Source organism: Candidatus Thorarchaeota archaeon (assembly GCA_021498125.1).
Lineage (GTDB): Archaea > Asgardarchaeota > Thorarchaeia > Thorarchaeales > Thorarchaeaceae > B65-G9.
In genome coordinates this window covers 1-57,671 of record JAIZWL010000007.1, presented here as the reverse complement: position 1 = coordinate 57,671, position 57,671 = coordinate 1, and the positions used below count along the sequence as shown (strand labels likewise).

General features: G+C 46.6%; 48 protein-coding genes (1 of these 48 running past the window's edge). 28 read left to right on the top strand and 20 right to left on the bottom strand.

From position 1 onward, the window contains the following. Window positions 1-235: the final stretch of a transposase gene (locus K9W43_12510; GenBank protein MCF2138048.1), read on the top strand. Its footprint begins 1,943 nt before the window's first position; the window shows 235 of its 2,178 coding nt (coding positions 1,944-2,178); its start codon lies off the left edge, out of view; it ends in the stop codon at window positions 233-235. 120 nt (window positions 236-355) lie between these two features. Here K9W43_12510 and K9W43_12505 read toward each other — a convergent pair whose 3' ends face one another. Next, window positions 356-2,191, bottom strand: coding sequence for a right-handed parallel beta-helix repeat-containing protein (locus K9W43_12505; protein ID MCF2138047.1), 1,836 nt, complete (start codon window positions 2,189-2,191; stop codon window positions 356-358). 421 nt (window positions 2,192-2,612) lie between these two features. Here K9W43_12505 and K9W43_12500 point away from each other — a divergent pair, with 421 nt between their 5' ends. Continuing rightward, window positions 2,613-3,329, top strand: coding sequence for an MvaI/BcnI family restriction endonuclease (locus K9W43_12500; GenBank protein MCF2138046.1), 717 nt, complete (start codon window positions 2,613-2,615; stop codon window positions 3,327-3,329). Here the strand turns inward: K9W43_12500 and K9W43_12495 are convergent. Both K9W43_12495 and K9W43_12490 read right to left on the bottom strand, forming a co-directional pair. Next, a complete protein-coding gene (locus K9W43_12495; GenBank protein ID MCF2138045.1) occupies window positions 3,326-4,603 on the bottom strand; it encodes a site-specific DNA-methyltransferase in 1,278 nt (425 codons plus the stop codon). The genes K9W43_12500 and K9W43_12495 overlap by 4 nt on opposite strands. 305 nt (window positions 4,604-4,908) lie before the next feature. Continuing rightward, window positions 4,909-6,024 carry a TIGR00341 family protein gene (locus K9W43_12490; GenBank protein ID MCF2138044.1) on the bottom strand — a complete coding sequence of 372 codons (1,116 nt, stop codon included), beginning with the start codon at window positions 6,022-6,024 and terminating at the stop codon, window positions 4,909-4,911. 165 nt (window positions 6,025-6,189) lie between these two features. Here K9W43_12490 and K9W43_12485 point away from each other — a divergent pair, with 165 nt between their 5' ends. The 8 genes from K9W43_12485 to K9W43_12450 all read left to right on the top strand — a co-directional run bounded on the left by K9W43_12485 (window position 6,190) and on the right by K9W43_12450 (window position 10,827). Then, complete coding sequence (locus tag K9W43_12485; GenBank protein MCF2138043.1) at window positions 6,190-6,705, top strand: LysE family translocator; 516 nt, start codon at window positions 6,190-6,192, stop codon at window positions 6,703-6,705. Further along, entirely contained in the window at window positions 6,665-6,856 is a 192-nt protein-coding gene (locus K9W43_12480; protein ID MCF2138042.1) for a hypothetical protein, read from the top strand. The genes K9W43_12485 and K9W43_12480 overlap by 41 nt, the downstream gene beginning before the upstream one ends. A 52-nt stretch (window positions 6,857-6,908) precedes the next feature. Beyond that, a complete protein-coding gene (locus tag K9W43_12475) occupies window positions 6,909-7,526 on the top strand; it encodes a pyroglutamyl-peptidase I (GenBank protein MCF2138041.1) in 618 nt (205 codons plus the stop codon). Window positions 7,527-7,673: 147 nt separating this feature from the next. Beyond that, window positions 7,674-8,321, top strand: coding sequence for a hypothetical protein (locus K9W43_12470; GenBank protein MCF2138040.1), 648 nt, complete (start codon window positions 7,674-7,676; stop codon window positions 8,319-8,321). After that, complete coding sequence (locus K9W43_12465) at window positions 8,318-9,082, top strand: hypothetical protein (protein ID MCF2138039.1); 765 nt, start codon at window positions 8,318-8,320, stop codon at window positions 9,080-9,082. The genes K9W43_12470 and K9W43_12465 overlap by 4 nt, the downstream gene beginning before the upstream one ends. A 194-nt stretch (window positions 9,083-9,276) precedes the next feature. Further along, window positions 9,277-9,786 carry a hypothetical protein gene (locus K9W43_12460; protein MCF2138038.1) on the top strand — a complete coding sequence of 170 codons (510 nt, stop codon included), beginning with the start codon at window positions 9,277-9,279 and terminating at the stop codon, window positions 9,784-9,786. 291 nt (window positions 9,787-10,077) lie between these two features. After that, the gene (locus K9W43_12455; GenBank protein ID MCF2138037.1) at window positions 10,078-10,443 is read left to right on the top strand and encodes a nucleotidyltransferase domain-containing protein; all 366 of its coding nucleotides are present in this window, start codon (window positions 10,078-10,080) and stop codon (window positions 10,441-10,443) included. A gap of 123 nt (window positions 10,444-10,566) precedes the next feature. Continuing rightward, entirely contained in the window at window positions 10,567-10,827 is a 261-nt protein-coding gene (locus K9W43_12450) for a DUF86 domain-containing protein (protein ID MCF2138036.1), read from the top strand. A gap of 111 nt (window positions 10,828-10,938) precedes the next feature. Here the strand turns inward: K9W43_12450 and K9W43_12445 are convergent, their stop codons facing one another. After that, window positions 10,939-11,727 carry a hypothetical protein gene (locus K9W43_12445; GenBank protein ID MCF2138035.1) on the bottom strand — a complete coding sequence of 263 codons (789 nt, stop codon included), beginning with the start codon at window positions 11,725-11,727 and terminating at the stop codon, window positions 10,939-10,941. Between the two features lie 66 nt (window positions 11,728-11,793). Then, complete coding sequence (locus tag K9W43_12440) at window positions 11,794-12,810, bottom strand: hypothetical protein (GenBank protein ID MCF2138034.1); 1,017 nt, start codon at window positions 12,808-12,810, stop codon at window positions 11,794-11,796. 240 nt (window positions 12,811-13,050) lie between these two features. On the opposite strand from K9W43_12440, the gene K9W43_12435 reads away from it, so the two are divergent. The 5 genes from K9W43_12435 (at window position 13,051) to K9W43_12415 (ending at window position 20,743) form a co-directional block, all read left to right on the top strand. Further along, window positions 13,051-13,698 carry an ATP-binding cassette domain-containing protein gene (locus K9W43_12435; GenBank protein MCF2138033.1) on the top strand — a complete coding sequence of 216 codons (648 nt, stop codon included), beginning with the start codon at window positions 13,051-13,053 and terminating at the stop codon, window positions 13,696-13,698. Window position 13,699: 1 nt separating this feature from the next. Further along, window positions 13,700-14,521, top strand: coding sequence for an iron export ABC transporter permease subunit FetB (fetB, locus tag K9W43_12430; protein MCF2138032.1), 822 nt, complete (start codon window positions 13,700-13,702; stop codon window positions 14,519-14,521). 94 nt (window positions 14,522-14,615) lie between these two features. Beyond that, entirely contained in the window at window positions 14,616-15,941 is a 1,326-nt protein-coding gene (locus tag K9W43_12425) for an FAD-binding oxidoreductase (protein MCF2138031.1), read from the top strand. Window positions 15,942-16,439: 498 nt separating this feature from the next. Continuing rightward, window positions 16,440-18,452, top strand: a complete 2,013-nt coding sequence (locus K9W43_12420) for a right-handed parallel beta-helix repeat-containing protein (protein ID MCF2138030.1) — start codon at window positions 16,440-16,442, stop codon at window positions 18,450-18,452. A gap of 371 nt (window positions 18,453-18,823) precedes the next feature. Next, window positions 18,824-20,743: a right-handed parallel beta-helix repeat-containing protein gene (locus K9W43_12415; GenBank protein ID MCF2138029.1), complete on the top strand. Its 1,920-nt coding sequence runs from the start codon at window positions 18,824-18,826 to the stop codon at window positions 20,741-20,743. Between the two features lie 126 nt (window positions 20,744-20,869). Here the strand turns inward: K9W43_12415 and bcp are convergent, their stop codons facing one another. After that, a complete protein-coding gene (gene bcp, locus K9W43_12410) occupies window positions 20,870-21,355 on the bottom strand; it encodes a thioredoxin-dependent thiol peroxidase (GenBank protein MCF2138028.1) in 486 nt (161 codons plus the stop codon). 200 nt (window positions 21,356-21,555) lie between these two features. Between bcp and K9W43_12405 the strand changes: the two genes are divergently transcribed. After that, window positions 21,556-23,556 (top strand): right-handed parallel beta-helix repeat-containing protein, encoded by a 2,001-nt coding sequence (locus K9W43_12405; GenBank protein ID MCF2138027.1) that lies wholly within the window; start codon window positions 21,556-21,558, stop codon window positions 23,554-23,556. 75 nt (window positions 23,557-23,631) lie between these two features. Here the strand turns inward: K9W43_12405 and K9W43_12400 are convergent, their stop codons facing one another. Both K9W43_12400 and K9W43_12395 read right to left on the bottom strand, forming a co-directional pair. Next, window positions 23,632-24,321, bottom strand: coding sequence for a hypothetical protein (locus K9W43_12400; GenBank protein ID MCF2138026.1), 690 nt, complete (start codon window positions 24,319-24,321; stop codon window positions 23,632-23,634). Between the two features lie 22 nt (window positions 24,322-24,343). Next, a complete protein-coding gene (locus K9W43_12395; protein ID MCF2138025.1) occupies window positions 24,344-24,721 on the bottom strand; it encodes a hypothetical protein in 378 nt (125 codons plus the stop codon). A 212-nt stretch (window positions 24,722-24,933) separates the two neighbouring features. Here K9W43_12395 and K9W43_12390 point away from each other — a divergent pair, with 212 nt between their 5' ends. Genes K9W43_12390 through K9W43_12375 form a run of 4 tightly spaced genes read left to right on the top strand, consistent with a single transcriptional unit; the run spans window position 24,934 to window position 32,443 of the window. Next, complete coding sequence (locus K9W43_12390; protein MCF2138024.1) at window positions 24,934-26,391, top strand: zinc ribbon domain-containing protein; 1,458 nt, start codon at window positions 24,934-24,936, stop codon at window positions 26,389-26,391. A gap of 15 nt (window positions 26,392-26,406) precedes the next feature. Continuing rightward, on the top strand, window positions 26,407-29,181 hold the full coding sequence (locus tag K9W43_12385; protein MCF2138023.1) for a VWA domain-containing protein: 2,775 nt from the start codon (window positions 26,407-26,409) through the stop codon (window positions 29,179-29,181). An 11-nt stretch (window positions 29,182-29,192) separates the two neighbouring features. Further along, the gene (locus K9W43_12380) at window positions 29,193-30,632 is read left to right on the top strand and encodes a hypothetical protein (GenBank protein MCF2138022.1); all 1,440 of its coding nucleotides are present in this window, start codon (window positions 29,193-29,195) and stop codon (window positions 30,630-30,632) included. Then, window positions 30,632-32,443, top strand: a complete 1,812-nt coding sequence (locus K9W43_12375) for a hypothetical protein (GenBank protein ID MCF2138021.1) — start codon at window positions 30,632-30,634, stop codon at window positions 32,441-32,443. The genes K9W43_12380 and K9W43_12375 overlap by 1 nt, the downstream gene beginning before the upstream one ends. 92 nt (window positions 32,444-32,535) lie before the next feature. Here the strand turns inward: K9W43_12375 and cas6 are convergent, their stop codons facing one another. The 5 genes from cas6 to K9W43_12350 all read right to left on the bottom strand — a co-directional run bounded on the left by cas6 (window position 32,536) and on the right by K9W43_12350 (window position 38,443). Beyond that, the gene (cas6, locus tag K9W43_12370) at window positions 32,536-33,270 is read right to left on the bottom strand and encodes a CRISPR-associated endoribonuclease Cas6 (protein ID MCF2138020.1); all 735 of its coding nucleotides are present in this window, start codon (window positions 33,268-33,270) and stop codon (window positions 32,536-32,538) included. Between the two features lie 444 nt (window positions 33,271-33,714). Further along, complete coding sequence (locus tag K9W43_12365) at window positions 33,715-34,878, bottom strand: hypothetical protein (protein MCF2138019.1); 1,164 nt, start codon at window positions 34,876-34,878, stop codon at window positions 33,715-33,717. After that, complete coding sequence (locus tag K9W43_12360; protein ID MCF2138018.1) at window positions 34,875-35,528, bottom strand: hypothetical protein; 654 nt, start codon at window positions 35,526-35,528, stop codon at window positions 34,875-34,877. Before K9W43_12360 ends, K9W43_12365 begins: the two co-directional genes overlap by 4 nt. Continuing rightward, the gene (locus K9W43_12355) at window positions 35,509-37,749 is read right to left on the bottom strand and encodes an ATP-grasp domain-containing protein (GenBank protein MCF2138017.1); all 2,241 of its coding nucleotides are present in this window, start codon (window positions 37,747-37,749) and stop codon (window positions 35,509-35,511) included. Before K9W43_12355 ends, K9W43_12360 begins: the two co-directional genes overlap by 20 nt. Before the next feature lie 250 nt (window positions 37,750-37,999). Beyond that, entirely contained in the window at window positions 38,000-38,443 is a 444-nt protein-coding gene (locus K9W43_12350) for a winged helix-turn-helix domain-containing protein (protein ID MCF2138016.1), read from the bottom strand. A 218-nt stretch (window positions 38,444-38,661) separates the two neighbouring features. On the opposite strand from K9W43_12350, the gene K9W43_12345 reads away from it, so the two are divergent. The 3 genes from K9W43_12345 (at window position 38,662) to K9W43_12335 (ending at window position 45,144) form a co-directional block, all read left to right on the top strand. Continuing rightward, the gene (locus K9W43_12345; GenBank protein MCF2138015.1) at window positions 38,662-40,656 is read left to right on the top strand and encodes an ABC transporter substrate-binding protein; all 1,995 of its coding nucleotides are present in this window, start codon (window positions 38,662-38,664) and stop codon (window positions 40,654-40,656) included. A gap of 181 nt (window positions 40,657-40,837) precedes the next feature. Continuing rightward, window positions 40,838-42,757, top strand: coding sequence for an ABC transporter substrate-binding protein (locus tag K9W43_12340; GenBank protein MCF2138014.1), 1,920 nt, complete (start codon window positions 40,838-40,840; stop codon window positions 42,755-42,757). 161 nt (window positions 42,758-42,918) lie between these two features. After that, window positions 42,919-45,144 (top strand): DUF3160 domain-containing protein, encoded by a 2,226-nt coding sequence (locus K9W43_12335; GenBank protein ID MCF2138013.1) that lies wholly within the window; start codon window positions 42,919-42,921, stop codon window positions 45,142-45,144. Window positions 45,145-45,263: 119 nt separating this feature from the next. Here K9W43_12335 and K9W43_12330 read toward each other — a convergent pair whose 3' ends face one another. From K9W43_12330 to K9W43_12320, 3 genes are read right to left on the bottom strand one after another with little or no spacing between them, the layout of a single operon-like run. After that, entirely contained in the window at window positions 45,264-47,441 is a 2,178-nt protein-coding gene (locus K9W43_12330) for a hypothetical protein (GenBank protein MCF2138012.1), read from the bottom strand. 5 nt (window positions 47,442-47,446) lie between these two features. Then, window positions 47,447-50,164 (bottom strand): VWA domain-containing protein, encoded by a 2,718-nt coding sequence (locus K9W43_12325; GenBank protein ID MCF2138011.1) that lies wholly within the window; start codon window positions 50,162-50,164, stop codon window positions 47,447-47,449. 2 nt (window positions 50,165-50,166) lie between these two features. Continuing rightward, window positions 50,167-51,078, bottom strand: coding sequence for a MoxR family ATPase (locus K9W43_12320; GenBank protein ID MCF2138010.1), 912 nt, complete (start codon window positions 51,076-51,078; stop codon window positions 50,167-50,169). A gap of 531 nt (window positions 51,079-51,609) precedes the next feature. Here K9W43_12320 and K9W43_12315 point away from each other — a divergent pair. The 4 genes from K9W43_12315 (at window position 51,610) to K9W43_12300 (ending at window position 54,540) form a co-directional block, all read left to right on the top strand. Beyond that, window positions 51,610-52,560 carry a hypothetical protein gene (locus K9W43_12315; protein ID MCF2138009.1) on the top strand — a complete coding sequence of 317 codons (951 nt, stop codon included), beginning with the start codon at window positions 51,610-51,612 and terminating at the stop codon, window positions 52,558-52,560. Then, window positions 52,560-53,621 carry a hypothetical protein gene (locus tag K9W43_12310; protein MCF2138008.1) on the top strand — a complete coding sequence of 354 codons (1,062 nt, stop codon included), beginning with the start codon at window positions 52,560-52,562 and terminating at the stop codon, window positions 53,619-53,621. The genes K9W43_12315 and K9W43_12310 overlap by 1 nt, the downstream gene beginning before the upstream one ends. A 368-nt stretch (window positions 53,622-53,989) precedes the next feature. Then, window positions 53,990-54,277 (top strand): hypothetical protein, encoded by a 288-nt coding sequence (locus tag K9W43_12305; GenBank protein ID MCF2138007.1) that lies wholly within the window; start codon window positions 53,990-53,992, stop codon window positions 54,275-54,277. Further along, window positions 54,274-54,540, top strand: coding sequence for a hypothetical protein (locus K9W43_12300; GenBank protein ID MCF2138006.1), 267 nt, complete (start codon window positions 54,274-54,276; stop codon window positions 54,538-54,540). Before K9W43_12305 ends, K9W43_12300 begins: the two co-directional genes overlap by 4 nt. Before the next feature lie 163 nt (window positions 54,541-54,703). Here K9W43_12300 and K9W43_12295 read toward each other — a convergent pair whose 3' ends face one another. Beyond that, the gene (locus K9W43_12295) at window positions 54,704-54,940 is read right to left on the bottom strand and encodes a hypothetical protein (GenBank protein MCF2138005.1); all 237 of its coding nucleotides are present in this window, start codon (window positions 54,938-54,940) and stop codon (window positions 54,704-54,706) included. Window positions 54,941-55,033: 93 nt separating this feature from the next. Here K9W43_12295 and K9W43_12290 point away from each other — a divergent pair, with 93 nt between their 5' ends. Further along, on the top strand, window positions 55,034-55,180 hold the full coding sequence (locus tag K9W43_12290; GenBank protein MCF2138004.1) for a hypothetical protein: 147 nt from the start codon (window positions 55,034-55,036) through the stop codon (window positions 55,178-55,180). 255 nt (window positions 55,181-55,435) lie between these two features. Here the strand turns inward: K9W43_12290 and K9W43_12285 are convergent, their stop codons facing one another. The 3 genes from K9W43_12285 to K9W43_12275 all read right to left on the bottom strand — a co-directional run bounded on the left by K9W43_12285 (window position 55,436) and on the right by K9W43_12275 (window position 57,628). Continuing rightward, window positions 55,436-55,753 (bottom strand): hypothetical protein, encoded by a 318-nt coding sequence (locus K9W43_12285; GenBank protein MCF2138003.1) that lies wholly within the window; start codon window positions 55,751-55,753, stop codon window positions 55,436-55,438. A gap of 31 nt (window positions 55,754-55,784) precedes the next feature. Next, a complete protein-coding gene (locus K9W43_12280) occupies window positions 55,785-57,260 on the bottom strand; it encodes a hypothetical protein (GenBank protein MCF2138002.1) in 1,476 nt (491 codons plus the stop codon). Window positions 57,261-57,415: 155 nt separating this feature from the next. After that, a complete protein-coding gene (locus tag K9W43_12275; protein ID MCF2138001.1) occupies window positions 57,416-57,628 on the bottom strand; it encodes an integrase core domain-containing protein in 213 nt (70 codons plus the stop codon). Between the last annotated feature and the right edge of the window lie 43 nt (window positions 57,629-57,671).

Genomic DNA, 57,671 nt, shown 5'->3' with positions numbered 1-57,671 from the left:
GTGGAGTGTGAACCCCAAGTGGACCTCGCAGACCTGTAGTGCGTGCGGAGAGCGAGGCTACAGGATCGAGTGGCCGGGGGCGAGAGAGGAGCGGCGAGGCGGCGAGTACTTCTACTGTCCGCACTGTGAGGCGGAACTCCATGCGGATGTGAACGCCGCAAGGAATATCATCTATGTGCCCAGTGCCGTTGCTGGGCGGACAGACGGGACGGCATGTCCAAGATTGTCCAACTAACAATCAACGGTTGCCAACGGCAGTCCTATTCTCTATTTATTGACATGAAAAAAAAAATACCTCTAGAGGAGGCCCCCATCATAAGGGACCACCCCTAGATAATCTGCTGCATGAGACCAGCTAAGACCTACGCTTTGCTAAGACAATTACAACGATCACCACGAGAATACCAAGTCCTGCCAAGAGTATGAAGGAAGGACCCATAATAAAGAATGTAGTGACCGAAATGGTAGGCGGCATTGTTGAAGAGATCGTGTTTTCCGTGACTGTGACAAAGACCGTGTCACTGTTCTGATTGCCTGTTGAATCGTAGACGACCAGCGTATAGTTGTAAGACCCGACACTAAGACCATCTACATCCACAGTGATCGGACTTCCATCCCAGGTTCCGAATCCCACAACGGTTCCGTTCCTGTAGACCTTGTAACTTGAGGGGAATTTGTCTTCAGGATGCCAAGTGATAGAATGCCCACTTGTGCCTTCAGCATATTGAAGATCCAAGGGATGATCGATCGAGGGCGCAATAGTATCGACCAACTGGATAGGATGATAATCTATGGCGCCACCCTTACCTGAGACGTGGTAGACTCCAGTACCATTGTAATCGGACCAGTAGTTGCCGATGTCCGTACTGTTCCAATGATTGTCATCATTCACGTCGTAGCCATTGCTAACATTATTCCATGCAAATGCATTGAGCCAGAGAGTATTATTAGCCGAGAGATATGAGAGATATACCCCATACTCATTCATGCTGACCGTGTTGTTCACGATCTCGTTATTCGACGAGTAATAGTAAAGGTATACGCCATATTTGCTCAAACTGACCGTGTTGTTCACGATCTCGTTATTCGACGAGGAAACGAAAGTCATGCCATTAACAGTATTCGACCGAATAACGCAATCTTTCACAGTGTTGTTGGATGAAGATGAAAAGGACACTCCATTCCAACCGTTCGCGGTGATGGTATTATTAACAATGGTCGTACCTGATGAGAAGCCCAGTTGGATTCCCACTGATACGTTATTGAACTGACCGTTCTCCACCCGTACTCCTGTGCAGTTGGCAAGGATCACCTGACCATACTGGCTCCCATCGATAGTGCCGCTGGTCAGGTTCCAGAAGTAGCCCAAAGGCTTTCCGTTCACGGTCGTGTCGGAACTGATCTGCTGATACCAGTCGTCCACAGAAGAGGCATCGATTACAAGACCATTATTCACAAATGTTGTATGATTGATGCGACAATTCGAAGAAGAATCCAAATCCACACCAATCAACACGTTCGCAGTGATCGTATTGTTCTCGATGGTGTTGTTCGGAGCAAATACGAACGACACACCATACATCCCGTTCTCAGAAATTGCATTAGCAACGACGGCATTGTATGATGAGGACGATAATGACACACCTGCGTATCCGTTCGCAGTGAACGTGTTGTTCTCGATAAGATTATTCGACGAGGACGAAAATGATACACCGGCCCATATGTTTGCAGTGAACGTGTTGTTCTCGATGAGGTTATTCGACGAGGATTTGAGACCGACACCAGCCCACCCGTTCTCAGTGAACGTGTTATTCCTGATGAGATTATCCGATGAGGATGAGAATGACACTCCGTAAGAACCATTACGGATGTGACAGCCAGTAATCAATCCGTTTTTCACCCCATCAAATGAGATCCCAACTCCATTATTGCTAATATCACTGGTGAGAAAACAATCACGAATGACAAAGTAGGCGTCGGTATGTGATACATCGATGCACGTACTAGTCGCAGTGATATTTAGCCCCGCAATCACGTACGGATCTGCCTTGGTACCGCTTCCCGGCCAGCCCTGTGAAGCAAAGTCCGCATTTGAAGTGATAGTGATCGGACCATGCGGGGTAAAGGCCAGAGAGTACTGGAATGAACTCCCAGATACTGATGGAGGTTCCAGATCATGTTCAGATGGCACTGCACTCAGAGAAACTGAGTTACGTATAGGTTGCATAGTTGTTGTTAATATTATTACAAAAAATATGGTTAAGACTATTTTGGTGGTTGGCGCATCTGCCTTCAAGATAACACCCCATTCTCGCATGGCACAAGTTTGTATATATGCGTTAACAATAAAGCAGCACATTTTGAGCAGTAGAATGATCGATCGGTCAAAAATCAAGAAGATATTGAAGAGCCGTGGACTCGAACATAGAACAGAGTGAGTTGTGCTAAAGATGGTGATTGCCTCTGAATGCCTTATGCCGGCCTATATCTAAAGTCGAACACGGGAGGATCTTCGCTAACCACACCGGCCAAAGAGAACCATCTTTCAATCACAGGAAGGGTCTCAGAAGACTTAACCTCTACCAGATAGTAAATCTACATGAGGCATGTAAATGACTTCGATTCCTGAAATGACACTGGAGGAACTTGTACGAAGAATTGAAAAGATCCGGGATGTTGGATGGATTCGATCGTATAGGAAGGGCAATACCGGAGTTGGTCACACAATGGAAGGGCTTCTTGGCCTTCCGGAGACAAATGTGGCCCTACCCGATTGGGGACTACTGGAGATCAAGACAACACGACGCGATTCTAAGACACCAATCACACTTATGTCAAAGGCCCCGAAGTTGCATCAGTACAAGAGCCGGGCCGAGTTCATGCAAGCCCATGGATACTGGGATGAGAAACGGAATAGACAAGCACTATACCTTACACTAGATGCTATCAGCGAGAATAACCGTCATTGGAAGATGATAGTTGATAAGGACAACGAGAGAATTCTGTTCTCACATAACGATGAGATCGTTGCCTCCCAAGACTTTCAGTCACTAGAAGACAAACTGTCGAGGAAAGTCTCAAACTTGGTCTTGATAATTGCGGAGAGGAAACGAGAGGGGAAAGAAGAATTCTTTCGATATGATGAAGCATATCTACTTGCCAACGCGGACATCACGAAGTGTATTGAACTCATAGAGAATGGCGATATTACATTTGATTGGCGAATGCATGTAAAAAGCGATGGCACCGTCAGAGATCACGGCCCGTGTTACCGAATGCTTGAGACCAAGATGCCAAAATTGTTCAGAGAAAAGATAAGGATCATCTAAGGCTTGTGTAGAACGACTATATGCTCGCTATGCATTGTGTCCGCTTTTTCACCTTCAACGTTCTCTGGAGCATTTTGCCATGGCATTCGTTTAGTTGGAATTTTACGAGGGATCATCTGCTCCAACTCAAAACCCATCGCCTCGCCTAATTCAGAGACGATCACATGTGTCGGAATTCTGACCCTGCTCATTAACCGGTTTCCCAAGACTATGCATACTTGTGAATCACTACGCATCTTATCATAGATTGAGAGTAACGAGCCGTTGAGGTCATTGAAAAAGCCCAATAATTGCTTTGCTCGCTTCTCACTCTTTGCTTGCACCTGATGATAGATCGCTGAGAGGCTCTCACTCTCAAGATCGCCATTTGCATGATCATGTTTGTTTGAGCCACCCAGACTTCGTTTGTCAACAGAAACAACGTCTTCGTGTTCGAGACCTAGCAAAAGGGCGAGATACTTCGAGTACTGACCATAGGCGACCGTTGTTGCACTGTCACCATACGGGGGCGAAGTCACGACGAGATCTACTGAGCGAGGAGCGATAGGTGCGACACGATTGTCAACTTCAAATATCTCAGGAGTGGAGACCTCTTTATCAGCAAGTGCTGCATGAAATGACTTCATCAACGGGACGCACCGTTGAACATGCTTGGCAAAAATTGCCGCGACCTCCGGCTGAAAACGATCCAACTTTTCCTTACGCATCCGCACGATCTTGAATTCGCCACGTTTCATATTAGAAACATCACGAACAGTGGAAGCAAAGCATAAGCGGAAGAAATCTCGCAGGTCAGAATCTTCGATCCCGTTAATGACGGCCAATATTTGCGCGAGATCGTTTTGAACATATTTTTTAAACCAATAGTCGATATTATGCATTGGTGGCACCGGAGCTTCTATGTCGCCCGGCTTTAGTGACAGGACCTGTTCGATGATCTTTCTGCTTGTAATGCTCAGCAGATCGGGTTCTATTGGTGTGGTCTTGACTTTTGAGAGAAAGATAGCAAAAGGATTCAGATCAGTCCCTATAGATCTTCGCTCTAAGAGCATTGACTCGACTAAAACAGTTCCTGACCCACAAAACGGATCCCAGACCGTTTCACCAGATTTCGAATACCGGAGTATCAATTTTCTTGCAATTTGAGGAATCATTCTTGCTGGATAGGGATGAAGCCCATGAGTCATATAGTTTGTACTCGCTCTCTCAAATGTCCAATCATCAGACATTGCTCCGCCCTGTGAATCAAAGTCAGGGATCGTAGATTGCTCCATCACTATCAGTCACCACTTCCATACTTGAGCTTATCAGTGTACCGAATGAGAAAACTAGGAACTCTATTGGGGGAGTACCATCTGTATTTTGCGAACGTAATCTTTTAAGCCCCTACCAGAACGATTCAGTAGTCGATTGTGAATAAAAAATAATAGGGACAAAGACCTCTTAAAATGAAAAATGGGAACTCCAAAAGGAGTCCACCATTGTTGGTAGTATAGGGAAGGCATTCAGATCTGTGTCTAATGATCTCTATTAGCTCTAGGTTCATCTAGTTTACGGCATGTGTCAGTTACCTATTGGCCTATCCTTCGCCGTCGGCCCGCTTTTCTGTTGGCGTAGTTTTGGGAGGGGAAGAGGACGAAGAGGCGGGGGTAAATGTGGTCTCTTTAGGTTTAGTAGACTGATGATGGTACAGTGACTGACCAGTGTCTCGGAAGTGAGAGACCTGAACCCAGTCCACGGCCTTATCAGACAAGACCCCGATCTTCTTTATTCGGAACATGATGATGGCCGCCACGTCGATGATAATGATGTTCATAATCAGGAGCATTAGAGAACCAACCCCGATATGAATTCCAATAGCGGAACCGCTGATCGCGCCCAGAGTAATCATCATGCCAACGTTGACAGCAGGAGGCATGAGGGCGGCGGATATTGCGACACCGACAAGTGATGACATGTCACCACGAGTCACAGAGACTGCCACTGCTGCCCCTGAGAAGATCGCAACACCGACATCAAGTGCGGAAAATCCACCTCGACGAGTTATCTCGGTGAGGACTTGAGAGTTCCAGTCATTCTCGACAATGGTCATTAGGGAGGGCGGCCCCGGAGAGAGGAAAGGCATCAACATCGCCATGATCGCACCGACTGCAAAAGAGAGAGCAAGTGCGAACAGTTCGTTCCGCGTGCCTTTGATAAACAGGCCCTTATCACCCACCACATGACCAAGTGCAACTCCCAACATGGGACCCATCAGGGGTGAGAGAAGCATCGAAGCAACAATGATCGTGACGTTGTTCTGAATGAGACCAACACCGGCCATCAGTGCAGCTAGGATGACAAATGCAACAAAGTCAAAACTCAGAGATGCCTGCTTCTTGACGTTGCGATAGATCTCTTCAACAGCAAGAGTTGCCTCTCGTTGAAACTTCTCGTCTGTTGATTCTTCTTTGATATCACCAGGGAGAGAGACCTTCGTATCAATAACGTCGATCAGGCCATACTCTATACCAAGACCCCTACTCTTGAGAGCCTCCACCATGTCGGAAACAAGGTCGTCGGGAACACGGAAGAATAGGAGGTGAGCCGTGCCCACATCAATACGCTGAATGTTCACAACTTCCATTGCCTCAACAAGGAAATTATAGATGCTCTCAGTCTTATCGTAGGGCAAGACTATCTGTACTAGTTTCACAGCATAGCCGCTCCATGAATCTACTATGATAGCGGGCCCAGTTCTATTAAGGATATTGGGCATGGCATTTTTAAATAACAATGCCCAGAAAATGAAAATTTTCCGGTGTACATTGCTGAACCTTTTTTTTTGGCACCAGTATTGGTACATCCCGAGGCGCATTAAATGACCATTCTTGAGATCCTAGCAGCTTGGTTTTTGCTCTCACTCACTGGCGCACTAGCACCCGGCCCGCTCTCGGCTGCGGTCATACAAAATGCAGCCAAGAGAGGCAGGCTATTTGGCATGCTCCCTATGGTCGGTCACTCGATCGTGGAGGTCGGAATTGTAATTGTTATTATTATCAGTGTCCACTCGCTTGTGATGACGCCATTCATGATTGCACTGATCATGGGAGCTGGGGGTCTCGTGGTCATCTTTTTTGGGCTTCTTGCGCTACGGGAATACCGATACTCTGCTGAAGAATTAGAAGACACGAGTGATGAGCAAAATACGCCACCGGTAACCGCCGCCAGCAACCATTCAGGGCGCATTGGTCAGCATTCTCTCCCCATACTTTCTGCTCTGGTGGTTCGCAATAGGTCTCTCTACCGTCACTGTCCTCGTGGTCGATCTTCAGGTGGGAGTAGGAACTATCCTCGTGGCTGGGATCCTCGTCTACCTGACCCATATCTCAACTGATCTCCTCTATGGTGCATTCTTGACCCTTGGAACAGACAAGGCTCGGAAGAAAGCAATGGTGGGAGGGATCAATTGGATGAATGTGGCGGTCGGTCTATTTCAGGTGACACTGGGAATCTGGTTCATCATAGGTTCACTGGGGGTCTCGTAAGAGCCACCATATTCAAGTAGCATCAGTCCCACGTTCTAGACGGTGCTGACCCATGACCAAAACACTCCTGCTCACAGGATTCGAGCCTTTTGACGGATCGTCTCTCAATCCCTCTGCCGAACTTGCAAAGGCAATGGACGACACAACGGTGGGTCAATTCAAAATTGTCGGCAAGGTTCTACATCTCGACTATACGCGGGCTCTTGATGAAGTCAGAGATGCAATCAATCAGCATAAGCCGTCAGTAGTGATCGCATGTGGCCAAGCAAATCGCGGAGCGATCACCTTCGAAAAGATAGCAGTCAATGCGCTTAACACAATGCGTGGAGATAACTACGAAAACATTCCAGAATCCGACCTAATTGAAAAAGAGGGCCCTCCTGCATATTTTACGGATCTCGATGTTGCATATCTTGCCAAGTCACTAAGAGATGAAGGAATCCCTGCAGAGGTCAGCTATCATGCAGGGACCTATGGCTGCAACTGGCTCTTTTACAATCTCATGCATTGGCGTGCAATGGACCAACTCACAGCACAAGTAGGGTTCATACATGTACCACCACTACCTGAGCAGATAATTGAGAAACATACCACAACGATACCTTCAATGCCGCTCCCCATGATCCTTCGCTCAATGCAGATCGTTATTGAGAGATTAAAATTCCGATAAAGCGGAAAGTCACAATTTCTTTCAGAGTTGGCACGGAATAATAAAAGAATAATATTTGCGCATAAATTTAAAGCATTGCTTTCATTGAAAGCCTATAATGCGATTGACGTGATCACTTCAACATGGGAAGTTAGAGAGGCGGGCTAAGTGTCACAAATGGTGGGTTCAACAGAATATTTTGAGTACAGGTTACTCAGAGCACAGAAACACAGTTTAGCGATCGGGATTGTCGTCTTGTTTTCGTGGATTGATCCCTTACTCGTATTATTGCTGATTCCGTCGGTATTTCGCTATACGAGCTATTGGTTCCAGCTCCTCACTACATGGTTTTTACTGGCATCCATAGCAGGAGTGATCCTAATAGCTAGAGCCTCATTGATCAAGTCATATCGTATATTGATTGACCAACTGAAAAAGATAGAACCCAACCCGCTCATCACTGATACGTATGCAGTCATCAGATTTGAAGATGTGATCGCATTTACCACACCGAGGACGGGAAGAATATATTTTGCAAAATTAGAACTGCTGAATGCACAGGTCGCGCACACGATCAATGTCCCAACTATCTTCAGAGACTGCCTGAAAAAGACTCTCGCCGATTTTAAGGTATATCGGTGTGAAGGACGCTATTCGGTCCCAACACCGGACAAACACATTTACACAGTCGATAGCGTGATCTATGTACTTCCGAGCATTATGAAACAATTCTGTTTACATCCTCGGGACTTTTCACAAGAGCAATTACTCCGACTGGTCATGGCAATTCAAGAGGATCACATAGCAGAGGCATGATCACCAGAACGGAATCCGTTGCAGCAAAATTTACAACCGATTCGTGTTTATCTGTACTTGAGTTTAGGAACTTTGATCCCGAGGAGATTGGAGAGAGGAAAGAGATGGAAGAATCAGTAACATCCTCAAATGAAGAAGAAGAGTTGTTGGCGGCTCTTAGAAAACAATCAAAGCAGGCTTGGAGGAGAGGTGCAGGATTAATTGTCATAGGGGTAATTTTGACAGTCCCAATTTTGCTTATGGAACTTGTTTTTTCGAATATACTATACTTGGTGTCAGTTATCATAGGAACCTTACTGGCCCTCATCGGCGGCTTTCAGGCCGAAGGCTCAGCAAAAATTGAATCGTATTTCTTACAAATAAGAATATTAAAAACTATCAACCAAGAACCAGTCATCACCAAAGAGTATGCGGTCACCCGAGTTGCAGATGTGATCATCTTCGCGGTACCCACCACAATAGGAAGTCTGTACTTTGTGCGAGATGATCGAATAAACGCGCAGACTTCAGAAAAGATTATTGTTCCCAAAAATTTCCTCAAACTCGGTTATCGCAAACTGGCGGGGTACAAAGTCCATCGAAGAAAAGGGCAGTTCGCAATCCCGACGCCAGAGGGAGCGATCATTACCACTAACTCCGAACTCATCAGACTCCCAACCACTACGACGGATTACTATCTTCATCCGAAGAACTTTACAAGGGAACGATTGATGGAATTGATCACGGCCATTTCAAACGGGCAATTCAACGAAAGCAGTTAAAATTATAGAATACCTTATCCCATGCAAACGAGAAATAAAGTTCATGTTAGTATATTATCGGATACAAATTATATCTATAAAATATTAAATACGAACTTCATTTTAATGAGAGGAATACAAATGGCTGAGGAAGACGAAGAGTTCTATCAGACTTGTTGGAACTATCCTGAAGCTATTGTAGCATTTGCCTTTTTTTGTTCAGCATAGTTCAGAGCGCAATTATCTATACAAGTATGGGGTTCCTTGCTTGGTTGGAGTATACTGGGATCTCAGTACCGATCATGGCTGTAATAATGGGATTCTGGCATTATTGGATCTATCCCGTATACTGTATCGAGAAGCAGGTCATTCCACATGTCCAAGAAAGACTCTCCATTCCAGAAGAGACTATTGATTACTATCGGACATTTATCCGCACTCGAAAGAGGATTCTTTTCGTTTGGGGACTTGCATCTATGTTCTTTGGCCAATTAATCTGGTCGTGGCTTAGTCCTTGGGCAGTGTCACTGTGGAAAACATATGGTATGGAGGCTGTATGGACGGTTCCGGGCGGGATTCTCATTCTTGCATATTTCACGATTTTAGGAACAGGTGGTGCAATCATCACCAAATATCTGAGACGTCGTGAAGACGAGAACCTGAGAGAGATCTTCGTTGTAGAAGACAAATGGCTCGATGTCCGTAAGATGATACAATCGATTTAGAGCGATTATCGTAGACCTCTGATACAAGCAAGTTCACATCATGTAATGACGGAACTTGATTCATAATTTGTAATGATGATATTCGCCCGTTTTATCACAGTCTTGCACTTTCTAAGAAAGATAAAATAAAAAGCAACCATTCAATATCTGAATACATCACGTTATACACACACGTTTTTAATAGATGGAAAGTAATAGTTTATGTGTATAAGCGATAAATGGTGCAACTCCAACTAAAGCATGAAATATGACAGTATTTTGGTGGTAGCGTCGATACACAGGATGATGGAAATGGACAATGATATTGAAAAGATTTTGATCACATTAAGAAATGACCCAAATGTAATTGCCGTCTTCCTCTTCGGTTCTGTTGCAAAAGGAGAAGCAAAACCACTCTCGGACACTGATATTGCAGTAATTTTAGACAAAACGGATTCTGAAAGTGAAGCAGATATTGGCAGCCTTTATTCCGATAGAATTGACTTAGTTCTCTTTCATCGCCTTCCGCTTCATATTCAATTTAATGTATTAAAAGAAGGCATTGAGATATTCAATAAAAATGAAACACATCTATTAGAGATTAAAAAGAAAGTTCTTAGGAATTACTTGGAGATCTCGTGGTTATATAGGCGAATCTCTGAGGGAGTGGGAGCATGAAACTTGTAGAGAACATTTTGCGATTTGAAAAACATTATAATAAGGCATCAATGCTCCGAGATAGAAACGTTTCAGATTATCTTGTGTACAATACGTTGGCAATGGAATGTTTTCAGACAGTAAATGCTCTTATTGATAGGTGAGTCCATTATAACAACACGGAAACTTGGCTTCCCTTCAACGTACAGAGAAATATTTGAAATTTTATTACAGGAACACTTGATGACAAATGAAATGTACAATGCCGCGAAGAAACTGGTATTCTTTAGAAATCTAATAGCACACGAATATTACAAAATATCAACCGACGAACTCTTAGAAATGATATCTCTACTAGAGATTGTGTATGATTTCGTTAGACAAGCAAAAAGCGAAATAAAATAAAGTAATATATGCAGCAAGATCATAAAATAATAACTCGAAAACGAGCTAGATGTCCGCGCGTCACTCAGCAATGTATGGGGTAAAAAATGTAATAAAATCCCTCCAAGTTAATCAACTATTCATCCCAACAATCAGAACGTCTCTAAAAGTTGCCAAGACAACGAATGCAATTATAGTACTGACAACCGTTGCGGCAATTCGCTCACCGAGCATGAACGGAAAGATGACTGATCCAAACACGACAGCTGGAACTGCCATCAAGTAGACAGCACCCATCGTCATCATAGAAAAGTCCGTCATGGTTCCAATGAAGGTGAATGGTAAGACCTGAGCGTATCTACGCCAACCTTCCTTCTCGGGATCGAACTCTATCTGATAGATCTGTAGAACCAGTGCAATAATAGCGGCAAGGGCATAGGGCAACATGAACCACCATGCAGTGTAATTGGGAATCTCATAAAGGGTAATAATAATTAGCATATAAATTGCTGTGAAGAGCGGCCCGGGAACCTTCCGCCCCCTGATAGTTGTAAATTTGCGAAGCGCGAGTCCTGTGAAGAGTCCCGAGATTGCGGGACCAAGGATAACGGGGGGATTAAGAAGGGCAAGACCTGCTGTTGGAACAACCGTGGCCAAGGCACCTTGAATGAGACCTGCGATAAGACCGTAGGCAAACCCACGGTGAGGACCAAGAAGGATCCCAAATAGTGGCGCAATACAAATCGAAAAACCGAGGGCGGTGCTGGTCACTCCGAAGGCACCAAAGAAGGTACTGATAGGAATGGTACTTGAAACACCATAGATGGCGGCAAGAATAGTGCCAATCACATCCAGCTTTGTAATGTTTGAGCTCTCAAAGTACGAGAGCTCAAGATCATCATGGCTACCATTCTCTGTCATACCGCTAAACCCGTACCCGCCGTCTTTGTGTGGCTTAAGAAACTTGCGTAAAGGCCATGCAGAGCGCTACTTCGTAGGTTGCGGATATGTGGGTTCATCAATAGGATAGAAATCCCAGTAGTCTTCAAAGTTCCAGTCCTTGCCAACAATCTTTTGATCCTTTGGAAGCTCTACAAACTCACCATTCTCAAAGGGGAAGAACTTCATCGTATGGTGATCATCACAGACGATGAGATCGGGGTGACCGGGTTTGCGCCAGTGCCCAACGATATAGACCCACTTCTCTTTGAATCCCTTTCCGACCTCCTCATAGGGCGGGTCTGAGAACGTGAACCCCTCTGACTTTCCGTAGTCGCCATAGGGATACCGAATAAGATGACCATGTTTGTCACGGACAATGAGATCAGGAGTTCCATTTCCCATCCAGTGGTCGACGAGATAATGCGTGAAATGATCCTTGAATCCACGACCTATACGACGTGGTTTGCCGTGACCCTTGAAGGTGCGCCCATCAAAGGGATATAACCAGAGGTCTCCATCTTTCTCTCGTACCACAAGGTCAGGTGTCGAACCTCCAGTCCAGTATCCCGCAAAGAGATGTGTGTACTTTTCTTTATCGAACCCGTCGCCTACTCGCTCATCGGAGCCGAGATCAACGAACTTTTCGCCATTCCACGGGAAGAGGCGCAGGTGACCATCCTCATCACGAACGAGGAGATCACTGGTACCGTTTCCTGTCCACTCAGCAACAATATAGTCCCATTCTGGTTTGAAACCGCGTCCAACTCGCTTTCCGGTATCATGCACCATGAAAGTCTGGCCTTCAAATCGATAGAATTTCAGATCGCCGTCCTTCTCCAACACAATAAGAGAATTACCACCACCAATTCGACGTTTCCCAGAAGAAGAACGCATCCAGTACCCTGGCAAATGTTTTTCGAACTTGAACCCTTTACCGACCTTTATTCCGGTCTCATAGACGCCAGCATCTCTATCAGGATAGAACGAGAAGAAGTCTCCTCGATTAAAGAACGGATACCATCTGAGTTCTCCATTATTTTTACGGACGACAAGTCCAGGCATTTATCCAGTCCTCCAATGTATGGTTCTAAATAGTTACATTTGTGTTTTGCGTGGACCGCATTTAATCATTCATCTGCTATATGCCTCATCAGTCTTGTGCATTGCAGATTAAATGAAAAAACCCATACCGGGTAAACAAGAGTGCATAAAGAGTCGTTATCATCAGCGCATACAATTCGCAAGGCCGATGTAGGACGATTCAAATATAGGACACAAGTGAGCTGAATAGGCGATTTTCATATGGACGGCCATATCCTCGAGCTGAAAGAGGTCACAAAACGATATGGTGACCGAACACTCTTTGAGAATGTTTCTCTCAACCTACATCATAAAGAGGTCATTGGGATCTCCGGCCCATCAGGGGGAGGCAAGAGCACGCTTCTACGTATTGCAGTGGACCTGATTCCGCCCACCTCCGGAGAGGTAATCTTTCTCGGAAAGAATGTACATGAATGGAACCCACGCGAGCTCAGACGAAGGATGATCCTCGTACCGCAGCAGGCAAGTATGTTCCCGGGAACGGTCAGAGACAATCTACTGTGGGGCCTTAAGATCCACAGGTTAAAGACAACAGAAGAGGCCCTCGCACAAGTGCTACGAGAGGTCAATCTCCCCTCAACGATGCTGGAAAAAGTAGCGGACAATCTTTCGGGTGGAGAAAAACAACGTATTGCAATAGCTCGAGCATTACTTCTAAAACCTCATGCACTGTTATTGGATGAACCGACCTCTGCCCTAGACGAGGAGTCCACACTCATGGTAGAAACCACCGTGAACAATGTGGTCTCAGACCGAGAAGTGGGCGTTCTGATCGTGACCCACAATAGAGAACAGGCAGAACGTTTTACTTCGCGAGTCATAGAAATTGGAAATTCGGAGGTGCACTAAGATGATGCAGTTTGGTTTTGACATAATGGCTTGGTTCAACTCACTCCCTACTGATGTAGAGCAAGCGATAGTAAGCTACATCACTGCGATGATCCTCTTGGCAATCCTGATTCTTGTCACCCGCTGGCAGGGGTTGGGAGTCGGAAGCAAACTCATTGTAGGAACGATTCGCGGCACAATTCAAATCATCTTGATGGCACTCATCCTCGTTGAGATCTTTGCACTTGAGAACATGATCATCATCTATATCGTCCTCTCATTCATGGCCACCTTTGCAGCCTATACGACCCGCGGAAACCTTGACAAGATCCCGGGAGTCATGAAGACCTCGTTACCGGGGATTTTCGTTGGAGGTGTCGGGGTCATGTTTCTCGCAACGATTCTGGGCATCGTCAAACCGACTGGAGAGTTCATCATCCCCATGGGAGGTATGGTCATAGGCAATTCAATGGGCATGACGGCACTTGTCCTTGACAGAATGTGGGGCAATGCTCAGAAGCAGCGTGCCCTCATGGAAACCGCACTCGCACTCGGTGCCACACCCCTTCAGGCCACAGACCTCACGATCAGAGAGTCGATCAGAAGCGGCATGCTTCCGAACCTCAATCGGTATGCGTCGCTGGGAATAGTGAGTATTCCAGGTCTCATGAGTGGAATGATCATTGGTGGTGCAAGTCCTGTCGCGGCAGCATTTTATCAGGTCATCATCTTCATCATGATCTTTCTCTCAACCGTGAGCTGTGGGATCATAGTCTCCAGACTCTTCCTGAAACAGATGTTCAATGAACGCATGCAATTAACAGTCCCACCTCCTGACTCGTAGAGATCGGTCACGGTTGGAGGCGACCACTGGGAAATCCAAAGTATTAAAACTGAGTTCCTACCGGACACGTGCTCAGAAACCGGAGGCGACAAGCGTGAGCGAAGAGACCTTCGACATAATAGTAGTAGGAGCAGGCGTCATCGGCACGGCGACTGCATACTATTTGCAGAAGAACAATCCTGACAAGCGGATACTCCTTCTTGACAGACAGTCAGCCCCGGGCCAAGCAAATACGGCCATGAGCGCGGCTGCTGTTCGTAACATGTTCGCTTCATCGACCAATCAGCTCTTGACAGACACGTCGATCAAGCACATGGAACACATCCAAAATGAGGAAGGATTCGAACTCATGTTCGAGAAGGTGGGCTATCTTTGGCTGCTCAGTGAAGAACAGCTCAACAGTGATAGCGTGCAACTCTGGATGAAACGGATGAAGGCGTCGGGAGTACATTACCGCGTATACAACAAACAAGAACTCAACGATCTGATGCCCGGTCTTAACACAGACTTCAGCGGCGATGAGGATGCAGAACTGATGAATCTGCGAGAAGTCAGTTATGGTCTCTTTGGTGCAGACTGTGCAGTCCTCGATCCTACTCGACTTGTCGATTATTATTTTGAAGAATTTAAAAAGATATCACATGTCAAACCACGCTTCAATGTCAATGTCACCCGACTTCTCTTAGAGGCAGATCCCAAACTCGATCTCCCCGGTGAACCATTCGTCTGGCAGTTCAAGCGTGTCAATGGGGTAGTCACCGACGATGGGCCGATACGCGCCGAGACCACCGTTCTCGCCACTGGTGCGTGGGCGAATGAGCTCCTCGACCCAATAGGCATGGACAGTCGGCTGAAGGCTAAGAAACGCCAGATTTTTGTCATCCACGCAAAGGACAACCAGAAGCTTCTCGACCTTCTCAACACCAAAGGGTTCAATGACATGAACTGCGTGCCCTTTGTGATCCTCCCAACTGCGGGTGCTGGAGGAGCCGTCTACTTCAGACCTCAGCTTCAAGAGAAAGGATTCTGGATCGGATGCGGTGACAAGCTGGGCCGATCGTACAACTACGTTCAGACGGAGGACTTCAACACGGGTGAGACCCCGTACTACGAGAACAGTCTCTATCCAGTGCTCTCAAAGTACTTCCCCGCATTTGAGGGAGCACGACCAGTCTCAAGCTGGGGTGGTGGCTATAGCTATTCTCCTGATGCGATTCCGCATGTCTATCTCGAAAATGGTGTCCTTGTCGTGAACGGTGCAAGCGGCAGCGGCATTATGAAATCAGATGCAATGGCTCGAATCGCAGATGCGCTCTATCGTGGCGAACCAGAAGCCGAACTCTATGGCGGGAAAAAGATCCCATCTGACGCCCTCAGTCTAAAGCATCGCCAGGTCGAACCCGAGAATGTTGTGATCTGATCTCTCGTACAATCCGAAACGTCCCCCCTTCCATCTATCTGAGGGGGCCCACCACTTTAACAATCCGCAGAAATGTAGTCAGAGATACATATTCACAGGAGTAGCTCACAGTTATACCTCTCTGGATCGACGAGCGCGACAGAAAAATTAGTCATGCTTTTCGCTTGCTCCAAGGAGCCGGCTCTGTGTGAAAAGTCAGTGAAATAGTGATCATGAGAAGTATGAACACCATTTTGCGATCGAATCCAAAACGTTTCGGGATTCATTCTGACTTGAACGATCTATGTCTGTGGACTTTTCACACAGCTCCCAAGGAGCCTGCATGATCAAATACCAAAAACGGAGTGCGCTGTATTCCGACAAGATTGCTGAATAATATACAGATATAATACCAAAGAGCCAAATTCTGACACAAATCTTGACATCTCTAAATGTTCGCAGAATAATATTTGTTAATTTTCACGTTGGCATGAGTAGAAGGAAAGGAGGCAATGCGTAATGCCGAAAATCAGGAACCATTTATTGACTCTTGCAGTGTTTCTGCTGGTATTTACAACCTCAATGGGTCTCGTGACAGATAGCGTGAGTTCAGGGGATTCTAATACTACACATAAATTAAAAACACAAAAGCGCGGACCTGTAGTGGTCTCCGGATACTCATCACATGATCCTATCATCATCAACTCTAACGTAGACTTTGCCACACAAGGTTGGCCAGGAAGCGGAAACTCGACAGACCCATACCTCATAGAAGGTCTCCATATCGCCAACGTGACAGGGATCATTATTGGGAACACAACGGTCCACTTTGTGATCCGGAATTGCTTCATCGAATCCAATCGGACAGGAATTCTTCTAAACAATGTAACAAATGGAGAAATTCGTGACTCGTTCTTCAAAAGAAACCATTACGGAATTAGTGGCGAGAACTGTTCACATATGAGGATCACCAATAACACATTCTACTTTACTGGCTGGGGCATATTCCTCACCAACCTGGATTCGATTACCATCACTGATTCCAAGTTTGAACTTGCAAGATTAAGCATAATACTGGCTGGCGGATTAAGTGATCCTAATTCCAAGGCATATATTGTAGATGTAATAATTAAAAACTGTATATTCAACAGAACAACATCTGCAATCCAATCTCTCAAAAAAATAAATAACGTGACAATTCAGTCCAGCCTCTTCATCGATTCTATAAACGGAATTACTACTCGTGGAGGTAGCTATTTGGACATCATAAATAATACTTTTACAAAAACAGCCTCCGGAATCAATATTATGGATCTTCCCATCATCCCACTGCGAATTATAAATAATACCCTCGACCGCAGTGCTATGTGGATTGACGATTCGCAACCTGAGTCAGGGACAGAAATTAGCGGCAACACCATCAACGGGATAAAATTCGGCTTTTTCCAAAACATGCACGACACCGTCATTAATGGCAATGACTATGGCCAAATCATTCTCGTCAATTCCAATAATGTGAACATTACCCACGGCCACTTCGCTAATGTCACGCAGGCGATCTCTATCTTAAAGTCCTCCAAGTGCATGGTCTCTGATGTAACGATTGAAAGAACAGATGGGTCAAGTATTTTTATTTCGGACTCGACAGATTGTACTATCACGAATTCAAGATTTTACGATCTATCAAGTAATGCGATAACAGGTAAGGACCTTAGAGACATACAAATAATAAACAATAGTATATTTCATTGTAAGAGTGGTGGTATTAGACTTTATAACGTCACAAATGCGGCTATTAGAAACAACACAATTATTCGGACACAATACACAGGCATTGATCTCACAGATACAAGCAGCATAATAATAGAAGACAATGTGATCAAAGATATAGAGGACAGCGGCGCGATCTACGCATCAGTTTCAGAATCGATCGTAATAACAAAAAACGAAATAGTAAACAACACGAACGGACTTTTAATATTTAATACATTTGACTCCACTATCAGCTCCTGCAAGATTATAAAAAATAGGGCCATTGGCATCCAGCTCTATAATTGCCAGACGTTTTCTGTCATATCAAATATTGTGGCAAACAACAGCCTGGGAATTTATCTGAAAGACAGCTCTAATTGTACGCTCGTCAAGAATATCATCTCATTGAACAGCGAGCTAAATGCCAAAGATGATGGATCGGACAATAAATGGGATGATGGAAAAAGTATCGGGAATTCGTGGGGTGACTATACGGGTGGCAGTACCTATGCAATTTCAGGTACGGCCAACTCTATTGATTACTTCCCGACCGTTTCGGATATTGATGGAGATGGCCTGATCGACATTGATGAGCTCCAGAAATACGGTACCGACCCGTACAATCCGGATACTGATGGTGATGGGGTCTACGATGGCGATGAGGTCAGAATGTGGAGAGATCCATTAGACCCTAATGACCAAGGACCGTGGGGGTTAATTATAATTATCGCGGCCGCAGTAGCAATTGTCAGCCTTTGCATCTTAAAGAAGAGACGATGACAATCACCTGTCGTGCCATCACCGTATTACTTGGAGCCACGATGAGAGGATCACATTCACGCTGACCTTTCCCGAGCTTGCCTTATACCGATTAGAAATGAAGAACCGACCCACATCAGTTTCCAGCAGTGCAATCCCAATTAATAATGTACACAGTTCTTGGATATAACAGCACGTAATCGTTTATCAAAAACTGGCTGAGATTTATATGGACAAAAGAACACAGGATAGATTGGGAGCTTATTTAAAACTCTAAAAATATAGGCGGGAGAGTATTAATAAAATTGCGAAAAAGTGTCGCCGGATTATGCATAAAAGCCAAGCCATTCCTGTTAATCATCTTACTCATTCTGGTCGCATCAAATATGGTCATGAGTGACCAAGTTGACATAGTAAGGGGGACTGATCGGCATAGCAACAATTTGGCGGATCTTACTACGCACAATCCAATAGAAATTGTCACGAATACAGACTTTGCCACACAGGGCTGGCCGGGAAATGGTAGTGCAACAAATCCCTATCGGATAGAGGGTCTCCAAATTAATGGGGAGATAGCAATCAGCATAGAAAATACGACAGCACATTTCATCATTCAAAATTGCCTAATAGAAACCAACAATTCGGGTGTCTCCCTTGATAATGTGACCAATGGAAAAATCTTCAATGTGACATTCGTGGGCCATACCTTCACTGTATGGTCCACGACCTACGGGATCAAGGGGGAAAATTGTACGAGTATTGAGATCAGTCAGAACTCGTTTCGAGATGCAGCCACTGATATTCGTATGACCTATTCAAAATCAATAATTATTAACAAATGCACGTTTACAGATTCGAACAATGGAATAACTTTCGGTGACTTTTTCTCAGAAGGTCATGAACCAAGCAAGAACATCTCTATTACAGAGTGCACTTTCAACGGTGTGTCAGAAGGGATTGGTCTATACAACGGTGTAAACAACGTCAGTATACGCTCCTGCACTTTAGACGCTGATTTCTATGGTATTTACACTCTGGCCACATCAAGTGTCAGTATAATGAATAATAGAATAAAAGCTAAGGCATGGGGAATTAGTATATTTTCGTCAGGCTCATTTCAAGTGATCAATAACTCACTCTACTCATGTGCTTTCAAAATTCAAGACATTCTAGACATATCCCACTCAGTCATCACGGGCAATATGGTGAATGATCTACCACTAGGATTTTTCCACACAAATAATATTGTTATATCTAACGGGTCAACATATGGACAGATCATCCTGCAAGAATGTTATAATGTAAATATTACCGGAGGGACCTTCACAGATACGTTCATGGGAATTTTCTTAGAGAATTCATTCAAATGCACGGTCGCAAATATCGCAGCAATGAATAACAAATTTATGCAAATTTCTATTTCTAAATCAAATAACTGTACTATCTATAATTCAAAATTTTCCGGGTCTATTATGGGTATACTCGGATTCCAAACAGAGAATACACTCATTCATCATAATCAGTTTACAAATCTGAATTATGGAATATTTTTCTTACAGAATAGCAATAATATAATGAATAATAGTATATTCAGCGACTACTACAACAACGGAATAGATGTAATGAATGAAGAAAAATCAGTGATATCTAATAACACATTCAGGGAGTCCAATGGAACAGGAATTCAAATGACCTTCAGTAATCATATCACTATAATCAACAACTCTATTGTGAACAACGAAGCAGGAATTTTGGCGTATAATTCGGAATCGTGTAGTATCGTATCAAATACGATCATGCATAACAATGGGACTGGTATTGATGTCAAAGATTGTCAGAAGTTCGAGATCATATCCAATACCATTACAAACAATAGTGTTGGAATCAAGCTACATACCTCCACACAGTCATGTGCCATCTTTGGAAATACCATAGCTCAGAATCGAGAACTAGATGCATTGGATAATGGTACGAATAATACATGGGATAATGGAAATGACTTGGGAAACGCATGGGGCAAGTATACTGGACACGAGACCTATCCGATACCAGGTCTAGCAAAGTCAATAGATCACTATCCCACGTACGCAGACACAGATGGCGACGGACTGACCGACATAGACGAGATCCAAAAGTATGGGACTGACCCACTCAATCCTGATACTGACGGAGATGGAGTCCCAGATGGGGAAGAAGTCAGACTGTGGCGTGACCCCCTAGATCCTATCGACCAAGGACCTCTAGGAGTCTTCGTGATCATCGGAGTCGTAGGGGTGATTATCATTCTTTATGTCGTGAGGAAGAAACGGTAACGATCTCTCTGTGCGCTCTTCACAGCACGTTCCAGAGGTACCAGTCCGCAGAGCTGATATACTGCTTGCGGCATCCGGAATGAACCTACTTGACACCAACTGTATATGCAGCAGGTCTGTTCATCCCTACTTGCCAAGTGGTAATTTCCAGTATTTGGCGATCTGTTCCGCGTGCTGCTTGGTCTTGACCTTCTCGATACCGTGAGGGCCACCATAGATGCCGTCGATCAGTCCATTCTCGTCAATGAGAAACGTGATCCGATGGATACCGAGATATTCCCGACCGGCCAACTTCTTGGGAACATATACGCCATACAACTTTGCAATACTATGATCCTCGTCCATCAAGAGCGCGAAATTAAGATCATATTTTTCTTTAAACCGCTTATGCGACTTTGCACTCCCACCTGAAACACCAAAGACACGAATGTTCTCCCCTGAAAACACCGGCAATGCATCTCGTAGGGAGCAGGCCTCTGCGGCACATCCGGGTGTATTGTCTTTCGGATAAAAATACAGAACGACCTTGTGTCCTCGATGATCACTCAGCCTGAAGCTCTCGCCGGATTCCGTAACGGTCTCAAAATCTGGTGCCACATCTCCAACGTTCATCTCGATTCGCCACTGGACAATGGTCTTACTTGTGACCGATCATTGTAAGTCTTGTGATGTAGAGAATTTCGGTCGGACAGGGCCATCATGGATTACATTAGGTTTATATGCATAAAACCGACATGTATAAGCATGTTACTTTGATGATCATGAAATAATCGGTCATGGTTATCAAAAATGCAGATTGAGAGAAGAAGAAGATGTCGAGAACAGGCTTAACATATGCCGTTGGAATAGGGATTTTATTTCTGCTTATTATTTCCTCGACCGTGAACATGGACACACAAAAAGAGAGTATGCAAAGCAATACAGCAGAGAACCAACAGATCGTTTTGTCAGACTATACCGCACATGCACCATTTGTGATCACGTCGGACTCGGACTTTGCCGCACAGGGTTGGCCGGGAAACGGTAGTGTTACGAACCCGTACATAATCGAGGGTCTCCAAATCGGCGGTGAGATAGGAATCACCATCAATAACACACGAGCCAACTTCACTATTCGAGAATGCTTACTCGAATCGAGCGACACAGGAATTTACATGTTCAATGTCACTCACGGGGTGATCACAGACTCGGAGTTCACCAATGGGTATCAGGGGATCTATGAATGGAATTGCACAAGGATCATCTTTTCTAACAATTCGTTCCACGATCAGGTTCGTGGCATTCGAATGATCGGTGGTCACGCAATCACCATCGCGCACACGATATTCACTCATGTGATCGTTGGTACGGATATCAATGATGTCGATGATTCGGATATTACGCATCACACATCCGGCAAACTTGAAAATATCACTATAACAAATTGCCAGATCTATGATTCATTTTCTGGTTTTAAAGTTCAATCGAATCATCTGGCGGATCATTGCATAATACAATCATGCTACATCAATAATGCGAGGCGAGGGATCAGCGTCGAGTTCATGTCAGATGTTAGCATCATCAACAATACAATAAGGAACACAGAAAGAGGAATTCACACACTATTTTCTGTTCCCGCTAAAATAATAGATAACACACTCGTCAATAGTTCATTCGATATAGATCCAGACATTTCTGGCTGGCTGGGAACCGTTCAGGGAAACACCGTTAATGGCAAAAAGTTGGGGTATTTCAATTACATTCAGGATGTTACCATTGATGGAACCGAGTACGGTCAAATATATCTATCATATTGTCACGATATCACGATCAATGGGGGCTCGTTCGAAAATCAAGTCATAGGGATTTTCATTGACCACTCGACCGATTGTACCATATCTGACGTAACGATCAAGGGGGCAACTCGGTTCGGAATATACTTGTCAGCAGCAATTCATTGTGTCGTCAGTGATTCAGAGTTTGTTCACTCGTATATTGCTATACAGGCCTCCTTTTGCAAAAACGTCCAGGTGGTCAACAATTTCATGCACAACCAAAGTGTAGGAATATCAATTGATAATGATTCCAATTCAACCTGCATAAATAATAAAATAATCGAGAGCTTCTACACAAGCATTCTACTCCAGCACGTGACTAAAACAATGATCGTAAACAATACAATTGATAACACAGTAATGACTGGAATCAAAGCAAGCTATTCAAGTGAGATTTCATTAATAAATAATAAAGTGTCATTCTGTGAACAAGGAATCGTCCTCTCCGAATCCGAGACCTCAGTGATAACCCAGAATACGATCATGCATAACAACCTTACAGGCTTGCAGCTTTTACGTTGTGAACAATTTAATATAACATATAATACTATTGCAAATAATAGTGTTGGGATCGAGTTACAATCATTCACCAAAACCTGCCTCGTCTATGGGAACACTATATCCCTAAATCGCAAACAGAATGCATACGATTACGGTATGGACAATACATGGGATAACGGAATTGACGTGGGAAATGCTTGGGGCGACTATTCTGGAAATGGCACCTATCCAATCCAAGGTACAGCGGGATCTGTTGATCGATATCCCACATTCTCAGACATAGATCAAGATGGGCTGTTCGATAAGGACGAGATCCAAACATACGGAACTGACCCGTACAATCCTGATACCGATGGCGATGGGGTCTCCGATGGTGATGAGATCAACATGTGGCGGAATCCATTGGATCCTTATGACCAAGGCCCTATTGGGATACTAGTGATAGGAGGAGTCATTGCAGTAATCATATTATTATTTATGATTAAACGCAGAAAGTAAGCATCACATTGTACGTTGAAAACGACCTCCAATAAATTAGCACATCCCTTGCCAAAGTCATGACTTTGACTCAAACTACATGTCGGATTTCGATACAGACTTGGGATACAGAAACCCTTCATTGATGTAAGCACAGACGATATCCTTGAAGCCGGGACAGGAACTCCACCGCATCTTATATTCACAAGCCTCACAAGTCTTCTGGATCTCACGAAGCCGCCGAATATTCATCAAGGTCATAATAGGAAGGTAGACAATGAAGATAAGAAAGCCCTTCATCACAAGGTACGTTGTGACACTGCCGCCAGTTATCAGTATTGCAACAACAAAGAACGCAAAAGATCCACCGAGAAGAAGTTTGGCAACCGCCTTCACTTTTTTATTTTCAGTCAACCCAAAAGCACTCATAGCCAGAGAGATCGCAACTCCGACAAAGGCCCAGAGATACAGTGTGTCACGGACGAATAAGGTGGGATTGATTGACCACAGCACAAGCAAGAGAGGGAGTGCTGTAAAGAACGAGAGAGAATTGAAAAAACAGCCAATGCACCACTTTCGGCCAAATAGCAGGAAAGTGTGACCCTCAAAAAAAGAACAAAGAGGATGATGGGCTGTCAAGATGGGGCCTGAAATCTGGAGGAATCGTAGGGGACGACCAATGACCGACCCGCGGTCAAACACCAGTCGTCCTCGATTCGGGTCTGAGATCACATCCTCGCAGGATTGCTTACTCAGCTCCTTCAGCTCCTCATCGTTGACAGTCACAATTTCATCCTTAAGATACAAATTAGGTTGTAAAGGTGAATGTTGGCATAGTTGGCATAAATGCCGTCAGCAATCCCGGGAATATCAAGAAGATGATTGCAAAGAGAACGATTCCTGCAATAATACCAGTGATTAGCCAAGCAACAATTGCACCACCCCAACCAAGATTATGGCGGGTCTTGATAAAGTACCAAGAAAGGATACAACCAAGAATTGGTATCATCGAAACTATTGCCATCAAGAGAGCCGTCACAAACGTTGTGCCCAACTCTCTGTTTTCACCGTGTACAAAACCAAGGGCTATGCCTAGAAAGACTGCATTTATGACCAGTAAGATTACGAAAACCATTACCATCAACAGTCCAAAGCTACCCATTAGCAACGCAAAGTCTAGCTGCATGTTTTTATTCTCCTCCCTAAAGGAAGCGAAGTGAGCTTGTGCTCGACATCGTTAGTTAAAAATTTGACGACTGTTAATTTAAAATTTGAAACCCACCTAAATGATTCATAGGCAAAAACGTATTTTAATATATTTCTTCGGCGCAATAGTAACTGCAGACCAAGAAGGCCAGATTTTATATACACAAGTTCCGAATTAGTACTGGAGAGCGAATGAGAGTAGATTCACGACTGAGTAAACGTGTCCCCAGTCTTGTGTACGATCTTTTTGTGAGAACCCGTCGTGACGGGAGTATTGAGATCTTTACAATCGACTATGGAGGAAAACTAGGGATCTATGACACGGAAGGCCACAAGATAGCCTCGCGCGCATGGAGTCCCGAAGTGCGAAGCATAGCAATTGGTGATGTGGACTCAGACTTTGCGGATGATGTGATCGCAGGTACAAAAGACTGCGTCATCATCATTGGCGCAAAGGGCAATCGTATCGCCAAGATCGAGCGACCAAGCCCCGTGATCACCTGCGATGCCGCTGATATCGATGGCGACTGCGCCTCGGAAGTCATCGCGGCCCTGCAAAATAATGAGGTGACCCTGTGGAACGATGAGACCACAGTGATCTTCTCGCGGAAGTTCGAGTCGCCAGTGACTTCGGTCAGACTGGAAAACATGACCGATGATGAAGACTTGGATGTAGTTGTCATAGAGCGAAAAGGGCGAGTCACAGTACTCTCTGCATCTGGACATGTGCTCAAAGAAATAGAACTTGATGATAAGGACATCCGAGTCGCAACGGTCCTTGATCTGGAAAAGGAGAAGGTCATAGTCACAGGCGGCCCAAAAGAGGCAGCACTAAAGATCTGGAACGTGGAGGGACATCTCATCAGCCGTATTCCTCTCCCGGACGTGCCTCATTCAATCGATGCAAACCGACACTTTAGAGGAAACTCGCTCTTCTTAGTCGTCGGAACACAGGCCAATACTCTTGAGATCATTCGGTTGGTCAGCGCAAAAGAGTCAGCGGCCACAAAACGCGTCGTGGAAGAGCTCCGCTCCACCAAGAAAGAAATCTACCGACGACCAATCCGTTGTGGGTATTGCGGTGCTCCAGTCCCGCCTGATGTAAATCGCTGTCCCTCGTGTGGTGCATACCTCGAGTCCTTTGAGGAGGAAGAACTCGACAAGTTCATCACGGAGACTATCAGTTCTGTACTTGAGGCGGACCATCAGATCAAGCTGAATGAACTTGATAGAATAGTGCGACGAACATTACCAGCACCGAGAGTATACAATCTGCGCCGACATATCCAGAGCATGGTCAAACAGGGAATCGTGTCAGGGCACTTTCGCGGTTGCACATTTATTGCCACTACGCGACCAAAGCCCAAGACCACTGCTAGACCACTGGCTGAACGAGAGAAACAGATTCGCGCAATCGTTAGCACACGAAGATCGGATATTGGAGACCTCATTGACATCGCAGATGCGCTCTCAGATACCGACATCGACCACGAGCTCAGTCCGCGGGACATCCGGCACGCCCTGATCCTCCTTATGAAACAAGGTGAGATCGAAGGCGAGTTCGTGGGTCGGGGAACATTCCTTCTCACCTCAAAAATTGATGATAAGACCCTTTACAAGAAAATTGCAAGCAAGATTCCTAGCAAGTAGGAGAATACACTAAAAATGAAGAGCATGTCAATTTCGAAAAAAGTTGTCTACGGCCTCGTTGCAGCGGTGATTCTTTCATCGGTACTCATAGCCGCACCGCAAGCATTCTTGATCTACGATATGTCAAACAAGAATGCACAGGACGCAGCAGACTCGGTAGTCAACGAACAGTTGTATGGCATCATGAACACCACATCGAACTTGGGGAACTTCATCCGTGAAAAGATGGACTTCTATTTTGATGGCGTGTACATGATGGAGGAGTACGCAGAAAACCTATTCAACGGGAGATATAACGCCACACCACAACACTCGTATTTCTGGGACCCCGATCTCGAGTTCCAGAGGACGGGCTATAGGGTACCAAACATACAGAGCATTCCCGAATACGAGTCCGACAGCATCTCCTTTGATGTCAGTTGCTACTACATGCCGAGACCCTACTACAATGGAGGCGACCCGTTCAACTGGGATAGCGACATGAAGTACGTTTTAGACACGACCTCGAACATGGACAATGTGTTCCGAAGCCTGCACCAGATGACGCCAGACTATATCTGGTTGTACATGGGCTTTGATACAGGCATTACTGATAATCATCTATTCAAGAACTACCCCTACGACAATCTTGATTATTTCCTCGGCTATTACAATGACAACCACAACGATCCCACAGCGGACTATGACCCGAACAAGGAAGCATGGTACGCAAATGCAGTCGCGGCGACTGACGGAAAAGTGGCGATCACAGCTCCCTATGGTGACCCATCCGCAGGCCTCGTACTGTCGATGGGAAGACCAATTCAATTTGATAATGGAACGCTCATCGGCGTGGTCTCTGCGGATGTGACACTTGACACGATCAATCAAAATGTCGTATCGCTGAAGGTCCTGGACAATGGCTATGCTTTCTTGCTTGACCATGATGGAAGTCTTCTTGCGCACCCCAAATGGACAATAGAGGGACAGACACTCTATGATCTTGAATTTGGAGGCAGCCAGACAGCAGACGCCGTAGCATTCCAGAGTACACTTACACAGATTCTGAACAGTGACAAGGGACAACAGAAGTTCACAAAGAACGGTGAAACTTGGTACATCACCTACGAAAAGATAGCCGATACCGGAATGATCGTCTGCACCGTCACCCCCTATAGTGATGTCATTGCTCCAGCAATCGCACTGACCAATGCAGTCAATGCACAGGTCTTCCAACAGTTCGGACTACTTGTGATCTTTATGCTTGGCATTATCGCAGCATCAGCAAAGATCTCCAGCAAGCAAGGCCGTGCAGTCGCAGAACCAGTCATTGAGATGACCAAGGTCCTCAAAGACATCAGCACGGGTAACGTTCGAGACCTGATCGACACATCATCAATTCGGTTCGAAGAAGTCCGCGTCACGGCAGATGCGATCTTGTACCTGCAACACATGGGCCGTATTGCCAATGAGGACTTTATCAGAGGTAACCTTGCCGCGGCCAATGAGAGCTATTCTACGCTACTGAACTTGGCCACGGACATGGAGATCGTTCAGGGAATTCAGGCCATGGAGATGAACCTTGGCAATGTCCATCGCCAACGTGGACAGATCGAAGAGGCACGCCGCCGATATGAGCGCGCTGAGAAACTGGCCAAAGAAATGCTTGACAAGGCGAAGAACGAAGAAGAACGAGTTGATGCTCTGGAACGTCTTGCACAGATCCAACACAACTACGCCATTCTCTCAATGGATGAGGATGACTTCTACAAGGCAATGGAGTTCCTCAACGAGTCAATTCGCTATGACGAAGAGATCGGCAACACAAAGGGACTGTCCAGACACTATGATACGATGGGTATGTGTTACATGGCACTAGGTGAGACTGACAAGGCCAGAGCCGAGTTTGAAAAGGCTCTTGATATTGCAACCAAGGTTTCCAACCGCCGTACCATTTCATACATCGAATATCACATGGGGCGACTCTTGGCAGATATGGGACAGCATGCGGAGGCGGAACGCAGGTTCCGAAAGTCCGCAGAGATCGCCGCAGAAATGGGCGAGATCGGGCTTGCTATCACGGTCCTTGAAGCACTGGCTGATTCTCTCGATGCAATGAACAAGTCAAGTCATGAGGTCCGAGTCCAGATCGAGGAACTCAAGACTCGTGGTGGGCGAGGAATGCTATACCTCTTTCTTGTCATCGATTCTTCCGGAAGCATGGAGGGTGCAAGAATCGAGGCGGCAGTAGCCGGAGCCCAGAATATTCTCAACAACGTGATCGGCGAACGTGACCAACTGGGTGTCATTAAGTTCCAGAGTTCTCCGAGAGTTGTACGAGATATGTCACCAGTGACCGACAAGAACAAGGCATCTCGCGAGATCAGAAAGGCTCTCTCAACAGGTGGGGCCACTGCATTCTTTGATGCAGTAGGCTTGGCCGCCCAGAAACTCATGGCCATTACCGAACCCGGACAGCGATGGATCGTTGCACTGACTGATGGAATGGACAATCAATCGAGTAAGTACGGTACAAAGAAGCTGAAGAGCGAGTGGAACTCTCGCAAGACTGAGATAGAGAAGGTTCTCAGGGAGAGTCCAGTTCCGATAAAACTCGTCATCATTGGTGTCCGTTGCGAAAAGAAATACGACAAGATCTTGCAGGCAATCTGCGATGATATCCCAGATGCCGAGTTTCTCCCAGTAGACAGGGGCGGCGATGTGCGTCTTGCCATTCAGCGGCAATTCGAACAGGTCGAACAGAAACTCATGGCACAACTGGAGATAGGAGGAACACAGGTAGACTACTAGGAGGGAATTATATGGCAACAAGAGAAAAGAATCGAAGCTTCAAGGCGACTGTGATGTTGACGTTCCTTCTGATCACAGGAGGTACCATAGTTCTGACCAGCCTAGTGTCACTGACATTTGGGAATTCTATCGGTGGAATGACTGCTAATGTGAGCACTCAATCTCTGAAGCAACAGGCCACGGATAATGCGCTCAGTATCGCAAACACGACGGCGGACATCATCAAGGAAAAACTGACCACTGCCGAGGGAATGATCCTCTCACTGGGCGAAGAGGTGGAGAACCTATTCAGTTCAAAGAACACCTTCAGTCACCGAGAGGTCTACTACGACTACTTCTTCAAGAACACTGCGGCTGGTCCTCACCCGGCTGATGTGCACTTTGATCCAAAGTACAACATCAATGTCTCATGGAATTACAGCAGCTGGTACATCCCCGGCTCCACAAGTAGCAACTATCTGACCTACGAGAGTCAGTACAAGGACCGTCTGGGTAGAATCTCGAACCTTGACTTCATGTTCAAGTCAGTCCATGAACGAGTCCCAGAGTTCCGATGGCTGTACTTCACGTTCGCGGACACGGACATGTTCATCAACTATCCGGGCAGCATTCTCGCAGGCAGTGATGCGGATCGAGTGAGTGACCCGTGGCATCCCACCCTCGACGACTGGTATCTTGAGATTGTAGCAGGTGCAGGAAAGACTGTCTTTGTGGCACCCTATTTTGACCCTATTGAGTCGGTGCTGATGATATCAATTGGGAAGAATGTCTATTATGAAAACGGAACGCTCATGGGCGTCATCTCGGGTGACATCTCGATTGATAGCATAAATCAAAGAATCATCAACACTCAAGTCTACGAAACTGGCTATGCAGCACTCATACAAGGTGACGGAACAGTTGTAGCACACCCGAAAGTACCTGCGTCGGCTTACGAGACCGAAACACCTACTCTCCTGTCCGTGGAAGGAGGAACCCTGACTCAGAGCCAGGTCAATGAGATCACCTCAGGAAATACTGGTTCGGTAGAGTACACGCGCGACGGAAAGGACTACCTACTGGTCTATGCACCTGTTGGCAAGGGTGACTATACCTGTATCATCATTGTCCCTCTAGAGGAGGTGCTCACTGCAATACCTCTTCTGACCGCGAGGATCAATACGACCCTTGCTCAGACAATACGAAGTATCTTCATCTTCTCGGTCATAGGTCTCATAGTGGCCTCAGTCATTGGTTGGCGGATTATCGTTGACATAACGAAACCCTTGGACCAGATCTGGCGAAAGATAAGAGTAATATTGGCTCAGAAGTTCACAGGCAGGACCGAGTTCCAGCCCATCGACCTGAAGATCGACCAAGAGATCATGGATCGCGGCGATGAGTTCGGAGACCTCGGGAGAGCACTCCAAGGAGTCATGGACACCTTAGGACAGGAAGGTGAAGAGAAATAGTGTGGAGCATTGCGGATTCGAAATTCATTCACGGGTTGGAACGCGGAGACCTCTACTTCCTGACGATCGATAATGAGGGGAACCTGTGTCTGCGCCTCGGCCGGACGCATATCCCCTTTCCTCAGTTGATCGAACAGGTGCGAAGAAAGGCTGGTGATGATGCCAGCTCGTTCACGCTCCGCCTCCCTCAGATGATCGCCCATCGAATCCGTCTACTCCAACAAAAATTCAAAGAGGTCTCAGAACGCACAGGGTATAGCGGAAAGCACCAACCTCTCTTTCCCATTAAGGTCAATCAACAATACGAGTGCATCACAACCGTTCTTGACGCCGATCCCACCTACGGTCTTGAGGCCGGGTCGAAGGCCGAATTCATCCTCTGTCGGGACTCCGTTGGAACTGACAAGTCTCGGCTTCTCATGTGCAATGGGGGGAAGGACAAGGAGTACCTTCGACTGGTCAAGGATGCTCACATTCGCGGATACCGGATTCTCCTCTCCATCGAGAGCATCGCCGAGGCCAGACTTATCGTGTCCCAGTTCGCCAATGCCGATATCCCTCTGGCCCTCAGGGTCAAACCCTACATCACTGCAAGCGGTCACTGGTCACATTCAGCAGGCCGTGACTCCAAATTCGGAATCTCGGCAGAAGATGTCCCAACTGTGATCAAGATCCTTCGCGCGGCGGGCCTTCTAGAGAGTGTGGTCGCTATTCACGCACATGCAGGGTCTCAACTCGACGACCTTCGGATGATTCGCAGCTTTGTCCAATTCATGGTCGAGATGTTCGCGTGGCTCAGGGATCAGGGTCTCACCGGCCTCTCGGCAATCGACTTCGGCGGCGGGATCCCCATTGACTACAAGAGCATCAGGGAACAACCTGCGATCGACGAGTACGTCACTACTCTTGTTGAATCTCTCGTCGAGTATTCTAAGAAGCTGGGTCTCGAAAAACATCCGGATATCATGACCGAGTCGGGAAGGGCGATCACTGCGCACAGCTCGCTGATCGTTGTAGACATCGTGGACGTTCGCAATACCAGCCATAGTGGTCGTCAGGTTGAGGAGATTCTTGGGGACACACTGAGTCAATGGTCTCAGAGGATCAAGTCGGCTAACTCCTGTGAGGACTTCAAACAATTACAGCAAGCACTTGACCAAGCATTTGCCGAGCCAACTGGCAAGATACCTGAACTGATCTCCCGAGAGGCACTCTATAGCGCTGTCAAATCCGGAGTCCGAGAACGCCTCTGTGAACTGGGCATTGCCTCCGAGATCTGCAAGGACGTTCTCGATTGGGTCACCACTCCCGACACGCTCGTTGTTGGAAACTTTAGCCTGTTCAATAGCGCTATGGATCACGTCCTCGTTGACCAGTACTTCCCAGTCATCCCCATCAGCGGCCATAATGTCCAACCTGCAACTACCGTCCGCCTCATTGACATCACCTGCGACAGCGATGGCGAGATCTCGAACTTCTTGAGACGTTCGAAAAACACTGGCGACCATCTGTTCACCAGCGACAAGCGACCCCTCACTGGAAAGGCGAATGTGATTACTCACGGCATCCCCCTCTCTCACCCCGATAACATCCTCAATTCCTTCATGATCATTGCCCTTACCGGGGCCTATCAGGATGTCATCGAGGCTGACCACAACCTCTTCGGCGATCTCCCAGATATCGTCCTCACTGTCGAGAACAACGGAACTGTGAAACTCGTCTACCAGAGACGCGCCGAGTCGATCTCCGCCATCCTCAGAGATGTCGGCTTTCAGAACGGCGATACCTTCGACCCTTACTTCAATTCATAGGAGCCACATCGTATAGTCTGCTTTGAACCAGTTTATGTTCATCGACTATCAACATTGCGCCCGATGTTGTTACTGTCAGAACAACGTCCGTTTCAACTTATCTGAACCATTCCAAAACCCATCGAGTTCTTCTCGCCCAGTCCACAATCATATGCAAATGCAACAAGCTGAGGATTGCCCTCCAGTGTCACATCCATCAGGTGCGCACGATGATATATCTCTTGTATCTCGATACGTTTCTGTTTCGTCCGTTCAATCTTAGCGACCTCAATAGTTCCATCCGGAACCCTTCCAGTGTACTCAGTAAATTTCCGCACAAGATTTCGTTTCAGGCGTTCCACAAAGTCGGGGTCATTGGGTGAGAGATCCCACGTCTTGACCCGGCCGTTCTGTTCTATGCGCTTCCGAATAATTATAGGCGACATAGTAGTAAAAGTCTGAGATGATCCGTGTAGCTCCAACCCTGGCATGAGCATCGCTTCCACAACTCGAAAGTCTACACCCGCTATTCGAACAGCAGGCTCACGAAGCATCTGTCCTGCAAGAATGCGAACAAGCGTACCATCCACACTACTGAACCAGAGATACGTATCATTGCTCAAGATCTCAAGACCGTTTCTCAATGCACGCCGCTTTGGGATCTCAAGCCCCGAAAACGTGAAGTACTTGAACCCTTTGCCATCATGCAACTCTTTGTACTCCGACCTAGCCCGAATAAGCCGATCATAGAACATCGATCCCACAGCATGTTGATAGTCATATCTAATCACAGGGGGATGATGTGATCGACTTATCCTCATTGGTGCTAGGGTGACCCTAAACCTCATATGTTCATACCTCGCGATAACATCCTCAATTATAGACATACCTACGTTTATCCAATAATAAATGATTGGCTACTTAGTAGATACACTCCAAAATAGAAATGCCCACGTATATCGTCCAGACGGCTTCTGAACGCCTTTTTTTGAGGTCAGACATGCAGCATTTTTGTTAAATATTTGAGAGGCTACATTCATATACGAGAAGGCGTTTTTATTATTTATTGTTAACAAACAGTAACTTTTACTGAATTTTTATCCAGATACGTTTCCCGTCAAGTTTTCCTCAGAAACTCCGGTCAGACCAAATATTCGGGATAAAATCAGCCTCGTTCCGTTCCACGGATTAGACAGAAATGGTTGAGCGCAGTTCATCAAGAGAATTCCAAGTGGAACAATGAACCCACTGACACTACCTACCGTTTCCACTTCTAATATGAAGCAAGTCTTTCATGGAGGAAGCATCTCCGTTTCTCGGAGGATCCAGTCGCGGTTAAGGTCCCACCAACTAGAGCCTTTAATTCCAACTGCGATTGCCTCATACATCTGAGGCAGACGTTCGCGAAGCGGAATCGAATCGCTGGTTGTGATCCGTTCCCACTCATGGCGACAAGAGCATTCGATATCTTCAAGATCATCAAGAATCGATGTGTCAAGAGTCATGCTGAACCTCTGAAGATCACCAATGATTTCCTCACTGCATTGGTCACAGTTGTGGGCGAGCTGTTCGATCTCAATGCCGCTATAGATTCCAGAGAGGGTGATAGGATGATGCAGGTCGGCATTCACACGACGCAGGACTTCGATCCCTGACCAGAGATAGGGGACACGATACATTCCATGATGCATCATCCAACTGAGCAGAGTATAGGGTTTCACATTGGCCATGAAGAAGACGATTCGATCTGCGCCATTGCGTCGCGCCCAGTTTATCGTATTGACGGTGTCCTCAATGGCCTCCTGTTCGGTGAGAAAGGCTGGCTTCATGAGAACGTGTGTGATCGCATCAATATTGTACTCGTGAAGGATATCCACTGCCTCGCGGTACTGGTCCAATGAGATTCGCTTGTTGATACAATTACGAAGAACGTAGGGGTCGGCCGACTCAAGACCAAGACCCACTTGCAGATGCACATCATCACCGAAGGCTTCTCGAAAGGCGGCCATTCGCTCATGAGTGATCGTGTCAACCCGGCTCTCGGTCCCGAACCATGTGAGACCTATATTTGAGAACTTGGCGAAGATGCGCTCTCGGACATGCGGGGGGACTTCCACATCGTCGAACATAGAGCCCAGTGGCGTAAGATAGACGAAAGGGGCGCCCTCAACCTTTCGTGCAATAGCGTCGATCTGCCAGAGAATATCTGCCTCGGAGACCTGACTCCAGCCAAAATTACACATCGTACAGCCTCCCGCACGATCGTTCGAGCAGCCACGTGTCACAAACCAGTGCAGTGGCAGACCGTAGGGATGATTCCAAAGACGTGTTGCCTCCGTGAAAGAACCAAAGTCCTCACGTCTGCCGAAGGGCCGATTCTTTCTGATCTCCTGCATAATGGTTGAGAGAAATCTATTCGTTACAGGCATGGATTGAAGGGTCTCCATCTCAATCATGACCGATCACGCTCCTCTACAAATGGAAGAATAGTCCAATCATCACTCTCTACAACAAAGGCTCCCCAACGTAGCGTCTTGGGAACCGTATCATCTAATGGATGTGGTCGTAGAGCCAGCACCTGTCCGACCCCTTGTGCATCAGGTGGCTCTAACCAGTTGCCAATAGTGCCGTCCCATAGACGAAGAGCTCCATCTGTCACTATGCCACAGACCTCATGTCGAATGAGCTCGCCATAGATCCATTCAGCAAGAAGGTTTTGAGATATCCACTCGTTCCGCCATCGTTTCGTGATGTGTTCGGGATATTGCTGGATGACATGAACAGGAAAGGTAGTAAAGCCACGGTTCTTGAAGAGAAGACAGGAGATCGAAGTGAACACATTACACGAGATGACCTCACGATCAATCAGTTCACACCAATGGAGTGGCCATCCCGAGGGCCCCTGCCGATAACGTATTGAGACCCAAGTGGGACCTACAAGAGAACCAGCACCACCAGCGAGAGAGGCGTCCATGGCCACGAACCATGCCTTGGCTTGAGCACAGCACTCACTATCATGAGAGATCACAGGTGAGATTGGCATATCGTGCCAGCGTCGTATCGCACGGGATACGCGACTCATAATATCAGCCTTTACCAAAATCATAGGACATACTCCTGTCATACGCTCCTGAATCAAGAAACACGATCAGATCACCGATCTGCGGGTGCACAGCAAAATCGATATCTTCCGCAAGGACATCGGTCTCCATACAGAGACGACCGGTCACTCGCCAATCGCCATTGCGAGGCGCCAGCCACTGCCTAGTCGCCTTGCTCCGGAATAAGAGCCGGTGCGGAAAGTAGAGAGCCTGCGGCAGATCGGCGATCGAGGCATCGACGATTATGTTCGTACCTGCCTCGGACTCTTGGAGATTGATCACACGTGAGACCATGCAGGTTGCAGGTTGGACCAGTGCCTTCCCCGGTTCCAGTTCAATCTCTGTGACGTACGGCAATAGACGTGTGATCGTGTCAACAAGTGAGGGGAGGTCGGGAAGGAAGACCTCATCAAAATCATCAGGGAACCAGCCACCACCAAGGTCAACAAACTTGATCGGGACACCCGTAAGATGTTCAAGTGCCACAGCCCAATGAAGCATAGCCTCGACCAGATGCTTCCACCGTTTCACACCCAACCTACTACTGGCCAGATGAAGGTGTACCCCGAACGCTTGATCAGACGGGCATCTTTTGACAATCTGGACGAGCCGGTCAAACTGAGAGTAATCGTAGATCGGAATCCCAAAACGTGACTCCACATCGGGGGGATGAATCCGGATACCTATCACCTCAGCGATCTTCCGTTGCCGTGAGCCTTCAACAAGTTGCTCAAGATCATTCAAGGTATCGCTCATTATCGCATGAAGCGGACTTGAGGTCTCATTCTCAGGCCACCACATTCCCGGACCATTAAGAACGATCTCGGACGGGGAGAATCCCGAACTCAATGCCCGTCGGACCTCTAACTGACTGATCGCCTCGGCCAACAGGCCATGGTCTTTCATCATGTGCATGATCTTGGAATCGGGGTCGGTCTTCACACTGTACGCGGCAGTCACCGTCACCTGATCGTTCGACGCACGAGCTAGCGCCTCTTTGAGTAGTACGGTCCGCTCATGTAGGATCGATTCCAAGAGGAATGGGGTCGGGGTCTTCAGCGATTCGGACGTGATAGATTGAACCGCATTTCGAATCGCCGAGGGAACAATAGTATCATGCGGGGTGTGAACACGGGGAATCTTTCGAGTCGTGCCACGTAACCTCTTTGAGAGAAGGGGCATCCCCGAGGGGTGCTTCAACCCCGAATCGCGGTCATCTATGCTCATGCGCTGAAGTGGAGGAAGATTGTACCCCTCACGAACCGGGACCTCGACGACGATCCTGACAAACTCGGATGATGCTCGCCTCTGTGGAAGCATCTCTTCACCTGTTGCGGCCTGAACCAGCCGACCGGGGAGATTGATCCCTGCAAGCGTGGCGCCGTAGATCCACGCCGGGAAACGCGGATTGATCTCTAATAACCAGAGCGTCCCCTGAGAGTCGCGGACAAATTCGAATTCGCCACCACCTGTCCACTTAAGGTCGTGAATAATGTTCGCAATCAATTCGGAGAGGTCCTCTGGAACTGGTGAGACCTTCGCCGCCCAAGTCTTGTTCTCCTTAGTGACATCACGCTTGATCATGTGTGCGGAACCCAGTAGTTCACCGTGATAGGCTGAAAATGCAATACATTCTTCCAGCCCCGCGATGTGAGCTTGCAGAAAGAGATCGTCAACGGTAGACCATGTCGCTGAGAGTTTGCGTCGTGCCTTATGAAATCCGGACCAGTCCCGAACCATCTGAGCCTCATAGTTTGGTCCTTTGACCCAGCAGTGCCAATCATTGCGCCGACAAAACTTGTGGATATCCCACTCCGGTTCCGTCAGGCGGATAAATGGCGGAATCGCAAGATCATACTCGTGACCGATCTCATAGACGGGTTTGCTCGCCCGTTTTAACGCCTCAATGGGGGGAACAAGTAAGTTGGGATGCGAACCGATACTCTCAGCAAGCCAGTAGGTCTCAAGGTCCAGACCTGAGATCCAGAGCCGGCCTTCATCTAACAACAATCGTATCTGATCCGCATACTGGTCAAGATCAATAACTTGCCACGCCTCTTGCAACCAGACCTCATCCAGATCGGGCGAGTGCAAACCAGAACAGCGAGTGCTATAATCGACACCTATGATATGCGCGTGGGGGAATGCCTCTTTTATCGATCTGGCAGTACCAACTCCGGGGGAGGGATTGATACCTGAGTGTAAACCGCTGGTGCAAATCAACATGGCATAAAGGCACAATTTAATAAACTATTTAACTCTTCGGGTCTTTATATTTGTTATACTTTTAGTGCCGATTTTTATTATTGTATTAAGAATCGTGATTCAATTCAGATTTTTAATCTTCTGTTTTTACACTGTCATCAATCAACTGAAAGTCACTCGCTAGTATGGACCAAGTATAATTCTGTTGGAGAATTCGGTTATTATTAATATTGCTATTTTCTTTTTTATTAAATTAGACTTTATTTCTAATTTAAAAGAATTTTATCTTAATTAAACGGTAGGTTTCAACCCATGTGAAGATCGCACCTGTGACCCCTAAGACGATCAATGCCACTCGATCAAATAGTCCCGGAGGGGCACTAAATGAGAGAATCACATAGAGAACCGTGAAGGCTGTAAAGAGAACGGCCAGAAAGAAGAAACGGGGAAGAGCGACACCTCTGAACATTGTAAAATTTCTCAGGACCCCAACCTTGACCACTCTGACAAGATCGTACGTGTTGTCTGTATTCTTCTCAACAAGGGATAATCGTTCTAGCTTCGTGAGATGATGACTGGCCACCGAGGGACTGGATAGATTCAGGCTGCGTTGGACTTCCCTGACACCAACAGAACGCCCACTCTGTAACAAAAACCAATACACTCTCAGAGTCGTTCCACGCAACTTTGGCTCGAGTTCCAAGTCATCATCCATCGTAATCCAGACCAATACTATTACTAATGGCGGTGTTTAGTGTTTTGGTCACCGCCTAGTCGGAGAAGCAATCCAAGTCGATGTCCAAGATCACGCCCGAAATTTAAAAGAAACTTAAAATAAAAAGTCATACCTATTTTATGTCAGAACAATTTCAATCGAGTTCGTCGGATCATCTGGTGTGTGTATTCATCATCAAATTCGGACTCGTATTCGTCATGAACGCAAAATATTATTGTGCTCTACTTGCATCAGAACTACTTTATACTAAACAGTGTGTATTTAGTTCAAATAGTTTTTTGCAGAGAGAGAACATGATGGGGTATGCGGAGAAACGGATCGCAATCGCATTTATCGTCCTATTGGTCTTTACGACATTCACTCCGATCTTGTCCGTGTCACAGACAATAGATCAGGAGCAGCTAAAGACCGGGCCCTTCATCGACAAGATTGTATACTACGTGATCGAGAGTGATGCGGAGCAGATGCGTGCACTCCAAAATAATGGGATCGATATTATAGGCGGCGACGTTGACCCCACATATGCCGCGAATTTGCGTGAGTCAGAGAGCATAGAAATTGCTGAGACCCCGTATAATGCGTATGGCTATATCACCATTAACACTGCAAAGTACCCTTTCAACATCACAGCCTACCGAAGAGCACTTGCCTTTGCTCTTGACAAGGAGAAGATCTCCAATGAGGTCTGGGACGGCCTCGCACAACCTCTAGATTCCATTGTGCCTGAGATGAATCCTCTTTCGGCTGAGAACGTCTTCGAAGATCACTATTACCGGGCAGATGTTAACAAGGGCAAACAGCTCCTTGCAGCAGCAGGATTTCTTGACTCCGACAGTGATGGTTACCTCGAAGGCCCCGGTCCGAGCGGCGCAGGTACTGTAGAACTCAACAAGGTCATCATCGAGTGCGCGCAGGGTTACAATATGACGATCGAGGTGAGCACGATTGTTGCAGAGGCACTTGCTGATCTCGGCATCGAAGCAGAGACCAGACCTACTGACTTCTACGAGTATCTCAACAGGTTGAACTTCCACCAAGACTACGATATTGCATTCTACACCACCCAGTTCGACAACTTCGATGTTGACTGGCTTGCCTATGAATACTGGAGCGAGTACGCAAATGAGTCGTGCAGGAACTTCCCAAACTTCCGGAACTCTGACTACGATGCTTGGAGAGATCAGTTACTTCACTCCTCAGACTATGAGAAGGTGTCTCAGGCGGCCATCGAAATGCAGAAGATCATATTCTACCAGAGCCCGATCATCGTCTGCTATGATAGCCACTTCCTCTCAGCTTACAGGACTGACAAGTTCGAGGGCTTTGTCAATGATGTGTCAGAGGGCGTTTCAAGTTGGTGGACAAATCTGAAAATCCATCTAAAGGACAATCTGAACTATCCATTCGGAGGTACATTTCGCTGGAGCATACCTCTTGACATTGACACGTTTAATTTCATGGTGCATAGCTCTAGATACACAGTTGACTTCCTTAGCCATCTTTATGATACTCTACTCGTTCGGGACCCACAGGGCCGTGACTTAAAATGGCTTGCAGAGAGCTACGATATTGAAACTCATGCGGACAACTCATCAGTACCTGAGGGCCATACACACGTGACGTTCCAATTAATTAAAAATGCGACATGGATCGATGAACGACCGCTCACTGCGGAGGATGTTGCATATGCATTGAACTACTACAGACTGGCTCCCGGTAATCCTTATGGTCAAGACCTCACAGACTTGATAGATGCATATGCCACCAGTCAATACTCACTGGTTGTGAAGTTCAAAACAGAGTCCTATTGGCATCTTCATAAGATCGGATACAAACCAATTATTCCAAAACACATCTTCGAGCAGATCGGCTATGATAATTGGAACACATGGTTGCCTTTTCCCCCAGATCACACGATGGTGACCAGTGGTCCGTTCAACATCTCCAAGTATGTGCGAGGAGAATTTATCGAACTGACCTACAATCCAAACTACTTCTATAGACCTGATAGGTCATTGACAAATACATCAGGTACCACAAATAGCACCGGTGGCTCTACGGTCTCTGAAACAACAGCATGGTGGAATGATCCATCAAAGATGATGTTCCTAAGCGTGGCTCTTGCAATCGATGGAATAGTGGCCATAGTGATAGTCATAGATTATCAGTTCATCTTTCGGAAACGTAAGTGAGTCGCAGAGAGATGGTCTTGCCAAGACAAGATAAGATATTATAAATAATCTCTCTCAGGTTCATCGTACAAGTGGACGCACTGAAACTACTATGTGCCCTAAATAACATCAGAACCGATTTATCCTATTATTCAAAATACTATCTTGTATGGCTGTTGGTGCACATGGGGAATGAAAAACTATGTTACGGTATCCGAAGAGCGTAGTAACGATTATGAGCATTGCGATCATTCTTGTCGCAACATTCTCGCCAACGGCTGTTACAGCACAATCTACTATCCTAGGGAATCCCCAAACTGGGCCATTCATCGATAGACTTGTCTATAATATCATAGAGGATCCTGATCAACAAGCACTAGCTCTTCAAAACGGTTCGATTGATTTCATTGGTGATATAGTAGACCCGAAGTACTTTTCGACCTTGACTGCTACTGAGGACATAGAAGTCGTCAAGACTCCGCGTAATGGTTATGGGTACATTACTATCAACACTGCAAAATACCCATTCAACATCACCGCATTTCGCAGAGCACTGGCCTTCGCACTTGATAAAGTGAGGATCTCTGAAGAGGTATGGGACGGTCTCGCAGAACCTCTAGATTCAGTAGTGCCAAAATCCAATCCCTTCTCAGCAGAGGATTTGCTCACCTACCACTATTATGAGGCGGACATTACCAAGGGAAAGCAGCTTCTTACTGCTGCCGGATTTATCGATTCTGATAGTGACGGATACCTTGAGGGTCCCGGTCACGGTGGCTCTGGCACTGTGGATCTTGAAACAATCCTTGTTGAATATTGGAATTCAGGCACCAATGCGAATGTGAGCGCAATCATCACAGAAGCACTGAGAGACCTTGGTTTTGATGCTATAGCACTATCAATAGATCTTATCGATGTGATTTATAATCTAAATTATCACAAAGACTACGATATCGTATTCCTCGGTACGAACTTCCGAAATTTTGATGTTGACTGGCTAGCCTATGAGTATAGTAGCGAATCAGCAAGTGAGCCGTATCACAACTTCCCCAATTTTTGCAACTCCGACTATGATGCATGGAAAGATATTATACTGTACTCCACCGATTATGATGAGATATATCACGCAGCCATTGAGATGCAGAATATCTTAGTCTATCAGTGTCCAGTAATAGTCTGCTACGAGAACGTATTATTGACTGCTCACAGGACTGATCGATTTGAGGGGTTCCTTCATGATGTCGCCAATCCTATTCCATATTGGTGGACAAATCAGAAGGCTCATTTGAGAGCCGATCGGGGCGGACCCTTTGGAGGGACCTTTCGGTGGAGCATTTCAAAGGATATAGACACGTTCAATTTCATGATCTATGAGGCTAATTCTGCCCCTTACGGTGACTATGCGAGAGGTGTACTTGGTGAACTCTACGATAGTCTACTGGTCTGGGACTGGCAAGGAAATATCATCAATTGGCTTGCAGAGAGCTACCTCGTAGAAACCCATGCCGATAATCCATCGGTCTTGGATGGGCACATCCGATATACTTTCCGAGTGTTGCAAAACGCAAGTTGGAGTGATAATACACCTCTCACAGCAGAGGATGTGGCGTTCTCTATTAATTACTATAAACAAGGAGATGTTAATCCAAATCATAGAGATAATCCCTATAGCTACAGTCTGACAAACCTTGTTTCCGCAACCACTCCGACTGCTTATGTGGTAGTTGCAGAATTCAATGACACGTCATACTGGAATTTTCATACTCTAGGTCGCCTACCAATCATCCCCAAGCATGTCTTTGAGAGCATTGGTCCGGAAAATTGGGACACATGGGACCCACAGCCCCCGAATAAACCTATGGTGACCAGTGGCCCATTTAATGTGACGGAACACATTGCGGGAGAATTTATCGAGCTAACACATAACTCGATCTACTTCTATGGTCCTGTTCGTAGTAACGGGACAAATCAATCAACAATGCAACAACCAAAAGAGATTCCATGGATCGATTCACCACTGAATGTGTTCATAGCTGTATCTCTTGTTGTAGATGCAATCGTGGCCGGGTCGCTCATCTTAGATTATACGGCTAACATCCGTAGGCGTAGAACGACAACATAGAGCAAAGAAGCAAAATTTGACGAGTGTTCGTAACGTGAGCCAGATTACCCAAACATCACTATAGCGTCATCGAACGATTGACTGTTCTAATTTGTGGACAGACCAGTCCATCACTGTTCTAAACCGTGGTACTAAGTATAATTGTAGCTACTATTTGAACCATGAGCGTATTGACTTTAGAACCAACCACCAAAAAGAAGATGATTACCAGCGGAGTGATCTCATCGATTCTTGCCGCAACTCTGATAGTTGGGATTGCCGGGTATGTCTCATGGTTTGGGATCCCGACAATTCCACAGATTCAGGTCAATGGTCTTGGAGTTCAGATCAACACAACGATTTCGCATGCCTTTGCAGACTATGAGCCTTATAGCGAAAACTTCACCATAAATGCGCCTCAATACACCATCTCGCCAGGTTTGACAAACGTTGTTAATTTGGACTCGTTCCCAGACCTCACAACAGAACAGAAGCAACTGCTTGAGACCAACGGTTTCGTGGCAGTCCCACAGTCCGACTACAAACAGATCTATGACATCCTAATAGAAAATGAGGGCAACGGGCTTCCAAGTTTTGTGACTTCGGATGCAGTACTTCATGCGTTTCACGTTCTCTATGATCTTTCCCTGCGAGAGGCGGAGGTCTATTCATTCTGGGATCTGTTGGGTAATGTTACAACGATGATGCTTGACTCCTCAATCGATCAATATCATGCCGCGCCACCGGGTAGATGGCAAGATGCTGCCCTCAGGAACGTCATCTATTTCTCCGTAGCCGCATATCTACTCGACAACACGACATCTATCCTTCCCGAGGCCCAGACAGAAGTGAACAAGGTGCTCAGCCTCATTGATCAACATTCACAGATGACCGATGATTGGTTCATGGAATACAAGGAGGACTTCACGCAGTACGTTCCGCGTGGTCACTATACTCGAAGCTACAGATTAGAGCAGTTCTTCTTGGCAATGATGTGGTACGGTCGAATTGGTTTTCGACTCGTTCCCAAAGGCTCGCTCAGCAACAATGCGAAGGGAATGAACGAGACCGCTCAAGCAATTCTGCTAACACTTGCCCTGAAGAACCCAGTCCCATTCTTTGGCTCGGATGTTGATGGCTATGATCTCTGGGAGGCAATATACTATCCTACGGTATTCTTTGTTGGTGAGGCTGACGATCTTCTGCCCACCGAATATCTCAAGCTCATCAACGAGACCTATGGTCTGAACCCGAGCTTTACAACGCTTGCTAATGACACGCTTCTCTCAAAGTTCATCGAATCGGCCGTCAAACTGAGATCGCCTCAGATTCTCTCCAGTCTTCTAGGTGATTTTGAAAACATCAATCAGACAATGGGACTCAGGTTTATGGGACAGCGATACATCCCTGACAGCTATATCCTCTCTCAGCTTGTTTACTCTCACGTAGAGAATCGGTTCATGCCTAAGGGATTGGATGTCATGGCGGCGCTTGGTTCTGAGCGTGCGTGGAAGCTCCTTGAGGATGATAAAAAATATCCTAATTACGTCGAGCAGATGGCGATGCTGCGTAACAAGATGGGGAATCTCACTGCTGAGACCTGGACCTCTAATCTGTACTATCTATGGCTTTACAGTCTACTGCCACTTCTTGAACAACCTACCCAGAACTATCCTCTATTTATGCAGAATAGTGCATGGGTTGACAAACAACTAATGACCGCATTGGCCTCATGGACTGAACTACGTCATGACACGATTCTCTATGCCAAACAGTCCTATGGAAGATTTACTGCTATAGGTGAGACGAGTCAAGGATACGTCGAACCAGTGCCAAAACTCTACGGACGACTTGCATCACTATGTAAAATGATGCTATCCGGATTGGAAAAGAGGGATCTTATATCGAACAGCATGAGGTCACAACTGACAAGGCTCCACGAGTTCCTTCTTGATCTCCGGGCGATCTCGATCAAGGAGTTATCGGGAAAAGCCCTCAATGAAACAGACCTGCTTACGATAAGTGCGAGCGGGAGCACGTTAGAAGCAATATCCACGATGCCTGAAGATAGTATGCTGGTCAGCAGTGCAGATAAACAGATGGCAGTGATTGCGGACGTGCACACCGACCCTAACTCGGGACAGGTTCTCGAAGAGGCAGTTGGTAATCCCATGTTGATCTATGTCGTGACCTCTGTGAACGGCCAGATCCTCATCACCCGTGGAGGGACGTTCTCATACTACGAGTTCACTCATCCTGCAAGTGATCGGCTCACCGATGAGGCATGGCAGGATATGCTATCCTCTCAGAGTGCGCCATCAATGCCCTCATGGACTGAAAGCTTCGCCGTCGGTCATAGTGCATCAGGTGCGATCGTCTTCCTGACACGCGACCAGTGGAATGTATAATGCACACACAAAGAGCTTGATGATCAATCTTCAGGCTCTTGCCTCTCTTTTTTTGTAGTTCTTTTTTAATTTCGGGGGCTCCTGTGTTCTTGTGAACGGGACACCGATCTATCTATCAATCAATCAACCAACTTGTGAATTTCACCAACAAGCCGATTGAATTCCTCAAGGACTTGAGATGAGACCGGACCGGAGCGCGGGGTCGTGACGGACTTTGTGAGAATTTGGAGCAGGCGGTTCTGCCGAATGGCTTGACTATCCGGGTTGGATGCAAGGACGCTCTCAGCTTTTACTAGGTCGGCCATGATGTGTTGTTTCAGTATGTCTTTGAACATCTCATAATGACGAAGATCACTCTTGACAATTTTGGTGAGAATGCCCTCGTAGATCGATTGACCGATCACATGCTCAACGATGGCCGTGCACAGATCTTTCCGAAACTTAATGATATTATCCGTAGACCGTGCAATACTGGCAACCAGCCGCAAATGATCATTTTTAGTGGCTACAATACTTGTGAGAAGTTGACACTCGGGACCTTCGTTAAGGATAATCTGTTGCGCTATTCGAGCGACATCAACGGTTGTTCTACGAGGCGAGGTACGAAGTATCACGTGAAATTCCGAGTACTTCTTTTGCGACATGCCCGATGATCCCAAGTGCTGAATGGCTAGAAGGGCCTGTTCTAAAGCATGACTCCCATATACAAAACGTAGACCGCGACACTCACGAACAGCCGCTGCGATCTCGCCCGCCTTGACAACACCTACACGCGCAAACTCTTGCAACACGCTCCAAGGAAGAACGTTCGAGATGATCTTGGTTCCCTTCAGGACCAGCCTAACAGTCTGCTCGGGACTGAGAATATTCATAGGACGCACGACCCGTTCCAATCCAAGTCCTCTCTGACTAGCGGCCTGACAGAGGGTCAGATCGAACGGTTGAATCTCGGGATAGATGGGACTGGTCGGATCAATGACAAGCCTATCAGTGGCATCATATGCGTGAAGAAACTCATGGTGAAAGCGGGTGGAATTAACAGCCCATTGGACAATGTATCCTCCCGGATTTAATAAATTATCAGGAGTCCACTTGCGGGGTCTCTCAATCCAAATCGTTTCATCAGTCGGATCCTTCAACCAATCGAACAGGGTACGATGTACATACACTTCTTCGATTGTGAGCTCCAATGAGCGTGTCGCACTGATAGACTTGAGAACAAATGAGAGAACGGGATCGTCCAGTATCTCACGAGGAAGCACATAGGATTTCTTTCGCTCATACTTACGGATATCTAATGGTGTGGTATGATGAACTGACTGAAGGCAATAAATAAGAAAATCATCGACTTGCGGTTTATTCTCGTCCACGTGCATCTTCCGAGTATGGGACTCGATATATTGTCTAACATCATCGACCTTGGCCTCAGTTATGCCGAGAAGAAACAACAGACGCTCCATTCGTTGCTGAACCAGATCGTCCGAGACACGACGGAACGCACGATGCTCAAGACCCATCACATCTAGAGTGATCTTCGCATCCGCTACTTCTTCGCGCAAGAGATCCTTCGGTACCTGTAAGAGATCAATAGACACACTCAATCCCAGCTGACGGCCAATATGAGCGAGGAGATATGCCACATCCAGTCGATGGATTCCACCAACTGACCAGAATGCAGTAAAGAAATCTTGCTCGGCACGTCGCCAGTAGGGAATCATTAGCGGCATGACAACTTTTGCGAACTGTTGCGACTCCTCCAAAATTGACGCCATATGCATAAGCCGGTAAAACAGTGAGCCCTGCCCGATCTCAGCACGCAACTTTTCCCTGATAGCATCCAACTCTTCATCAGAAATGGTAGAGGACTTTACAGCATGAGCAAGGCTATCACGAAGACTGACCTCATTTTCTTCCGGTGACTTTTGGGCCTTCATCTTGATACGTTCAATAATCTCTGCGAGAGCCGTCTCACTCTTGATAATCCTGAGTGATTCAACCGCTTGGTATAACTCGCCAACTTGAACGTCATCAAGCATCAAGAGAATCTTTCCGAGATGTTTGCACCAGCCGAGGGTCATATCAGACGGCCGTGACTTTGACCGGAGAAAGTCAGGACAGACATGCCCGACGACACCCATCTCAAGGTCGATCGCTATATAGTAGGGGTCCTTTGCACTCCCCTGAATGGAGGCCCAGAGGCTGAGTGGCCGTTCACGAATAATATGCAAGCTGACCTTGGAGTCACTGATTTTCTTGGCCTTGGCCAATCGTTTATCCTCTACAAATCGAAACACCATGGTCTCTATCTCCGTGACAAGATCTCACTGACAAGCTCGGGAAAGTTGTCCCAGCTCTTTATCGGGACCATCTGAGCCGAGGCGGACTCGATAATAGCCTGGATGTTCCCAATTCCATAAGTCGAGACGGGGATCGCAAGAAGACTCGTGACTCCCATGTCTGCGATCTCCTCCATGATCGGTATGGACTTTGCAAAGTCCGCCAGATTTGCATCGGTGACCATGATGAGCATCTTATCCTGACTTCGGGACTTCGCAAACTCATCACGGGCCCAGCGCAGAGCCGAACTCATCTGTGTGCCACCGCGTGCTGTGAGATCCAACAGCGTGTCCATCACCACATCGATATCGACTGCCTCACCGATCTCACACACGACATGCGAGTTTGACTCGAACAGTGCAACACCAAGTTCATCCCGGGCGAAGGCAGCAAGAAGCATAGAGGCGACCAGTGTTGCAGCACTCAGAGGTCTGCCCCTCATCGACCCAGAGATGTCCACAAGGAATACAACACAACGCCTGCCTGAGACCATTCTACGCACCACAAAGTCATCCACCGTTATGGCATCTCTTGGCTTCCCTGTGGAGAGAATATGTTCAAGGGTCTCATCAATATCAACAGTATCAGGATCGTCACCAAGAAAGTACGGCCGGACCGTGCCATTAGGCAAGGCACCAGCCTCAGATGAACCGATCAGGCTTGACGCTTTTTTCTTCCCGAGCTCGATCACAACTCGCTTGGCCACCTGCTTGATCGGGTCACGCATCCAGTCTGGGAGACGCCCGGAATATTCGAACCAGATTTTAAGCAGATTCTCCCCTGCACCTGCGCCGAGACCTTGTTGTAACAAATCCGCAGCAGAGGATGGTACGGTCTTGAGGATTTTATCCGTGTCGTGATAGGCCAGGGCACCCAATGCGCCCGAACAGGATTGTTCGATCGCGCGTGAGACCAGAAGTTCAATCTCGCTGAGAGAGAAGTGCGCGTTCTCTATCAATGACTCGACCCGCTCAAAAGAGGGATTGTCAAATTCCATCAGATTCATCAGATAATCAAACATATTGCCAAGTAATTTGGAGAGTTCCGCACGAGGCATTTCAAGGGCAGTCCCCTTATCATAAACATGACCGGAGGAAAAAGGCAGGCCCTCGGCCTTTGCGGTCTCTACGACATTGACCAGTTCGTCACGGCTGCCAACACGATCTATCCGCTGATCCATCCAGTCCTGAAAATCTTGTGAGACCTCTTTTGTGAGCTGAGCAGTATCACTCAACGATTTAGTGGAGATAACTTCCTCTAACGATGAGGCCTGCGGGATCATGGACTGAAGCTGAGATTGGGTCTCAGATAAGAGAGCGGTAACCACTGATGGGGCCCGGCTTGCGTATTCGCTTAGTTCTTCAAGACGATTGACAATCTGCCTTCGCTCTTCCCAGCTTGCATCAGTCAGCACATCAAGTCGATCATGAAGCAGCCTCGCCCATTCAGGTGACAGGATGGGATCATCCAAGACATCCTGTGCAGTGAGCAACTCAAGATCTTTTTTCGCTCTCTCATAGACATAGGTCGAGAGGTCGGTCCATAATTGCTCATCAACACTGCGGGCCTGCTTAAGCGCATCAAGAGGGGACGCTGTTCGCAGGGTTGCATCAGCCATTGCTCTGAGCGTATGATGATCAATGCCATCCTGAAAGAGTTCGGGGTACTGTAGGAGATCCGACAACAATTCCACGTTCTGCCGAATCGATTCTTGCAATTGCACTTTGACTTCCTGTAGATGCGGTGCCTCAGAAGTCGGGGCCAGTCCCATTCTGTCGATGAATTGCTCGTACTCTAAGAGAGTATCATAGGCGGACATGATATGAGAGATCGGAGCGTCATCCATCAGTATCTTTGTCTCGGGAGGCTCTTGTCTCGAAGTGACCGTATCAAGAACAGCAAGCGCCAACGCCTGATCGTCCCGCCGGGTCAACTCTTTCATCTCTTCATTTAGTCCGAGGGCTTGACCCTGACTGAGTTTATGTTTGTCAAAGAGCGGAAGCGCAGTGAGAACCTCTCTTCGTGCAGCATCGAAGAGATCATCATAGTTGGTGATCTCTCTCTGCAATATGCCGCGTCTACCACCGACCAGTTCGAAAGAGGTGCGATGCATGACATACTGTCTCTTTTCATCCTCGCTGATCGAGTCCCTACTCTGGGCAAAGAGGTCTTCCTCTACCTGATTCGCAAACGTGATGGCCTCAGACTTGATCTCGGTCTCGATCCTCTGTTCTGCAATGAGTGACAAGACATCGAAGAGTTCCTTTGGGGTCAATCGCTTTCTGAAACGCGAACTACGTGGATGTTGACTCAGCCCGGGTTTCCTACTACTAGTACCACCACCCGGAACGATCTGCACATCTTCAGGGTCTACTAGCTCGGGAATCCCCCGATCCGTGTTCATAACCTCACGCTCATCACCCAGAAGGACTCGAAGAGCGATCATCTCAGCATAACCTTGCGCCTCTAATGGCGTGGTGATAATTGCCAGTTCCACCAGATCAGGAATGGACAGGTCGGCTCCAATCTGAAACCTTCTCAAAAGCCCGAGATTTACAATAGCAATGGATTGCCGCGTTGAAAAGAGATCATCACGTATACTGGGAGGCGGTTCCTCTCTTGCCAGCCGTACAAACTCAAGAGCGAATTGGTCTAGGGCAATGGTCAATGCTCCCACTCCCATGTTCATAATCCTTGAAGCAGTGCCTTGGTTATGGCTTCCGCATCAAACCCGGGTTTGGGCTCGATCCCCTTGGGAAGGACTAACATGGCGATGTTCTCGAACTCCGTATCTGAGATCTCTTTCTTCTTGCCTCCAACTTGCGATGCCATTCGGACGATTGCGATCGCAGAACGAATAGATGCGGGAGTCTTGATCTCGCGGTGGTTGCGGGTCGCAATGATCAATTGATGCGCTTTCTGAATGAATTCTTTCGAGAGTGTGATCTCGGGTACATTTGCACGGATGATGTCCATCTCCACTGACGGTTGTGGATAGTCAAGTTTGATCCAGACGCGAATCCGATCCTTTAGAGCCTCGGACATTCGATGCGTACCTGCCATGTCGCCAGGGTTTACAGCAGCGATCATGAAAAAGTCATCATGCGCTCGCACTCGTGCCAATTGTGGAAGATAGAGGGTCCGCTCTTCCAGCCACTCGAGAAAGCTGTTCTGGACAAATTCGTTGGCTCTATTCAACTCGTTCGCTACGAAAACACCACCTGAGACAAAGAGCCGAGTGAGTGGCCCGGGTTCGAAGGACTTCCAACCATACCCACCCTTAAGCACCTGCGCAGGATTGTGAACACCGACCAAATGTGCAGGCCGGGTTGAATCATCCAGAGTCATCACCTCGAATCCCCTGCCGGTCTCAAGGGCATATGATGTGGCCAACAGTGTCTTACCCGTTCCCGGAGGCCCTGTCAGTGCCGGAGTGAGCCCTGCCGCATCTGCTGCCTCTAACCACTCGAAAGCAGCAGCATATTGACCCTTTTTCACCAACTTCACAGATGGAACCTGACGCTCAATAACAAGACCTCTTGCCAGATCTATGAAATCGGAATTTGATCCCCTGTCTTCTGTATCTGCGCTACCCATCTACTGTTACCCTCCGTTGATTGTAAGTTGGACTATCTTGACCAGATGTCACATCCACCGAGTCCGCCCACCAGCGGCACCGGCCATGCATTGAGAGATCTACAACCCGCCACTCGATTCATCGATCGTATAATCGACTCGATCAGCGTCTTACAACGCTCTTGCCCACACAATCCAAACAAGTTCGTATTGTTTGTTTGTACCGTTTACTGTAAGCTGAACAATCTTTGACGATGAGTCCGAATCCCGCCCACCAACGAACGGCAATAAACATCGATCGATTGTCCGTCAGGTTGAAGGTCATATTCTAGAAGAGATAAGACCTATTTAAGTTCCTACAAAAGTCGCATGCGAGGCCGAAGTTCTCTGCGGCCTGCAACCGCTTCGATACCAGATCGATAATATCATTGAATCGAGATAGTTAAGGGCCCAAATTTTCGAAAAATGACCAGTTTTGCAATGACCAACTAGGAAATCATATATGCTAACGAATGGGAATTATACCCTGCCACCTGCAAGGGGAGCATCGTCATGCGCCACAAGAGCCATCGTACTCATAACGACAGCAGACTGGAGACCATTTTTATCTCCGTCAATGCAGCCTCGTTCGTGGCAATTCTGCTCTACGGCATTTTTTTCATAGGGTATCTTCTCTCAAACCCCGACCTGATCACGACCATTCAGACAGCAATCGCCAATCGTGATGTCGCAACACTTCAACAAACTCTGGAGATGATCGACTCGGGAGTGATGAGCGTCACGGGCTGGGTACGATTGGCACTCGGGCTGGGTCTGCTCTTCCTGTCATTTCTCTTTATGGTCAATATCGGAGGAACGATCTTCTCCGTCTTCGTTCATCGACCGTTCACTGCTGGCGGACCGGTGACTCGGAGCTTCATTCGCCAGAGCCTCTCAAGGGCCTACTTGAGCCTCAAGCTGCTCTTGTTCATTGCATTGTACAAGGCTGCCGGACTGAGGGGTCTCGCAATTATCCGAGAATTCTTTCCGGGAAGCTCGCTCTTAGGAGTCAGTTTCTTTCTCAATAGCGTCCTCAATCTCAGCACTCTCATTGTCTTGGCCAGCGTGATCAAGGTCGTGGTCTACGAGGTCAGGCGCTATGAGGTCTTAGTTGAGAAGAACAGACAGAGCGTACTGGAGTCACTTGACGAGTTCATTAGGCGCTGGAAGAACAGCTCTATAATATTAGAAGAGGGACGCTTCTCACAGGACTCGGGATACATCCGTGCAAAACTCGAAGATGCCACACGCGACATGAGAACTGACCTTCGACTCCTCGAGGCCGCGAAGAGCGATCTCATCAAGTTGGCAACACCCAGTGACATCATCAAGAAGCTGATGTTGACGTTCGTGGGAATCGTTGTCTTGCAGATGCTTACTGATGCGGTGCTCTATATAGGGTGGGGTACCGTTCTAGGATTCATAATAGGACTCTTGACAGGAAATGGTTGGATAGTGATATAATGAAGATCGACACGCCACAGACAATTATCGTCACCAGCAACAAGGGTGGAAGCGGCAAGACACCATTATCCATCGCTCTCACCGCGTGGGCCCTCTCTCAGGATCCACCATTGCGCGTCCTTGCGGTAGACATCAATCACACCAATCAGGATCTCTTCCAGGCGCTCAAGGATCTCAAGTTCACGGGCGAACGTACCTTTGAGACCGCCTTCTCTCTACCCAGCGTCGAGACCGCATATTATCTCCCATTGAGCGAGAACCTTCATCTTGTCAGGCCACGAGAATTTTTACCATTACCTCCTGAACACGTGCTGGATCTCATTCAGGGCGCAACGGCAAGCTACGCAAAAGAGCGTGGCGTCGAAGAGTTCAAACCAGACATAATCGTAGTTGATGGGAACTATTGCTTCCCGAGCTACCGCCTCAAGTCAAGTACACGGTTCACGATCCCGCCATTTATCTTCTTCAATATCTGGAGCATCACAAGCCCTCATGAACTTCGAATCCCCAGCGCGTACCGCACGACCATCAGCGAGTACAAGGCGATCTTTGATAATCAGACTTGGGATAGCACCCACTTTGTCCATGTCTTCTCGGTCCTTGAAAAGGACAGGAGCATTTCCTCCGAGTTCTCTCGCCTCGTCAGGTTCCAGAGAGAGATCTATACCGTCCCCGGCTCTGACGATCTTGCAGGTCTCTACAAAGAACGGGCGACCTCTCCAACTGCACGGGTCGAGGGATACCCATTCGATCAAATCCAACGTGAGGTCTTCTCACCTCTACTCGCGGAATTGGACTCGCTCATGACCGAGGACCCGAAGAGCTACACAGAGGACGTGATCAATGCCAGATGGATCGAGCGCGTCAACGTGTTCCTCACCAAGCACAATACGTTCCCGCTCAATGTTCTTCCACTGCCGCACTACTATCCGTACCTTCGAAAGGCAGTCGTCGATATGATCCTGCGCAGAAGCCTCACACTCAACGAAGTGCAGTCTATGCTCGGATCGTTCTATACGTGGATGGATATGTACCTCGTGAAATTTTTTCAAGACTTGTAATGTAAATTTATAGAAAATAAGTTTCATGGGGGTATTGTGAATTATCACATTGTCAGTTCAGAAATATGCAAATCTAAAGTTATGAAACAGCTCAAAATCTTTTTGAAGGATAAGGGTTCAAAGATAGCTAGTTACAAAGGAGTTAAGGTTATGACAGAGGGGTATTGGTTTACTACAATTGGATTAAGTCCGCATGCGGTTCTTAATACAATATGGGCAGCATACCTTTTAAATACAACTGGCAACCAAACAAGATTATTTTATTTAGATTAATTCCGGAAAGTGGAAAACAAAGAATCATCGATCAACTTGACTTGGCGTTCTTCAATTTTGAGAAGTGACTAGAGAAATTCAATGAAGCATATGATTTGTCAATCCGTCTGAGTGTTGAAGTGTGTAACGAAATAGATTACAGCGGTTTTGCAGAAAAGTTTCAGAAAGAGGTACATGCACATTCAAACAAACCGCGCGTCATTGATATTACTCCCGGACGTAAATTTGCTTCAGCAATAGGTCTCAAAGTCGGAATTTCCGAAAACGTCGAGTCGAGATTTTACCTTCACCTTTTAGACGATGCATATACAAATCGAAACTATCCTCTAATCCCCGAAGCATTCGTAAAGTTTGTTGACTTTAAGAGGGGGGTCACAACATGAAGTATGTACAGTTGGCGGCTCCAAAATTAATAGCTATATTGAATTGGATGGCATCTAATGAAGTCATAGAATTCAAGATTGATACTCCTTTTAGTTATGCACCACTTTTTAAGATAAAAATTTCCTCCAATAGGCCAACTGCCGAGATAAGAAAAACAGTATCACCAGAGGACTTTTCAAAAAATGCTCGAAACTTAGAATTTCGACATAGTAGGGTTACTGAGGCTTTGTTTTCATCAGGAGTAGTTAATCCACAAGGATGAGTATCGCCGATTCAATGCAACTGTGTCAAAGGCAATCCAACAAGGTTTTTCTCCACTATAGACATCCCTTGAAAGAGCCTCTTCTACCTTCTTTAGCAGTTTATCCCAAGTATTCTCGAACGATCTATCAAAACTAAAAAACAATTACTTAAAACTGGGGGCGCTATCCCAATACAATGAATGACACTGAGAGTCTCTTCACATAGCCCAGAAAGACCTCCAGGAATGGGAGGTCGCCTCTGCTCTTCATAAGATCGAGTGTGGCCAGGATAGCAATATTCAGCAGACCTGGAAGAGGTACAAGCAAGAACACGCGGTATTGACAAGGTGATAACATAGCAAGTACCTCCGACACCTGTGATTGATTATTTTCTATACTGTTCTTTACCCAATCCGACAATGCTCACAATAAGAGTGAGTATCATCAATACTGCTGGCAACTGTAGTCGGATTCAGAAGAGGTGCATGCGATGCTCGCTACTGGATTGCCAGTGTGGCCGAGATGATCATCCTGTTCGTAGTGTGGCGGTATCTCTACTGGTCTTTGTTCTTCATCGGCACGGACATTGCATCTCTCATCGGCTGGACGATTGACCATGACTACCTACTGGCTTCATCTGTGACGCTCTGGTACTACTAGTCATTGCAATCGATTTTGGTCATGAAACCTAGCTCTTCTCATCATGGCCTCAATTGAGTGCTAGGGTCGTCAATATGTTGACTCCCACAAGGCCCATGTTCAATCTTGGCCATCTCTTTGGCAGCTGTCTGCAACCGTTGATTATAAGTTGGACTTTCTTGGACAGTGGGTCCATAGTCCGCCCACCAACGGCAGTGGGCAATAACAACCTCACCATCAGAGTGAAGGTCATACGTGACTTGTGGCCGGGAGTATTTAAACTCCTACAAACAATGTCCAAATATGTCCAAGTTTGGTGTAGCTGCCCGCAACTCGACTGTCGATTCTCCTACTGAATAGCGGAAGAACGACTTTGAGCATTGCAAACCACCAAATAATCATGAGAGACCAGCATACCAGTCCAACAAATCTTTCGTCATAACCTGTACCCATCCATTGCAATATTACATCTTGAAGGAAATAGGCTATAATCAGAGGACCTAACATCACAATCACAAACAAGACTGTCTTGATCACATGACCTCTGAACTGTGCTAGTGATTCAGCGACTTGGCCTTCATTGGTTTCCGTCATTCGCTATTCATCCGTCATACTAATCAGCAAATCATCTACCAGCTAAGTAAAACATCCAGTCTGTAATCCAGCACGAAAGATTCCACAGGATTAGTGTCCGTTGTAGTGCAGTTATCCATGATTGCGTTAGGTCCAGATATGTCACTTTGCTACTCATGAATTTGTCGACCGCATTTATGACTATTACAGTGGTCAAGATGTAAATACACGTTCGGATAATGAATTGCGCACTTGAAGATAGTCTAATATTGATCAAACCTAGTAGTGACACAATGAGCGGCATGAAGACGTCTCCAACTGTATTGCCTATAATCCGAGCTGTTGCTGTAAACATGGAGTTGTAGCTTCTCGGTGAAATCCAGAGTGTGACTAGTCCAATGAGAGTAGCTTTTAGCCCTCCTTTTAGGACATCAGTCAGAAGGATGGCGGGTCCACCCAACAGGATAATTGCGGCAGTGATCAATGCACATATTCCTATTTTGACTGCAGGCCAGAGATTCACTCGCACACCGAATATCGTCAACGTGAACATTTGTTTAATGGTCATCAAATCAGCTATGAGATTTACTATACTATCAACACTACCAATCACAGTAGCTATCATTGCCAGACGTGATGCAGGAGTTGCGGATAGTTGCTCAAAAGCAATCAACAATAGTGATGACAGCATAAGAATTCCAAGCTTTATTACAACTGCTTGAGCTCCCCATGAAGTAGATGGCGCTGGAGTGTACTTGATTATTGTATTTACAGTATTGCCAATGCTTCGCCAGTCAATAAGTGGGTCAAATCCTTCTGGATTACTAAGAAGATTGGTTATGCGTGCATCAAAAAGAGACTTGATTGTCACGATGCATTCAGAATTTGCTCCATATAGTGAGAGAATTAGCCCACTAACTGCAATTGCAGAAAGTCGTGCATCAATGATTCCGTCGAACCCGATTGCATTACTCAAGTACTTGCTAATTTCAGCACTATAGCATGCAACGACTATTGGTATTCTTGCGTTATTTGTAGTCAATAGTGTGTTAGCAAGTTCGTTCCATCTACAACTTGATCGTCCTACAGCCAACCCTGCTTTAGAACCGTGTCCTACAATTACAACTACTGTCGCGTGATGCCTCTTCAATGCATTCATTAAATCATCTTTGGTTCGAATGAAAACCGTCTGGATCCTCGGATTTCTTGAAGAAACAGCAATATTGCAGTATGCTGATACCGAAGTAGTTCTACCAACTACATTGTTAGTCCAGTCGTACTTTATCCTAGTCATACTGGTTTTTTTGTTCCATCCTAAGTTTCGAAGCTCTTCGGTTATGAACTTGGATGTTGCCCTTGTTTCCGCAGTATTTGTATCCCCAATCACAAGGACGTCATGATTGGCAGAAATACTCGAAAATCTGGCAAGCATATCACACGAAGAACCAATAGTCCCGACCACAACTAGAAATATGACAGCAATTGAAATTACTCTCAACTTCCTAAGGGATAATGGCCTAGTATCCATTACTCACAAACCTTCCATAATCCAACAATGGTCACGATTGCAATTGAATGGTTAATAAGATTTCTTCCAAAAAGAGCGAGGATTGTAGAATCACAGAAGATGTAGGACTTTGTACCACCACTTTTGGGACACCTCCTTTTTTATCTTCGCCTCTCTCATCTCTGGATCCTCCTCACACTCCAGTACAGTTCCCCCGGCACCCGGTTCAGCAGGGAGGTGTGCGGCCGCTCCTTGTTGTAGTACTCCAGGTACTCCTCCAGGCACAGCCCGAGCCGCTCCCGCTCCTCGTCGATCGTCCGGTGGACCCGCTCCACCTTCCCCAGGGTCTGCGGATGGCATCTCCTTGCCCGGATGTGCTGGATCCCCATGGTGATACACCAGCGCTGAAAGGCGCTCAGGCCTCCTCTCACC

Bases quoted from the DNA above. Each gene is read 5' to 3' on its own strand.
- K9W43_12475 (MCF2138041.1), top strand. From the start codon at position 6,909: ATGACCAAAACACTCCTGCTCACAGGATTCGAGCCTTTTGACGGATCG.
- K9W43_12360 (MCF2138018.1), bottom strand. From the start codon at position 35,528: ATGATTTTGGTAAAGGCTGATATTATGAGTCGCGTATCCCGTGCGATA.
- K9W43_12420 (MCF2138030.1), top strand. From the start codon at position 16,440: ATGCCGAAAATCAGGAACCATTTATTGACTCTTGCAGTGTTTCTGCTG.
- K9W43_12280 (MCF2138002.1), bottom strand. From the start codon at position 57,260: ATGGATACTAGGCCATTATCCCTTAGGAAGTTGAGAGTAATTTCAATT.
- K9W43_12320 (MCF2138010.1), bottom strand. From the start codon at position 51,078: ATGGGTAGCGCAGATACAGAAGACAGGGGATCAAATTCCGATTTCATA.
- K9W43_12385 (MCF2138023.1), top strand. From the start codon at position 26,407: ATGAAGAGCATGTCAATTTCGAAAAAAGTTGTCTACGGCCTCGTTGCA.
- K9W43_12405 (MCF2138027.1), top strand. From the start codon at position 21,556: ATGTCGAGAACAGGCTTAACATATGCCGTTGGAATAGGGATTTTATTT.
- K9W43_12465 (MCF2138039.1), top strand. From the start codon at position 8,318: ATGATCACCAGAACGGAATCCGTTGCAGCAAAATTTACAACCGATTCG.
- K9W43_12275 (MCF2138001.1), bottom strand. From the start codon at position 57,628: ATGGGGATCCAGCACATCCGGGCAAGGAGATGCCATCCGCAGACCCTG.
- K9W43_12350 (MCF2138016.1), bottom strand. From the start codon at position 38,443: ATGGATGATGACTTGGAACTCGAGCCAAAGTTGCGTGGAACGACTCTG.
- K9W43_12455 (MCF2138037.1), top strand. From the start codon at position 10,078: ATGGACAATGATATTGAAAAGATTTTGATCACATTAAGAAATGACCCA.
- K9W43_12325 (MCF2138011.1), bottom strand. From the start codon at position 50,164: ATGGGAGTGGGAGCATTGACCATTGCCCTAGACCAATTCGCTCTTGAG.
- K9W43_12285 (MCF2138003.1), bottom strand. From the start codon at position 55,753: ATGACGGAAACCAATGAAGGCCAAGTCGCTGAATCACTAGCACAGTTC.
- fetB (MCF2138032.1), top strand. From the start codon at position 13,700: ATGATGCAGTTTGGTTTTGACATAATGGCTTGGTTCAACTCACTCCCT.
- K9W43_12445 (MCF2138035.1), bottom strand. From the start codon at position 11,727: ATGACAGAGAATGGTAGCCATGATGATCTTGAGCTCTCGTACTTTGAG.
- K9W43_12380 (MCF2138022.1), top strand. From the start codon at position 29,193: ATGGCAACAAGAGAAAAGAATCGAAGCTTCAAGGCGACTGTGATGTTG.
- K9W43_12345 (MCF2138015.1), top strand. From the start codon at position 38,662: ATGAACGCAAAATATTATTGTGCTCTACTTGCATCAGAACTACTTTAT.
- K9W43_12435 (MCF2138033.1), top strand. From the start codon at position 13,051: ATGGACGGCCATATCCTCGAGCTGAAAGAGGTCACAAAACGATATGGT.
- K9W43_12390 (MCF2138024.1), top strand. From the start codon at position 24,934: ATGAGAGTAGATTCACGACTGAGTAAACGTGTCCCCAGTCTTGTGTAC.
- K9W43_12340 (MCF2138014.1), top strand. From the start codon at position 40,838: ATGTTACGGTATCCGAAGAGCGTAGTAACGATTATGAGCATTGCGATC.
- K9W43_12300 (MCF2138006.1), top strand. From the start codon at position 54,274: ATGAAGTATGTACAGTTGGCGGCTCCAAAATTAATAGCTATATTGAAT.
- K9W43_12315 (MCF2138009.1), top strand. From the start codon at position 51,610: ATGCGCCACAAGAGCCATCGTACTCATAACGACAGCAGACTGGAGACC.
- K9W43_12495 (MCF2138045.1), bottom strand. From the start codon at position 4,603: ATGGAGCAATCTACGATCCCTGACTTTGATTCACAGGGCGGAGCAATG.
- K9W43_12500 (MCF2138046.1), top strand. From the start codon at position 2,613: ATGACTTCGATTCCTGAAATGACACTGGAGGAACTTGTACGAAGAATT.
- bcp (MCF2138028.1), bottom strand. From the start codon at position 21,355: ATGAACGTTGGAGATGTGGCACCAGATTTTGAGACCGTTACGGAATCC.
- K9W43_12395 (MCF2138025.1), bottom strand. From the start codon at position 24,721: ATGCAGCTAGACTTTGCGTTGCTAATGGGTAGCTTTGGACTGTTGATG.
- K9W43_12485 (MCF2138043.1), top strand. From the start codon at position 6,190: ATGACCATTCTTGAGATCCTAGCAGCTTGGTTTTTGCTCTCACTCACT.
- K9W43_12450 (MCF2138036.1), top strand. From the start codon at position 10,567: ATGCTCTTATTGATAGGTGAGTCCATTATAACAACACGGAAACTTGGC.
- K9W43_12310 (MCF2138008.1), top strand. From the start codon at position 52,560: ATGAAGATCGACACGCCACAGACAATTATCGTCACCAGCAACAAGGGT.
- K9W43_12365 (MCF2138019.1), bottom strand. From the start codon at position 34,878: ATGATTGAGATGGAGACCCTTCAATCCATGCCTGTAACGAATAGATTT.
- K9W43_12415 (MCF2138029.1), top strand. From the start codon at position 18,824: ATGAGTGACCAAGTTGACATAGTAAGGGGGACTGATCGGCATAGCAAC.
- K9W43_12335 (MCF2138013.1), top strand. From the start codon at position 42,919: ATGAGCGTATTGACTTTAGAACCAACCACCAAAAAGAAGATGATTACC.
- cas6 (MCF2138020.1), bottom strand. From the start codon at position 33,270: ATGAGGTTTAGGGTCACCCTAGCACCAATGAGGATAAGTCGATCACAT.
- K9W43_12355 (MCF2138017.1), bottom strand. From the start codon at position 37,749: ATGTTGATTTGCACCAGCGGTTTACACTCAGGTATCAATCCCTCCCCC.
- K9W43_12440 (MCF2138034.1), bottom strand. From the start codon at position 12,810: ATGCCTGGACTTGTCGTCCGTAAAAATAATGGAGAACTCAGATGGTAT.
- K9W43_12330 (MCF2138012.1), bottom strand. From the start codon at position 47,441: ATGGTGTTTCGATTTGTAGAGGATAAACGATTGGCCAAGGCCAAGAAA.